The 57,671-nt window shown below is 41.9% G+C and carries 48 protein-coding genes and 1 tRNA gene (1 of these 49 running past the window's edge); 9 read left to right on the top strand and 40 right to left on the bottom strand.

Features of this window, described 5'->3' with window-relative positions:
- Nucleotides 1–2,297 carry the 3' portion of an ABC transporter permease gene (locus NXR94_RS15310; RefSeq protein ID WP_258105540.1) on the top strand. It extends 112 nt beyond the left edge of the window, so only the last 2,297 of its 2,409 coding nucleotides appear in the window; its start codon lies beyond the left edge, outside the window; the stop codon is at nt 2,295–2,297.
- A 77-nt stretch (nt 2,298–2,374) separates the two neighbouring features.
- On the opposite strand, the gene trxA is transcribed toward NXR94_RS15310, so the two are convergent.
- The 3 genes from trxA to NXR94_RS15295 form a co-directional block, all read right to left on the bottom strand.
- The gene (trxA, locus tag NXR94_RS15305) at nt 2,375–2,698 is read right to left on the bottom strand and encodes a thioredoxin (protein WP_258105539.1); all 324 of its coding nucleotides are present in this window, start codon (nt 2,696–2,698) and stop codon (nt 2,375–2,377) included.
- Between the two features lie 161 nt (nt 2,699–2,859).
- Nucleotides 2,860–3,468, bottom strand: coding sequence for a hypothetical protein (locus NXR94_RS15300; protein WP_258105538.1), 609 nt, complete (start codon nt 3,466–3,468; stop codon nt 2,860–2,862).
- On the bottom strand, nt 3,465–4,574 hold the full coding sequence (locus tag NXR94_RS15295) for a hypothetical protein (protein ID WP_258105537.1): 1,110 nt from the start codon (nt 4,572–4,574) through the stop codon (nt 3,465–3,467). Before NXR94_RS15295 ends, NXR94_RS15300 begins: the two co-directional genes overlap by 4 nt.
- A 356-nt stretch (nt 4,575–4,930) precedes the next feature.
- On the opposite strand from NXR94_RS15295, the gene NXR94_RS15290 reads away from it, so the two are divergent.
- The gene (locus tag NXR94_RS15290) at nt 4,931–5,947 is read left to right on the top strand and encodes a helix-turn-helix transcriptional regulator (protein WP_258105536.1); all 1,017 of its coding nucleotides are present in this window, start codon (nt 4,931–4,933) and stop codon (nt 5,945–5,947) included.
- Nucleotides 5,948–5,956: 9 nt separating this feature from the next.
- Here the strand turns inward: NXR94_RS15290 and dnaE are convergent, their stop codons facing one another.
- From dnaE to NXR94_RS15245, 9 genes are all read right to left on the bottom strand, one after another.
- Nucleotides 5,957–10,189 carry a DNA polymerase III subunit alpha gene (gene dnaE / locus NXR94_RS15285; RefSeq protein WP_258105535.1) on the bottom strand — a complete coding sequence of 1,411 codons (4,233 nt, stop codon included), beginning with the start codon at nt 10,187–10,189 and terminating at the stop codon, nt 5,957–5,959.
- A gap of 380 nt (nt 10,190–10,569) precedes the next feature.
- Nucleotides 10,570–10,923 (bottom strand): hypothetical protein, encoded by a 354-nt coding sequence (locus NXR94_RS15280; RefSeq protein WP_258105534.1) that lies wholly within the window; start codon nt 10,921–10,923, stop codon nt 10,570–10,572.
- Between the two features lie 56 nt (nt 10,924–10,979).
- Entirely contained in the window at nt 10,980–11,348 is a 369-nt protein-coding gene (locus NXR94_RS15275; RefSeq protein ID WP_258105533.1) for a response regulator, read from the bottom strand.
- Complete coding sequence (locus NXR94_RS15270; RefSeq protein ID WP_258105532.1) at nt 11,345–14,683, bottom strand: sensor histidine kinase; 3,339 nt, start codon at nt 14,681–14,683, stop codon at nt 11,345–11,347. The genes NXR94_RS15275 and NXR94_RS15270 overlap by 4 nt, the downstream gene beginning before the upstream one ends.
- 367 nt (nt 14,684–15,050) lie before the next feature.
- Complete coding sequence (locus NXR94_RS15265; protein ID WP_258105531.1) at nt 15,051–15,350, bottom strand: hypothetical protein; 300 nt, start codon at nt 15,348–15,350, stop codon at nt 15,051–15,053.
- A 353-nt stretch (nt 15,351–15,703) separates the two neighbouring features.
- On the bottom strand, nt 15,704–17,053 hold the full coding sequence (locus tag NXR94_RS15260) for a DEAD/DEAH box helicase (protein ID WP_258105530.1): 1,350 nt from the start codon (nt 17,051–17,053) through the stop codon (nt 15,704–15,706).
- A 77-nt stretch (nt 17,054–17,130) separates the two neighbouring features.
- On the bottom strand, nt 17,131–17,610 hold the full coding sequence (locus NXR94_RS15255; protein WP_258105529.1) for a DUF1456 family protein: 480 nt from the start codon (nt 17,608–17,610) through the stop codon (nt 17,131–17,133).
- A 107-nt stretch (nt 17,611–17,717) separates the two neighbouring features.
- Complete coding sequence (locus NXR94_RS15250) at nt 17,718–18,854, bottom strand: hypothetical protein (protein WP_258105528.1); 1,137 nt, start codon at nt 18,852–18,854, stop codon at nt 17,718–17,720.
- A gap of 114 nt (nt 18,855–18,968) precedes the next feature.
- Nucleotides 18,969–21,212 carry a CotH kinase family protein gene (locus NXR94_RS15245; protein ID WP_258105527.1) on the bottom strand — a complete coding sequence of 748 codons (2,244 nt, stop codon included), beginning with the start codon at nt 21,210–21,212 and terminating at the stop codon, nt 18,969–18,971.
- A 284-nt stretch (nt 21,213–21,496) separates the two neighbouring features.
- On the opposite strand from NXR94_RS15245, the gene NXR94_RS15240 reads away from it, so the two are divergent.
- Nucleotides 21,497–22,018, top strand: coding sequence for a DinB family protein (locus tag NXR94_RS15240; protein WP_258105526.1), 522 nt, complete (start codon nt 21,497–21,499; stop codon nt 22,016–22,018).
- Here the strand turns inward: NXR94_RS15240 and NXR94_RS15235 are convergent.
- A complete protein-coding gene (locus NXR94_RS15235; RefSeq protein WP_258105525.1) occupies nt 22,015–22,617 on the bottom strand; it encodes a YdeI family protein in 603 nt (200 codons plus the stop codon). The genes NXR94_RS15240 and NXR94_RS15235 overlap by 4 nt on opposite strands.
- Before the next feature lie 117 nt (nt 22,618–22,734).
- Here NXR94_RS15235 and NXR94_RS15230 point away from each other — a divergent pair, with 117 nt between their 5' ends.
- The gene (locus NXR94_RS15230; RefSeq protein WP_258105524.1) at nt 22,735–23,193 is read left to right on the top strand and encodes a DUF6252 family protein; all 459 of its coding nucleotides are present in this window, start codon (nt 22,735–22,737) and stop codon (nt 23,191–23,193) included.
- A gap of 55 nt (nt 23,194–23,248) precedes the next feature.
- On the opposite strand, the gene NXR94_RS15225 is transcribed toward NXR94_RS15230, so the two are convergent.
- The gene (locus NXR94_RS15225; protein ID WP_258105523.1) at nt 23,249–23,389 is read right to left on the bottom strand and encodes a hypothetical protein; all 141 of its coding nucleotides are present in this window, start codon (nt 23,387–23,389) and stop codon (nt 23,249–23,251) included.
- A gap of 110 nt (nt 23,390–23,499) precedes the next feature.
- On the opposite strand from NXR94_RS15225, the gene NXR94_RS15220 reads away from it, so the two are divergent.
- Both NXR94_RS15220 and NXR94_RS15215 read left to right on the top strand, forming a co-directional pair.
- Nucleotides 23,500–24,306: a sulfite exporter TauE/SafE family protein gene (locus NXR94_RS15220; RefSeq protein ID WP_258105522.1), complete on the top strand. Its 807-nt coding sequence runs from the start codon at nt 23,500–23,502 to the stop codon at nt 24,304–24,306.
- On the top strand, nt 24,303–25,337 hold the full coding sequence (locus NXR94_RS15215; protein ID WP_258105521.1) for a c-type cytochrome: 1,035 nt from the start codon (nt 24,303–24,305) through the stop codon (nt 25,335–25,337). Before NXR94_RS15220 ends, NXR94_RS15215 begins: the two co-directional genes overlap by 4 nt.
- A 3-nt stretch (nt 25,338–25,340) precedes the next feature.
- Here NXR94_RS15215 and NXR94_RS15210 read toward each other — a convergent pair whose 3' ends face one another.
- From NXR94_RS15210 to sucC, 5 genes are all read right to left on the bottom strand, one after another.
- The gene (locus tag NXR94_RS15210; RefSeq protein ID WP_258105520.1) at nt 25,341–25,748 is read right to left on the bottom strand and encodes a DsrE family protein; all 408 of its coding nucleotides are present in this window, start codon (nt 25,746–25,748) and stop codon (nt 25,341–25,343) included.
- Nucleotides 25,749–25,759: 11 nt separating this feature from the next.
- Nucleotides 25,760–26,464: a hypothetical protein gene (locus NXR94_RS15205; protein WP_258105519.1), complete on the bottom strand. Its 705-nt coding sequence runs from the start codon at nt 26,462–26,464 to the stop codon at nt 25,760–25,762.
- 208 nt (nt 26,465–26,672) lie between these two features.
- Nucleotides 26,673–29,108: an ABC transporter permease gene (locus tag NXR94_RS15200; protein ID WP_258105518.1), complete on the bottom strand. Its 2,436-nt coding sequence runs from the start codon at nt 29,106–29,108 to the stop codon at nt 26,673–26,675.
- Between the two features lie 61 nt (nt 29,109–29,169).
- The gene (locus NXR94_RS15195; protein WP_258105517.1) at nt 29,170–31,611 is read right to left on the bottom strand and encodes an ABC transporter permease; all 2,442 of its coding nucleotides are present in this window, start codon (nt 31,609–31,611) and stop codon (nt 29,170–29,172) included.
- Between the two features lie 804 nt (nt 31,612–32,415).
- Entirely contained in the window at nt 32,416–33,627 is a 1,212-nt protein-coding gene (gene sucC / locus NXR94_RS15190) for an ADP-forming succinate--CoA ligase subunit beta (RefSeq protein ID WP_258105516.1), read from the bottom strand.
- A gap of 147 nt (nt 33,628–33,774) precedes the next feature.
- On the opposite strand from sucC, the gene NXR94_RS15185 reads away from it, so the two are divergent.
- Together NXR94_RS15185 and NXR94_RS15180 are read left to right on the top strand one after the other, a co-directional pair.
- Nucleotides 33,775–34,428 carry an ABC transporter ATP-binding protein gene (locus NXR94_RS15185; protein ID WP_258105515.1) on the top strand — a complete coding sequence of 218 codons (654 nt, stop codon included), beginning with the start codon at nt 33,775–33,777 and terminating at the stop codon, nt 34,426–34,428.
- Between the two features lies 1 nt (nt 34,429).
- The gene (locus tag NXR94_RS15180; RefSeq protein WP_258105514.1) at nt 34,430–35,290 is read left to right on the top strand and encodes a DMT family transporter; all 861 of its coding nucleotides are present in this window, start codon (nt 34,430–34,432) and stop codon (nt 35,288–35,290) included.
- Nucleotides 35,291–35,780: 490 nt separating this feature from the next.
- Here NXR94_RS15180 and NXR94_RS15175 read toward each other — a convergent pair whose 3' ends face one another.
- The 10 genes from NXR94_RS15175 to NXR94_RS15130 form a co-directional block, all read right to left on the bottom strand.
- The gene (locus tag NXR94_RS15175; RefSeq protein WP_258105513.1) at nt 35,781–36,563 is read right to left on the bottom strand and encodes an ABC transporter permease; all 783 of its coding nucleotides are present in this window, start codon (nt 36,561–36,563) and stop codon (nt 35,781–35,783) included.
- Nucleotides 36,560–37,258: an ABC transporter ATP-binding protein gene (locus NXR94_RS15170; RefSeq protein WP_258105512.1), complete on the bottom strand. Its 699-nt coding sequence runs from the start codon at nt 37,256–37,258 to the stop codon at nt 36,560–36,562. Before NXR94_RS15170 ends, NXR94_RS15175 begins: the two co-directional genes overlap by 4 nt.
- Nucleotides 37,255–38,490 carry a nitrous oxide reductase family maturation protein NosD gene (locus NXR94_RS15165; RefSeq protein WP_258105511.1) on the bottom strand — a complete coding sequence of 412 codons (1,236 nt, stop codon included), beginning with the start codon at nt 38,488–38,490 and terminating at the stop codon, nt 37,255–37,257. The genes NXR94_RS15170 and NXR94_RS15165 overlap by 4 nt, the downstream gene beginning before the upstream one ends.
- 120 nt (nt 38,491–38,610) lie before the next feature.
- Complete coding sequence (locus NXR94_RS15160; protein WP_258105510.1) at nt 38,611–39,636, bottom strand: nitrous oxide reductase accessory protein NosL; 1,026 nt, start codon at nt 39,634–39,636, stop codon at nt 38,611–38,613.
- A 77-nt stretch (nt 39,637–39,713) separates the two neighbouring features.
- A complete protein-coding gene (nosZ, locus tag NXR94_RS15155) occupies nt 39,714–41,675 on the bottom strand; it encodes a Sec-dependent nitrous-oxide reductase (RefSeq protein ID WP_258105509.1) in 1,962 nt (653 codons plus the stop codon).
- Between the two features lie 18 nt (nt 41,676–41,693).
- Nucleotides 41,694–42,266: a fasciclin domain-containing protein gene (locus NXR94_RS15150; RefSeq protein ID WP_258105508.1), complete on the bottom strand. Its 573-nt coding sequence runs from the start codon at nt 42,264–42,266 to the stop codon at nt 41,694–41,696.
- A gap of 18 nt (nt 42,267–42,284) precedes the next feature.
- On the bottom strand, nt 42,285–42,752 hold the full coding sequence (locus NXR94_RS15145) for a cytochrome c (RefSeq protein ID WP_258105507.1): 468 nt from the start codon (nt 42,750–42,752) through the stop codon (nt 42,285–42,287).
- Between the two features lie 27 nt (nt 42,753–42,779).
- Nucleotides 42,780–43,502: an iron-sulfur cluster repair di-iron protein gene (ric, locus tag NXR94_RS15140; protein WP_258105506.1), complete on the bottom strand. Its 723-nt coding sequence runs from the start codon at nt 43,500–43,502 to the stop codon at nt 42,780–42,782.
- Nucleotides 43,503–43,547: 45 nt separating this feature from the next.
- The gene (locus NXR94_RS15135) at nt 43,548–43,973 is read right to left on the bottom strand and encodes an Rrf2 family transcriptional regulator (RefSeq protein WP_258105505.1); all 426 of its coding nucleotides are present in this window, start codon (nt 43,971–43,973) and stop codon (nt 43,548–43,550) included.
- A 141-nt stretch (nt 43,974–44,114) separates the two neighbouring features.
- A tRNA-Glu gene (locus NXR94_RS15130) sits at nt 44,115–44,186 on the bottom strand.
- 339 nt (nt 44,187–44,525) lie between these two features.
- Between NXR94_RS15130 and gap the strand changes: the two genes are divergently transcribed.
- The gene (gap, locus tag NXR94_RS15125; protein WP_258105504.1) at nt 44,526–45,530 is read left to right on the top strand and encodes a type I glyceraldehyde-3-phosphate dehydrogenase; all 1,005 of its coding nucleotides are present in this window, start codon (nt 44,526–44,528) and stop codon (nt 45,528–45,530) included.
- Nucleotides 45,531–45,658: 128 nt separating this feature from the next.
- Here the strand turns inward: gap and NXR94_RS15120 are convergent, their stop codons facing one another.
- From NXR94_RS15120 to NXR94_RS15070, 11 genes are all read right to left on the bottom strand, one after another.
- Nucleotides 45,659–48,880, bottom strand: a complete 3,222-nt coding sequence (locus NXR94_RS15120) for a sensor histidine kinase (protein ID WP_258105503.1) — start codon at nt 48,878–48,880, stop codon at nt 45,659–45,661.
- A 266-nt stretch (nt 48,881–49,146) separates the two neighbouring features.
- Nucleotides 49,147–50,016, bottom strand: a complete 870-nt coding sequence (locus NXR94_RS15115) for a glycoside hydrolase family 16 protein (protein WP_258105502.1) — start codon at nt 50,014–50,016, stop codon at nt 49,147–49,149.
- 9 nt (nt 50,017–50,025) lie between these two features.
- Nucleotides 50,026–51,294, bottom strand: a complete 1,269-nt coding sequence (locus tag NXR94_RS15110; RefSeq protein ID WP_258105501.1) for a phosphatidylserine decarboxylase — start codon at nt 51,292–51,294, stop codon at nt 50,026–50,028.
- A gap of 158 nt (nt 51,295–51,452) precedes the next feature.
- Entirely contained in the window at nt 51,453–52,073 is a 621-nt protein-coding gene (locus NXR94_RS15105) for a hypothetical protein (RefSeq protein WP_258105500.1), read from the bottom strand.
- A gap of 83 nt (nt 52,074–52,156) precedes the next feature.
- Entirely contained in the window at nt 52,157–52,738 is a 582-nt protein-coding gene (locus NXR94_RS15100) for a Crp/Fnr family transcriptional regulator (RefSeq protein ID WP_258105499.1), read from the bottom strand.
- Between the two features lie 288 nt (nt 52,739–53,026).
- Nucleotides 53,027–53,389, bottom strand: coding sequence for a transposase (locus tag NXR94_RS15095; RefSeq protein ID WP_374988008.1), 363 nt, complete (start codon nt 53,387–53,389; stop codon nt 53,027–53,029).
- Nucleotides 53,390–53,689: 300 nt separating this feature from the next.
- Nucleotides 53,690–54,337, bottom strand: a complete 648-nt coding sequence (locus NXR94_RS15090; protein WP_258105498.1) for an alpha/beta hydrolase — start codon at nt 54,335–54,337, stop codon at nt 53,690–53,692.
- A gap of 159 nt (nt 54,338–54,496) precedes the next feature.
- Complete coding sequence (locus NXR94_RS15085; RefSeq protein WP_258105497.1) at nt 54,497–55,132, bottom strand: hypothetical protein; 636 nt, start codon at nt 55,130–55,132, stop codon at nt 54,497–54,499.
- A 222-nt stretch (nt 55,133–55,354) separates the two neighbouring features.
- Complete coding sequence (locus tag NXR94_RS15080) at nt 55,355–55,807, bottom strand: hypothetical protein (RefSeq protein ID WP_258105496.1); 453 nt, start codon at nt 55,805–55,807, stop codon at nt 55,355–55,357.
- A 157-nt stretch (nt 55,808–55,964) separates the two neighbouring features.
- A complete protein-coding gene (locus NXR94_RS15075) occupies nt 55,965–56,723 on the bottom strand; it encodes an alpha/beta fold hydrolase (protein WP_258105495.1) in 759 nt (252 codons plus the stop codon).
- Nucleotides 56,724–56,999: 276 nt separating this feature from the next.
- The gene (locus tag NXR94_RS15070) at nt 57,000–57,527 is read right to left on the bottom strand and encodes a hypothetical protein (protein WP_258105494.1); all 528 of its coding nucleotides are present in this window, start codon (nt 57,525–57,527) and stop codon (nt 57,000–57,002) included.
- Nucleotides 57,528–57,671 lie beyond the last annotated feature (144 nt).

Below are 57,671 nucleotides of genomic sequence, written 5' to 3'. Positions count from 1 at the left end.
TTAAGTATGTCTCTCGCGAATTAAGCTATGATGCAACACACCCTGATCATGAAAGGCTCTACAGGCTCGCGGAGATCATAGAAAGTGAGAATTACCTTGAAAACTCCTCCAGTTGCCCCTATCCTACCGGACCGGCGTTAATGAATGACTATCCGGATATCATCGAGAACCAGGTAAGGTTTTTCAACTTCCAATCACCTATTGTGACATTGGAGTTAGCAGACAAGCGAAAGTTCAATCAACAGCATGTCTATTTTGTAGACACAAGTGTGTTCTCTATGATGGATTTTGAAATGATCAGAGGAAATGAAGGAACCGCGCTGGATAACCCTTTCACTGCCGTCATTTCTGAAAAACTGGCAAAAAAGTATTTTGGTGATGCTGACCCTATTGGTCAAAAGATAACACATGAAGGTTTTCAGCAAAGCGACTTCGAGGTGACCGGAATCTACCGACAAGGAGGCACCTCCCACATTTATACCGAGATGTTACTGTCTATGGAAACCGTGGAAAGTAACCTTCAATTTATTCGAACGCAATGGGTGTGGAACCCTGTATGGACCTACGTCAAACTCAGTCCCAAGGTAGATCTGGCGGATCTTGAAAACAACAAGTTTCCACCCTTTGTGAAGAAATACTACGATGAGCGATCCAGGGACCTTACCAGTCATTATCTGATCCCAATCGAAGATGTACATCTCAAATCGCATCTGGAGTTTGAAATGGCTGCCAATAGCGATATCAAATACGTGTACATCTTTATATCATGCGCCATCTTCTTGATCATCATCGCCATTGTCAATTTTGTCAATCTTTCTACCTCCTTTTCATTACTCAGAGCAAAAGAAATAGGAGTACGTAAAGTTGCCGGTGCAACCAAGTCCCAATTGATCGTGCAGTTTCTGTCCGAATCAGTCATTATATCGTTCATTTCTTTCATACTAGCGCTAATTATCTGCTACATCTCGATATCCTTCCTCAAGGACCTGATCAACCTGACTGTGGCAGATATATTTGAACTGAAAAACGTAGTACTTCAGCTCGTTATAGTGCTGGCCATTGGATTGATATCCGGGGTCTACCCCGCTTTCTTTATTTCATCCTTTGACCCTCTACTGGTTTTTAAGGGGAAATTCTTCTCCAATGCCAAGGGACAGCTACTTCGCAAAGGGCTTGTGGTCAGTCAGTTCTCTATTGCCATAGTGTTGATTATTTTCACTTTTATCACCTATCAACAATTAATGCTCCTCAATAACAAGGATTACGGATATCACTCAAAAAACATCGTGTTACTTAATGCTGTAGGCGCCAACCTCAACCAAAGACTGGACGCTTTTAAGGGGGCGCTGATGGCCAATTCAACCGTGGAGGATGTCACAATCATGAGTGATATCCTGGGAACAAACAACAACAATCATGATTTTCACCATGATGGCATGGCTCCGGAAGAAACCAACTTCTATCCTGCCCTACTTATCGATGAGCGATTCGTAAAAACCATGGGACTAGACGTTATAGCCGGAAGAGATTTTAATGACACTTTCGACAATGAGGATAGCTTGTCAGTGATCATCAACATGTCAATGGTTAAAACACTTGGATACTCGAACCCCGATGATGCACTTGGCAAGAGATTGCAATCAAATAATGGTAATGAAAGAGTTATTGGAGTGGTTAAGGACTTTAACTACAAGTCATTTCATTCGGAAATTGGCCCATTTGTTCTGGATATTGGAAGAAGAGGCCCTAATGGTGGCTTCTTTTTCAGAACTGTTGCGATCAGGGTAAATGAGGTAAACAATCAATCCCTGGCTCATATTCAAAAGGTTTGGGAAGAATTTGTCACGCATAAACCCTTTAGCTACAAGGTGCTGGATACTGAATTGAAAGCGATGTATAAAAGCGAAAATAACCTGGGTCAAATACTGGGCATCTTTGCCATACTCACGGTAATCATTGCCTGTCTTGGATTGTTTGCGCTGGCAACTTTCATAGCACAGCAAAAAACGAAGGAAATCGGAATCAGAAAGGTACTGGGTGCCAATACCATTGGTTTATTTATAGTTGGCTATAAGGAACAATTCATTTTGATCCTGGTGTCCCTGGCTGTTGCCACACCGGTAGCTTATTACATCGTCCAAAACTGGCTATCAGATTTTGCTTACAGAATTGAGGTGGGTGTATTTCCATTTTTAGGAGCAGGCATTCTAGCGATATTAATTTCCTCGATCACCGTCCTCTCAAACTTTTATAAAACCATCACTGCGGACCCCGCCAATGTACTCAGAGATGAGTAAAGCACACTTCTCACACGAATCAAACAAAAAACCCTGACGAAATTCGTCAGGGTTTTTTCTTATCTTTTTAAACGTTCTTAAGCCAATTGAGCCTCAATTTTTTGACTCAATACAGTCTTAGGAACCGCTCCTATTTGCTTATCCACTACTTCTCCGTTTTTAAACACCAATAATGTAGGGATTGATCTAATTCCAAATTTTGCTGAAACCTCAGGGTTTACATCAACATCCACTTTTCCTATCACCGCTTTGCCATCATAGTCTGAGGCCAACTCTTCAACTAGTGGACCGATCATTTTACAAGGACCACACCATTCAGCCCAAAAGTCTACCAATACGGGTTGATCTGTATCCAATACCTCGTTGAAATTCTGATCGGTTATTTCTACTGGTTTAGCCATTTTAATTCTCTTTAAGTTTTCTTTTAATATTCAGAAGCAGAACGCAAAGATATCCCTTAAAGTTTTTCTGGGTTTTAACTTTTTTAAAGTTTGTTAGCTTTCGGACATATAAAGTAAGAATCATGACTAAAATGGAACAAATCCCTTAGTAACTCAATCAGTTAGCCTCGTCTTGACAATTGCCCCAGTATAAGGTTAAGGTTAAAACCAATCATTGGCCTGTAATTACTTAGATCAATGAATAGACTTACGGCAACTGGCACATATGGTGTCCCGGGTGGTACAAATACCCCAAAGGGACCAAAGGGAATTGTTGACCCTATAATCATGGAGAGTTTTGGGCTAAAAAAATCAACCTCCTCGTACATATCCGATGAAAATAAACCGCCGGAATTACCTTGATATTCTCCTCGCCTCACACCATACATTACCCCTGGACCAAACAAGAAGAACGGTTTAATTCTCTCATTGGCATCTTCCATAGATCCGAATAAATAGGAACCTGATATATAGAATTCCTCAGGAGCCGGCCCAAATAGGCTTGCTTCGCGATAAAAATTAACTTCTACAGATCTTAGCTTATTCCCTCGTAGAGAATTATAGGATAAATTAATCTTAGCTCCCTTAACCTCTTCAATAGCCGCAAAACCACCCGCTCCTAGCTCGACCCACCAGGTTTTATAATTAATGGAATCCTGAGTAAATCCTACGGCTGGGATGAGTATATGCCAAAACAGGATGGCTAAACAACATAACCTCAACCTCTTCACAATTTAGGTCGGTTGGTAGTATTAAAGCCAAAAGTCAATCCGACAGTTGTTCCATCCTTTCTGGGCAATACATACACATTAAATGGTATGTTTAAATACCCCGACTTAAAAGTCTTCCCAACGGCTATAATTAAACCCAAAGAAGTATGTAAAGTCCCACGGCTATCAATTCTTCGCACAACCTCAGTATTACTCGGCACCGTAATAACATCCTCCGTACGATACCATCTATCCCCTACATAAAAACCGTCTTCCACCCTGGTGACCCTTAAATTTGGCCCCAGACCAAATTCCATACCTGACTTACTGAACCTAAAACCATTGATGAAAGAGACCGAGGGTATCAACTTTCCTGATTCCAATCCATTGACTGCGGTGATAATTTCAACCAAAGCCTGAAACTGACCTGAGCTTAAGTATTGCTTTTCAAACTGGTATCCGAACATGGACGTAACCGGAAACATATCAAAACCTCCCTCCAGTCTTGAAGCCCTTAAGCGGGCTCCATTGTCTCCGGCCATATACACAGCTCCCATTCGAGGGCCATTGAGACTCATCGTGGTTTTCATCGTGGTCACCGGTAAATCGTAATTGATCAATAAATCAACCAAGTGCTGATCATTAGGTATTTCCAAAAGGTCCTTAACGGAAATCATGGCCATGGTTTGTATCTCACTCTGGACATCCTGATATTCCATAACACTTGATTTCTCTACGGCCTCAGCTTTTACATCTATCAACCGCAAAATGAAGACGATCTTATCTCCATATCGCTCTACAGCCCCGGTAAGCATCTTGTCCGTACCTAAAATCCTACCTGCACTGAGCACAGACTTCTTACCAAAATAATTGGTGCCCGGGTTAGGTTCTTTGGAAATCGCATCCTGAACATCATACTTATCCAATACCTCATACTGATCGATCTTCTCTAATTCCAGACGAACCAGGTTGGCCATGGATTCATCATCTAACTCGATGTCTTTCGTATCAATACTAATAATTGCGATAGAAGGTCTGGTTTGAGCCAGCAGAAACAATTGCAAAACCAACAGGGCTACCAAAAACAGGAAAACCCTTAGCGAAGTGTCTTTTAATAATACTTTCATCGTTCAAATCCTTTAGTGCATATGGTCAATTTGATCAGAATTCAAGGGTTTTTGAAACGGATTATCGGAGCGAGGTGCTGATGATCAAAGGATTTTCAAAAATGCAGATGCAAAAACCGTCTGTGCACTTGCAATAATCAATACAAAAAAAGACTCTAGGTCATGATTTGCATCCAGCCGTAAAAACAGGGCTATTCAGTATCAAATTTTGCAAATTTTAGTATTTCATGATCTAACAGGATTTAATTCAAACACAACTCCATGATATTCATTGAAGGTATTGATGGCTGAAAAAGCTTAGAAATGATGGATAAAAGCGCTATTTTGTATCTAAGTTAGTCTGAATTTCCACCGTCATGGCCTCCAACCTACACATCCAGACTTCATTTTTGAATCTTGTTAAAGACAAAATTGATCCTGCGATCTCATTTGTTGATGAGTTGGCCGAACTTTTGAATGTCAGTAAAGACAGTGCCTACAGACGGCTAAGAGGCGAAACGCTGCTCTCATTTGAAGAAATTAGCCTTATTTCAGATAAATATAAGGTCTCCGTCGATGGGTTTCTGAATCCCAGATCGAATGAATCGGTCATTTTCAACACACAAAATATTACACCAGCAACCAGTTATTTGCCCTATCTCTCCTCTATACATGATCATCTGGCGTTGGTAAATAGGTTCGAAAATAAATGCTTCACCTATATAGCAAAGGATATCCTTCCTATGCACTACTATCAGTTTCCTACCTTATCATGGTTCAAATCTTTCTTTTGGCAGAAAACCATCCTCAATAGTGAGAAAATGACGGGACTCCCATTTGACCCTACGCATATCGACGAGGAAATCAGCGGCAAGTGCCAGACCATTTGGAATGAGTTTATGACCATCCCATCCATTGAATTTTGGAGTGATGAAACAATCAATATTACTTTAAGACAAATTGAGTACTACTTCGATATTGATCTCATCAAGCAGGAAGATGCACTGGTGATTGTTGACGAGTTGGCTCAAATGGTGGCTCTCTTGAGGGAGGAAGCGCGAATGGGTAAGAAAATGCATATAAACGCACCTAATTCAGGACATCATAACACTTTCAATCTCTATTACAACGAAATCGCCATTGGTGATAACACCATGCTTTTTCAGATGGATAATCAACGTATCTGCTTTTTAACTTATAACACGCTCAGTGTTTTGAGTACCTCAGACGTGCGTTTCTGTGAGAACATTCAAAATCACATCGATAACATCACACAAAAATCAACACTAATCAGTCAGGGAGCTGAAAAGTCCCGCAACCGATTCTTTAATCGGATGGATGCCAAAGTCCAGGCGCTTGAAGCCAAAATCAAAAATGGGAATGGATTGAGTTGATGCAAGACCTTAAGCCAACAGCACTCTGTACCTGATATCCTCCATCCTATCCAATTCCTTCAACAACTCATCAGAAAGTTCTACGGACACTTTCCTACTCAGCATTTCCAGGCTGATTACACGATCTTCGAATTGTGCTGCCACATTGAGCTTTAGCACATTGCTTCCTGGATATTTCTGCCCGAACCCTTCAATGTCTTCAATCAGCATCTGATTGACATCTGAAAGCCTCATTTGAAGCTCAATGCCCTTGGTCATTTTCTCCCTGATCTCGTCAAGTGGCTCAATGTGATTGATTTTCAATTCCAGTTCCTCACTCTTCCACCTATTCTGCACCGAACCCTTGATGTATAAAAACCAGCCGGTTTCCAGGAAAGGTTTGAAGGTGATATAGTCCTGTGAAAACAAGAAAAAAGAATGCGAATCATTAAAGTCTTCAAGAGTAAATTGTCCAAACGGCTTTCCGGTTTTGGTCATTCGATGCTGCACACTACTCACAACACCACCGAGTCTAATATCCCCTCTACCTTTCAAGGCGTCAAGGTCTTTAAGGTCAGAGAGTGTAGCATTCGTAAGGTTGTTGATCTCAAATTTGAATTGATCCAATGGGTGACCTGAGATATACAGCCCCACCATTTCCTTTTCAATATTCAGCTCCTCGATCTTACCATACGGCTCTATGCGACCTACTCTCGGACGTACCGTAACATCTGTCGAGTCACCACCTCCCCCGAAGAGTGATGCCTGCGCACTGTCCTCCTCCTGCTGCATTTTATTGGCATACTTGATCGCCTTTTCGATCAGTGACTGCCCATCCTCATCAGGATCGACATACTGCCTACGGTGAAACTCTTCAAAACAGTCAAATCCACCTGCTTTTGCCAGGCTTTCAAAAGACTTCTTGTTCACAGAACGTAGATTCACTCTCGAAGCAAAATCGAAAATATCATTGAATGGCCCATTCTCGTCTCGTTCTTCGATGATCGCCAATACGGCAGATTCACCTGTCCCTTTGATGGCTCCCAGACCAAAGCGGATCTCTCCTTCAGCATTCACCTCAAAGTTGAGTCCAGATTCATTCACGTGGGGACCCAATACCGGAATACCCTGACTCTTACACTCCTCCATGAAGAAACTGACCTTCTCAATGTTATTCTGGTTGTGCGTCAATACAGAAGCCATGTATTCCGCAGGATAATTGGCTTTCAGGTAGCCTGTCTGGTAGGCCACTACAGAATAACAGGTACTGTGCGACTTATTGAAGGCGTAGGCTGCAAATGCTTCCCAGTCCTTCCAGATCTTTTCAAGCTTATCTTTGGGATGACCCTTTTCCATGGCCTGGTTGACGAACTTCGGCTTGAGCTCTTCCAGCAACTTGAAGATCTTCTTACCCATAGCCTTACGCAACACGTCGGCCTCACCTTTGGTAAAGCCTGCCAGACTTTGCGACAGTAACATCACCTGCTCCTGATAGACCGTAATACCATAGGTTTCTGCCAGGTATTCTTCCATTTCCGGAAGGTCATATACGATTTCCGCACGTCCATGCTTACGGTTAATAAAGTCAGGAATGTACTCCATGGGACCGGGACGATAGAGGGCGTTCATAGCAATCAAATCCTCCAGCTTATCCGGTTTCAGGGACCTCAGGTGCTTCTGCATACCTGGCGATTCAAACTGGAAAGTACCGTTTGTTTCACCTTTCTGGTATAGCTCGTAAGTTTTTGGATCGTCGAGTGGAATCTCATCGATATCGATTTCGATCCCGTGACGCTTCTTCACATTCTCAATAGCTGTTTTGATAATGGAAAGAGTTTTTAAACCCAAAAAGTCCATCTTCAACATACCGGCAGACTCCACCACACTGTTGTCGAACTGCGTTACCAACATGTCCGAATCCTTGGATCGTGCCAGCGGAACAAACTTGGTCAGGTCATCCGGCGTGATGATTACCCCGCAAGCGTGGACACCAGTATTTCGTAGCGATCCTTCCAAAACCACCGCCTGATTCAATACCTGGGAAGACAGGTCCTTACCGCGACGCATCGCCTCCAGTTCGGGTACTTCTCCCCAGATCTTGGAAAACTTGGCTCCTGGTTTCTCCGGCACAAGCTTGGCGATCGCATCAGTTTCCGGTAGCGACAGCTCCATCACGCGACCAGCATCACGAATCGCTGACTTTGGCGCCATGGTACCGTAAGTGATGATCTGAGAGACCTGTGTGGCCCCATATTTTTTCACCACGTAGTCGATCACACGCTCGCGACCTTCATTGTCAAAGTCAATATCAATATCGGGAAGGGATACCCTGTCCGGGTTAAGAAAACGCTCAAAAAGGAGATCGTATGCGATCGGGTCAACGTTGGTAATACCGATACAATAGGCCACCGCAGAACCTGCCGCGGACCCCCTACCCGGCCCAACTGAAACGCCCATCTCGCGTGCTTTGGAGGTAAAGTCCTGAACGATGAGGAAGTAACCCGGATAACCCGTGTTTTCAATTGTGGCTAGCTCAAAATCCAGACGCTCGCGAATTTCATCCGTAATTTCATCATACCGCTTCTTGGCTCCTTCGTAGGTCAGATGACGCAAAAACGCATTTTCACCACGCTTGCCCCCATCTTTCTCATCTTCAGGGTCAATGAACTCCTCCGGAATATCAAACTTGGGAAGTAGCACATCCCTTTCGAGCTTGTACTCCTCCACCTTGTCAATCAGCTCAGAAATATTCTCAATGGCCTCAGGAAGATCGGTGAATGCCTTCTTCATCTCATCCTGAGTCTTGAAGTAGTACTCATCGTTTTTCAATCCGGGACGAAACCCTCTCCCCCTTCCGATCGGTGTACTTTGTTTCTCGTTTTCCTTGATACAAAGCAAGACGTCGTGAGCCTTGCTTTCATGTCTATCAAGATAAAATAACTCATTGGCCGCAACCATCTTCACCCCAAACTGCTTCGCCATGCCTATAAGCACATCGTTGAGGTGCTTTTCTTCATCCAGCTGGTGACGGTTGATCTCAAAGTAGAAATCATCAGCAAACACCTCCAACCACCATTGCAGTGCTTCTTCAGCCTGAGTTTCACCCACATTTAGGATCAGATTCGGAATCTCTCCATAGAGTCCTCCACTCAAAGCAATAACGCCCTCGGAATATTGTTTGATCAGGTCCTTGTCAATACGAGGATAGAGTCCGTACAATCCTTCGATATAACCCAGAGATGAAAGCTTGATGAGGTTTTCGTACCCCTTTTTGTTTTTGGCGATCAATACCTGCTGAAATCTTCTATCCGGACTGTCTTTCGTAAACTGTAGTTTCTTACGCTCCTCTGCCACAAAAAACTCACATCCTACAATCGGTTTGATACCTGATTTGAGCGCTGCACGCACAAACTTGAACGCACCGAACATATTCCCCAGATCGGTAATAGCAACCGCAGGCATTTCGCAATCTTTCGCCTTCGCCACAATGGACTCCACATTTGGCGTTGCCTGTAGGACCGAGCACTGGGAGTGAACATGCAAATGCACAAAGGGTCCTTTGATATCCTCAACGTCAACCTTTTTGACTGTCGCATCATCATCGGACTTTTTCCTGATCCATGCAAAGTTGGCCTCCGAGAGGTCGGGCTCTTCGTAGACGATTGACGCAGGATTCGTATCATCCCACGTTTTGATCACCTTACGCTTCAGACATTCAAAGAAAGCCTTGGATGTTGCATCTACATCGTATGCCGCATCGTGCGCATCTTCAAAGGGATGACCAAAGAGCTTCTCATAAAGCTCCACGAGTTTTGGCATCTTCTTACGACCATTGCCCATTCTTATATCGCAATAGTCGATGGTCGCCAGCCCCGTATCTATATTTTCACAACCTTCCAGGATGTTTTCCTGCTCCGTACGCAGGTATTCTGCCCCGATGATCTTGTTGTCAAACTCCACATTGTGCCCCACCAACACCTTGGCCCGGTTCACATCTTCGGTGAATTTCGCCAGTACTTCCTTCAGGTCCTCTCCGACCTCAAGAGCACGGTCTGTGGATATTCCGTGAACTTTTTCTGCGTTGAAAGGAATGGTAAAGCCATCCGGACGCACGATATGATTACCCTGAGAGAGTAACTTCCCCTGCCCATCATGTAGCTGCCACGCCAGCTGAACCAGCCTCGGCCAGTTGTCAAAATCGGTTAAAGGAGCATTTTTATCGCGCGGAAGACCGGTGGTCTCCGTATCAAAAATGAGATACATGCAGTGGTGGTTTGGTTATGGATCCTGATAGCTTTCAGGATAAAGAACAAAATAAAAAAATCCCGGTTCAATCCCGGTTACTTCACCGGACTTATTTTGGTCTTGTGGAAAAGTTTTAGGAGAGAATAGCTTTCCCTCTGCTCCGTATGACATACCCGCTCTTCGCGCAGCGTTGCTGCATGCTACGATCGGGTCTAGGTGGCTTCAGTAGTCACTTCGAGCCATGGCAGTAATAAACATCATTTAAAAACAATCCGCCGGCTTTCAGCCACCCCCTTTCCTAAAGGGGGATTTGAACCTCCGCCTATATTGATGTTATTCCCCAACATACATGAGCAACTGATTGGGGTAGACAACTCCAGCAATGCAAGCAAATTCAGTTACCCCACCAAATACGCCTTCGCCTCTTCTTCGGTATCAAAGGGCTTGAGCTTCCCGCCTAGAATTCGATTGTAGATCAACAGCAGTGCTTTTTTTCCTCCGGTAACTCCAACGATGGCTCCCTTGAAAGGAATATGCTTGGTCTCCTCTCCCATCTGACGGATCACCTTATTGAAATTCTGTGTGGCATAGGCCTCAGAAATATTCACAAGTCTAAGGTGTGGCCTCCCTTCCTTGATGAGCCATTGTCTCAGGTCAGAAGCAATGGCAATCATTTCATTTTCTTTTTGATTGCGGTAATCCACGTAGGCTATTTCCTTTCCTTTAAAGTTGATGAGTTGAAATCCCGGCATATGTTAATTTATTAGGCTGGCCTAAAATAAAACATGTCATTCAATTTCAAAAGCAACTACAATTTTTCGGAGATAAAGTGAATTAGTTCCTCCCTTTTCAAAGGCTTCATAAAGTATTCTTCTATCAGCCCTGAATCAATGGCCCGGTCAATTGTCTCTGTCCGCATATATCCTGATAAAATGACCATCGGCAATTCCGGCTTAACTTTTTTCGCTTCGGCAATAAACTCAAGGCCATTCATTAATGGCATATTCATATCACTAACAATCAGGCGAATATCATCACTAGCGTCCATCATTTGCAAGGCTTCAGGGCCAGAGCTTGCAACGATCACATCATAGTGGTTTTTATAAGTCAGTTTAAATAACTCAAGGTTGAATACTTCATCATCAACATACAATATTCTAGGCAATCTTTCAGTCATTTGTTATTCAAATAAGATATAGGCAATGTTATCTTGACTTCAGTTCCTTTGTTTTTTTCTGAGCTGTATTCTATTTCTCCTTTATGTTCTACAATTATTTTATACACGATAGATAATCCAAGACCAACTCCCTTTCCGGGGCCTTTCGTAGTAAAAAACGGATCAAATATTTGATTTAGTTCTTCTTTACTCATCCCCGAACCATTATCCCTCACTTTAACCACTAATCGATGATCTACAATATTTGTACTAATGGTTATTTTTCCATTCTCCTCAATAGCATGTAGTGCATTCATAATAATATTGATGAAAACCTGATGCAGATTTTCATCATTTCCCATTAGCGTAAACTGCTCCTCAGTAAAATGCGTTTCGACTTCACATTTATACTTCAACTCATGGTTGAGTAAGAGCAGGGCGTTGCTAATGACATTATGAATATCACATTTCCGAAATTCCTGCGAATCTTTCCTACTAAAGGTATTTAAACTCTTAACAATAGCAGATGCCCTGTTAACTCCCAATTTAATATGATCTAATACCCTATTGAGCGTATATGAACTTATCTTCTCATCAGCCAGAATCGTTTCAATGGAATACAACCCTGTTTGTATAAAATTGAGAGGATTGTTTATTTCATGAGCTACACCAGCAGTAAGAATACCAAGGGAAGCCATCTTTTCTGACTGAACTAATTGCAGCTGGGTTTGCTGTAGTTTATCTTTTTGTTCCTGAAGTTTTTTATTTTGTATCTGAAGTTTTTCAGCCTGCCCCTCAATTTCTTTTTTCCGCTCCTCCAGTTCAAGGGTTCTTTCCTGCACCAGGGTTTTCAGCATTTTTCTCTGCCTTTTTATACGCTCAAACCGAACATAGTAATAGCCCACCATTCCTGCAAAAAAGATAAAGATTACTCCTACCCTGAAAATACCAGTCTGCCAAAAGGCTGGCTCAACGATAATCTTTAGGGTTGCTGGTTGATCATTCCAAACTCCATCATTATTAGAAACTTTCACCTTAAATACATATTCCCCCGGATCAAGGTTAGTGTAAGTTGCATTCATTTTATTATCTACATAATTCCATTCCTTTTCAAAGTTTTCCAGGATATAAGCATAATCGTTGTTCTGAGGATTGGTATAATTGATTCCTGCAAACTCTATTGAAAAAACTGTATGTTTTGAGGTTAATCTCACCGATTTGGCAACGCTTATGTGTTCATTAAGGATCAAATCTGAAGAACCTGGAACTACTGACTTGTTAAAAACTTTAAAATCTGTAAAATATATAGGGGGAATAAAATCATTAGCTCTTAAACTATCTGGAAGGAAAGAATTGAAACCATTGTACCCACCAAAAAAAAATTCCCCGCTTCGGGACTTTTCAGCTGAAAGCTCATAAAACAAGTTTCCCTGCAGGCCATCCTGCTTGTAATAATTATTTATCTCCTGCGTTTTCGGATCCAACTGGCTGAGTCCGTTATTGGTGGATACCCATAAACTTCCAGAATTGTCTTCAAGAATGGCATGTATGGTGTTATCGGCTAAACCATTGCTTACGTCATAGTTATTAAGAATGGTACCGTCCATGTCAAATTCATAGAGTCCCCTGCTGACACTACCAGCCCAAAGCGAGCCATCACGACCTCTATAAAAGGCCCGAATATCATCATCAGGAAAATGATAAACCCGAAATTTCTCTGTGTTCGGATTATACAGATTAACCCCATTGCTTGTAGAAACCCAAATATTATGGTCATTATCCTCCTTAATAAGCCAAACCAAATTGTGGCTTAGTGAACCTGGAATATTGGTATCAGACCTAAACCGTTTGATAACTCCCCTTTCAGTATCAAATAAATCGATTCCGCCAAAAAATGAAGTCATCCACATCAAATTATTGTGATCTATGGTGAAATTCCAAATTGCATTTGACGAAATGTCTGAGGCATTCGGTCCCGGATAATACCTATCAAACTTCATAGTCTTAGGATTATATCTGTTGAGCCCAGCATCCCATGTACCAATCCAAAAGTTATGATCTTTATCCTCTGCTATACAGCGAATAACATTTCCGCTTAAACTATTCGGATCATTCGGATCATGATGCAAATTATCAAATTTTCCAGTTTCTGGATCATAAATATCCACTCCGCCACCATCTGTACCAACCCAAACCCGTCCCTCTGAATCTTCATACAACCAGGAAATAATATTTCGAAGCTTATCAAATGCAAGATTCGAGATATGATTGACGGTTCTAAACTTGTTTTGCTTTGGATTGCTGTAATTTATTCCTCCTCTGGTTGTTCCCACCCAAAGAATATTTTCCCTGTCAATGTAAATATATCGAACACCCAGGCTATTCAAGCCCTGAACATTGCAATCCTGACATAGAAAATTTTCAAAAGTCTCATTTTGCTTGTTAAAGCTACTGATACCTCCCTGATCAGCTCCAATCAAGATGTGATCAGCATCTATCTGGATTAATCCAGTTAGCACTTTAGATTGACTTCCGTCAAGGCCGATCAACTTTCCATAATGCTTAAATTTCTTATTTGAAGTGTCAAACGAGTAAAAGCCATCTTCAAACGATACCACCCAAATTTTATCTTTCTCATCCACTAGTAGCGTTTTCCAGCCATGATTACTAAGACCGTCCGTCGAATCATTATAATACTTATATTCTTTTGTCCTTGGGTCAAATGAATAGATACCTCGACCAAAGTTTAATACCCAAAACACCCCTTTTGAGTCTCTTCCAGCGGAAACCAAACTGTTACGATTTGGATAATTTGGAATCACTCCATCCGGTATAGAATATTGTTCAAATTTTTGCTCCTCGGGAATCCATTTACATAATCCCCCTCCTGCACCTAGTACTATCCAAAGATTTCCTTCCTTATCTTCCAAAATATCGTAAACCCAGTTCCCAGCTATGCTCGTACTGTCACCAGGAATGTTTTGATAAACTAAAAAGGAATCCTTTTCGGGAACATAGAGATTTAACCCGTTGAATGTACCGATCCAAACATTATTATTTTTATCTTCAAAAACGCAGGAAACACTGCCACCGCTAAGCGTTCCGGGTTTGTTGTACTCAGGTTGATAAACCTTCGTTTGGTAACCATTGAATTTGTTTACCCCCTGGTCCGCTGTGCCAATCCAAACGTAGTCTTTGCTATCACGATAAATGAATGATATATAATTATCCGAAAGTCCGTCATCAGCGGTTAGATAGTTGAAAGAAAGATACTTTTCCTGGGCAAATAATGACTTTTGGACTCCACAAGAAAGGACTGCTGCGATTAATAAATAATTGAAAATTTCTTTAGTCATTGTTATCCGGTATAAAAATCCCTTAAAAAGAAGACTCCAATTCAACTAAAAATTATGAATAAACTAATTGTTTATAACTATAGAAATAGACAAAACTGACAAATGATACATAATATACCTAACAAATTATCAGGCTTGTAAGCGATAGCGGTTGAGGAATATGAGAAAAATATCTACTTTCTCCCATTCAACTTCTTATCTCGCCTTGTTTTAAGCTACAATCCAACAATGGCCGGATTTATCACCTCGACACAAGGAGAGCTCTTTCTACATTTTAATGATTCTATTAGATATCGATAGAAGACTATTCCTTTGTCAGAGTGACAAAAAAAACGAATGAGGACTTATTGCTAAGTTTTGAGACAACTTATTGGTCGAGTTTATTGAGAGCAGCTGTCTTCCTGAAATTTCTATTTACTTTCAATATGTTTAAACCCACCTTAATTCTGGCTATAAACCATTCAATGTTTTGTTCCTCCCAAAAACGCTCCTTAAGAAGTATTTCCAAATTATATAAATCTATATTCGGCCTATATCGAAATAGAGCCACAATGAATTTGTCACACCTTTCGATATCATAAGGATGAAAGCTTTCGGGATAAGCATCCAAAAAGTCCTCCAGGAATTTACTTGCCACCTGACCACCTATAACATCTTCTAATTCCATTACCGATTCTTTAACATTATAGTACTACATACGTAAACGTTGCATTTAGATTGAAAATGCATCTAATTACGGAATTGTTCCAGAAAAATCAGGGGCAACCGATGTTAAGACCTTACCTCCTCTCCACCTATTTTGGTGTTGTTCACCAACATGCATGATAAACTAAAATGATCCCCCGGCTTTCAGCCACCCCTTTCCTCAAGGGGGATTTGAGGCTATCACTAAACAAAACCTCATCAACTTATTGAATTCCTTTCCCCAATGCTGGCGGTGTTCAAAGACCTACATGGCAGACTGATTGCTTGAGATAACTCTAATAATGGAAGAATAGAACCCCCATATGCAAGGGGCATTTACCTCCTCCGGTTCTGCTTTTTGTTTCCTCGTGTTTTCGGCTTTTTGTGCTTCTTCACCTTACGCTTGTAGGAACCACCAAGGTTGACCTTCGTGTTTTTAAGCTTCTTCTCATGAAAGGCTTCTCCTGCCTCGGCATCCTTCTTGAGATTCTTGCCGCTGCTGAGCTCTTTATCTTTTTTCTTTGGTCGCTCCTCTGGTAACAGCCTTGAGTCAATCTCCACTTCCTGAGGAAACTCCTGCACCCGTATCTCCTGGTTCATCAGCACCTCGATGTCCAGCTTCAAACTTTCCTCCTTCTCGGTATAGAAAAGGATTGAGTGACCCAGCTCCTCGGCACGACCCGTTCGGCCAATTCTATGCATGTAGTTCTCAGGGTAATTCGGCACGTCCATATTGACCACATGACTCACCTTTGTCAGATCCATGCCTCGGGCGATCACATCTGTTGCCACAAGAATGCGGTTTCGGCCATCCTCAAACTGGGTGATGGAGCGCTCCCGGTAATTTTGGCTTTTGTTTGAGTGAATAATACAGCTCTCTGAACTGAAGAATGGCTCTAGCTCCTCAAAGAGCTTATCTGCATTTTTTTTACTGGACACAAAGACCAGCACCTTCTCAAAGGTCTTCTTATCCCTAAGCAAGTGAATCAGCAGGTTCACCTTGGTATAAAAATTCTTTACAGGATAGCTGGTCTGCTCTATATTCTCCAATGGTGTTCCTGAAACCGCTATGGAAATCCGCTCCGGTGCTACGAAGAAGTCATCAATCATAGCATCCACATCCTCTGTCATCGTCGCAGAGAACATGATGTTTTGTCTTTTGTGAGGTAGCAACTCAATGATATTGGTCAGCTGAAAACGAAAGCCGAGATCCAGCATTACATCTACTTCATCGATCACCAGCTTTTTCACATCACGCAGCATAATGGCCTTCGCCAGGACCAGGTCATACAGCCTACCCGGAGTAGCCACGAGAATGTCCATTCCTTCAGCTACAGCAATTTTCTGGGTATTGATATTTCCTCCACCGTACACGCCCATTACCCGATGGTTCATGTACGCAAAGAGTTTTTCTGTTTCTTCCACCACCTGCAGTACCAACTCCCTGGTGGGCACCAGTATCAAAACTCTTGGATTGACCTGATTGGAAAACTTAAGCTCCTTAATAATTGGCAGCAAATAGGCGAATGTTTTACCTGTACCCGTCTGGGCGATACCGACCACATCTTTACCTGAAAGTATCACAGGAAAGGCCTGCTCCTGGATTGGGGTTGGACTGGTAAAGCCCAAATCCTCAATGGCATTGGTAAGTGGTTTAGATAACTTGAGGTCGTCAAAAGTGGCCATAACAAATACTGATCAGCCGCAAAAGTAGATCGGTTATGTTTGGTTTGTCCTGAAATCGAAAGATTTAATGTGGATTCTTACCCTTCTGCCTCATCAATCTGGCCTCTGTGCTTGATTTGAAGACCCATTAGGAAGTTTCTCAAAAACTGGTCTTTACACTCACGATATTGGCTTTGCCCCGGCTTACGAAAGATGGCGCTTAATTCGTGTTTGCTTATTTGAAAACGAGCGATATCGAAGATCTCCAGCATATCCTGATCTTTCATGTTCAGGGCAATCCTGATCTTGCGAAGAATAATATTGTTGTTCAGGCTTTTTTCAGGTTTCGGGTCTTCCCCTTCTCTTTTTCCACGATTCTTTACGATCAGGCCATTTAGAAAAGCAGCAAGATCTTTATCCACCAACGTTTTATGAGCAGAATCCTCCTCGGATTTCAGCCAGTCGCTTATGGCTGTTCGATCCGTTTCTAACCCTCCCAACGAAAACAGCTCCTTCATTTTGGAATCTCCAAAATCGAAGGTGAAACGGATACGGCGAAGGATGTCATTGTTCTTCATAGCAACTATTCAATTCTGCGAAGCTAACACTTCGTTCCGATATGCCTTAATATCGTTATTGACCTATGAAGCACATCGAACCGGTTAACCACCAAACAAATGCGGATTTATTTATCATATATCATATGAAAGATCAATAATGAGAATGCTACAGAAATAAGAACTTTATGAAAAGCGGTATCCTTGATTTTGGCCGAAGCCACAGCAAGTGGTATCCCCGCGATCCTAAATAAATTCTCTCCTTTATCATGTTCCTCAAAAAAATACGATAAGCCAATTTGAACGATTAGCAGACTGGCGAAAAGTGAGAAAATCAACGTTTTATTAGAGAAAAAATGATTGGAGTAGCTCACAACACCGGGTTTAGGAAACAGTAATACGCAAATGAGATAGATTAGAAATGGGACGATTAGAAACACTAAAAAATGAAGCAAGCTATTCGTAATCAGCTCATTTCTACTCCATGAACCCCACCAAATATCTATCAGGAAAATAAAGGAAAACAGGGACCATAAAAACTGTGTCCAGGAGAAAGCGTGCTCTTTCATTCTAAACATTCCTGCCCACCCTTCGAGAAAAATTGTAATAATGAATCCATAAATAACCGAAATAAAAATGATCAGGTGTTCTGTTTTGGAATAATCACCATCAGCAGCAGATTCAGGAAAAAAGCCCATGAACTCGCTCCAAATGTATAATCCTATCAGGCTCAGCGATCCAAATTGCAAATGAAGATGAACTATATCCCTGGTTGTCATGAGCGCTACAATACAAATGGCGATACCTCCAATTCGGAAAATCAATGTTTCATTGTGAATGGTAAACAACATATCATAAAAGAAAAAAAGCAGTATTATGATATAGTTTTTATTCTTCTGCTGAAAGTATATGGTTCTCAAATCAACTTTTTCGCCCGCATGTATTTCCTTTTTCAGTGGAGAGAACAGCAATGTGGCAATGAAGTAGAACATGGCGGTGTAGGGTATGACGCTCAGATATTCAATGATACTTTCGGACATCTTAGGAGCCCTTCCAAATAAGTTCCACCAATGGATTAACATGAACAGGAAAATTACCAACGAAAAGAGGGCATAGATTGAGTCCTGTTTAATGTGCTGGCGAAAGCGAGTTACCTGTCCCCATCCATCTAAAAAAAGCGATGCAACAAAACCAAATATGATCGACTGAAAAGTAATCAGGTATTCGACTTTGGAAAAACCAAATATTTGATTCAGATCATCCATATCTACTGAAATTACTGATTTTCAGCGATAGAATAAAGCATCAAGCACCTCCAAAAGACACTTAATAAACTTCAAATTTAACTGAATAATGGATTGATAGGATTTGACAGTAAGCTACCTCTTCCTAATAATTTTTCCGGAAAGTGGGTCCTCTCCATCCAGTTGCAAATTGTAGTAATAGACCCCAGCATGACTGACAAAGGATGTCCCATCTATTATCAATTCATTTACACCAGGGCGAGTATCTACATTTTTCACGTAAATGATCTGCCCTGCCAGATTGCTGATATAAAGTTTACCATTTGTCTGATTCCTGGAATAAAACTCCAATGTAAATACATCTGAAAAAGGGTTTGGGAATACGAGGTGTTCAGTGCCGGCCAACTTTGCTAAAACAGGCTCAGGAGAGGACAAGGGTTCTTGAGGCTGTTCTGAATATCCGGGCATAATCGTGCTATCTCTTGGGAGTAGTGGAATGGTATTTATTTGTGAATCCATCCAGGAAAGGCGAGCATTGATCCAGTTTTTCAAATAATTAATTTCGTCTTGGTAGGTATTTCCAACATATGCATTTGGCCAGACATATGAACCCAAAATCGGGAACTTATAAAAATTCCTGGTCTTTGCCTCTGACACCACATTGGCACAAGAATCGATAAAGGAATGTATGCTGGACAAACTCAAAGAAGCCTCACGCAGTTCATTCCAGCGCCACCTAAGCTCAGAATTAAAATAAGGGTCAGACCTTAATTTGTCCCACCAAAACGGAATTTCATAATCATCACCGGCACCCAGACCATCTGCTACCCAACCTGCTGTCTGGTCAGCACTGAAAAAATTACCATTCCCAAAAGCTAGATTATAATCCCAAAAGGGACCCATCACAATTTTTCCGCCATCGCTATCCTTCTGCTTATAGAAATAAGTACTCACCCGATAGGCATCCAGATTTCGCGAAAGTTCATTGATCAGGTAATAATCTAAAAAGGACTGAACATCTACATAGGCTCTGTAACCTTTTTCGGAATCCTTAAAATCATTACCATGAAGCGCGCTTTCGAATGTTGTAATGTATTGTTTAATATACTCCGCCTGAACGGGTAGTAATTCATCATATCCCGGATCAACATAACTTATCGGAACCCATCTACTGCCTGTTCGTCCAATGTAGGGTGAAATCCAAGTACCTTCATCATCTGGCCGACCTATCTTCAAGATATATCCACCGGTCAACTCATCTCCACTGATATCATTTGATGTGACCGTCGCAATGTCTACTCTGTTTACGTCACGTTTAATTCTTTCGGTAAGAATGTAAACTCCTCTATACTCACCATTAATAAATAATTCAAAAAAACGAGTTCTTGGAGACCATCTGCCTGTGGAATTACCAAGATGATAGGCTAAAACATTTCTGATCAGACTCTTATCAGAATAAGGGCCATGGAAAACCCAGTCATTTTCAGACGGCAAACCAAGTAATGCCACATTATTGTTAGTCCCATCAAAATACCTGGTCTCAACCGTGTAACCTTTCTTTTCGAACCATTGTGAAGAAAAACCTCTTATCTCAATGCCTATATGTGCGTTGTACTCATAATTAGTATCGTAAATGCTATTAACCCCAGAAGCATTATTAATCACCTTCATCCGGGCATTGATTTTAGGCTCATCGACAATAGTTTGCCCTTCCGTATCAATTAGGAAAATGGGAAGGTTACTTTCCTCAAATGATACCGGCTCCTCAAACCAGTATGGTGTGGGATTATAAATAATCGTCTCACCTGAAATTTTAGCTTGCAAAAACATCCTTGCCGACATATCAGTGGAGGTCGGAGAAATATTGATCACTTGTACGGATATGATATTTTCGCCACTAACTAATATTCCGGGATTCAATTCAAATCTTTCCGGCGCTAGCCCACGATACAGCAATGCTTCATGATCATAGCTGAGTGATGCATTAAAGCTTGGAGGATAACCATAAACATTTCCGGACCGGGCAACCTCAATCCCGTTTATGTAACAAACGAATCCATCATCATAATCAATGTCCAAAAGCAGCTCCTGAATAATAGAAGCATCAACCAGAGTTACTTTCTTTCTCAGATAGATTGAACTCGCACCTTCCACAATTGTCTGATCATCACTATCTCCATAGCCAAAACCGCCCTGGGCCGTTTGCCAGGCATCATCTACAAACCCAAGTGTATGCCAATCTGAAGGTGGTTCTTGTGTTGCAGGTAAGTATTTCCAACTGTCACTCTCTAATACTATTGACTCCCAATGACTCTGTGCCAGCATAGAACCGGAGAATGTCCAAAACAAAGGAATACACAAAAAGAGTCTAACCAACATACTGTAAAGGTATCAACTGATAACTACGCATGAATTAACAGATCAATTCTGAAATTTCATTGGGAAAGTATAAAACATCATTGCTGAGCATGGAGTTCTAGAGACCAATGAATACAAACAAACCATTAATAATTCATAACGATCTTAAATGAAGCCATAGCAGGATTCAATAGCGTTAATTATATTTAAATATCAAGCCTACTGTACTTCCAATGTAACCAAAGATCGTATTGGACTAAATAAGACAACAAACGAAAGAATATATTCAACTTACTCACCGCACGATGAAAAGAAGTAATCTCAGCTTTATGCCGGAATTTTTTGACCGGTATATCAAACTTGTAGATGAGTCAATAAGCCTTCTTAGAGGGCTTGCAGAAACTCAGGAAGCCTTCTCGGACCTTGAAGACGAACTTGTTGAGGTTCAGGATTACCGCTACCAACCCGAGAAATGGACACCCAGGGACATGCTTCAGCATGTAATTGATAATGAGCGCATACAGTCCTACAGGGCACTGGCCATCGCAAGAGGTGAAAAGGTGACCTTACCGGGCTATAATGAGAACAGCTACGCCGCAAACACCACAGCCAACAATCGAAACCTGGACGAGCTACTGGACGAGTTTAACGTCGTTCGACATTCAACTATACTCTTATTCGACTCTTTCAGTGAAAAACAGATGTTAATAGAAGGCATCTGCTTTGAAATAAAGGTGACACCACTGGCTTTAGGCTTTCAAATTATTGGTCATCAGCTTCATCACCTGAACGTATTAAAGGAGAGGTATTTAAATCTGATAGCTTAAGACTTTCGGTATTTGTCATTTAGACCAATACCCGCCTTGATCATTGGGATAATTTTCTCCAATCTTGATTGTTTGGTTTCCAATCGTCTGGCAGTATCAATGTATTCGACAAATTCCCGTTGTTTAAACTTTGTAAATTCCTTAAAAGCAATTTTCAATTCCAGATCCAGATCCAGAGTATGCCTCAACTCTTCGGATATTAACAATTCCTTTTCACGTTGTGGTCTTATCTGCTTGCCAGCCCTATGATTGGCCATTGCCTCCTCTACATATTCACTGATAATACTTAGTTCTGATTCCACTTCTTCCAGAGAATCAAACCGCCACTGTCTTTGTGCTTTGGTAACTCCCTTCTGGGCATTGATTAGTTTCTTCTGTTCATCTCTTAGAAGAGCTCCCTGATGAAACCATATGGCCACATGAGCCTTGAATGCCACTATTCCCAGAATGTTTTTTCCATCCAGCGTATAACAAGGAGCTCCCCATTTAATTACCTCCTGAAGATCAGTTTTCAATAGGACGGCTCTGAGCATATTTAATGAATCAGCCCATTGACCACTGGTATCTATATACTCTTCTACAGACATTCCTTTCTTCATAGGACAATTGATTCAGATATCCAGACAAGAATTTGTGTCTCCCTTTTTGATATGATAAATTAAATAACAAAACAGATATTGAATATTCAAGGAGTAGGTTTCATTTAATAAATGAGTATGAAAAATTCATTTCTATTGCTTCTAATTACTTTGGCTCTTACGGCTTGCAAAGATGAAGAAGTGAAGAACACCAACAATTCTACATCGAAAAACTCGATATCGGCCATTGTAGCCAAGACTGAGTGGAGTGCTACCAATATCCAGGCTTTTATCTCAGTGGATGAACTGATCATTTCCGGATCGAACCCAGATGATTTCCGCTCCCTCGTTTCACTGACTTTCCCTGCCAGCATTCGGGAAACACAGATATCACTAGGCGAAGTCACAAATGTGGGAAGAGTAACCATTAATGATAGAACACTCATCTCAAAGAGTGGTACGCTCACTATCGTCTCTCATGATACAATTGCAAACAAAATAGAAGGGGAATTCGATTTTTTGGCAGAAGATGTGAGCGATAGCAGCGTATCAACCCAGGTAACAAACGGATCATTTGTCACTTTTTACGATGAATAAATAGCACTTTATCTTTCATTGTGGATCTGCTAGTGTTAACCTATGCCTGCATGATCTATTTTCTTTCCAGCATATAAACAGCAATCAAAATAAACCCAACCCCAGTTATGCCGGGTGGAAGTATGGAGGCCTTGAACGAGAGGTAGATCATAACTACCCCGAGGATAATCAACAATATAGGAATCAGCTTTCTCATCTGCTTTTTATTAAGATAATGAAAGATTACATGATTTACAGAATCCGGGACCTTGTAAAGCATTTGCAGACCATTGCGATTATTCGTAAATTCAGCAACTCCGCTCGATCATGGAACCTATCGGATATATCGCTTCTTTTGGGATTGGTCTTATCCTTGGATTAACCGGTGGTGGAGGTTCATTACTTTCCTTACCAATCCTTGTATACCTTTTTTCGGTTGGGGTTATTGAGGCAACCTCCTACTCTTTGTTTATTGTGGGTATAACCAGCTTGATTGGGGCTGCTCATCGCTATTCGAGTGCAATGATCAGCCTGTATCTGGTAGGTATATTTGGTGTCCCCTCCATTATTGCTGTTTTCATTACCAGGGTATGGATTATTCCCACCCTTCCTGAAGAAATTTTTCAAATTGGAGCTTTTCATTTTAACCAGCGGCAACTCATACTTTCCTGTTATGGGATCCTAGTAATTATCGCATCGATCTTCATGATCACCCACAGGGAAAGCCGATTTTTCCAGAAATCATTTACAAATAATCATCAGCCAATAAGGTTGATCCTCTTTGGAATCCTAACAGGATTTATCACGGGGTTCATTGGTTTGGGGGGCGGTTTTATGATCGTACCTTTATTAATGTTGATAGCCAATGCTCCATTTAAAACAGCAGTTGGTACCACATTGCTCATCATCGCGGCAAAATCTTTAGTGGGTTTCATCGGCGATCTGAATATCTACGTGATAGACTGGTTTTTAATTCTGTCAGTTAGTGCTGTCTCTGTACTGGGCATTCTGCTGGGCAATAAATTTTCAACACAGATATCCGTTCAGTTGTTGAAAACTGCATTTGGATGGTTCATTCTCATCATGGGCAGCTCTGTGTTACTTTTTGAACTAATCATTAAGGGTACATCATGAAAGAAGGTCTCTACGTACTTGGGTGTATTGTTCTTGGGCTTTTCCTGGGCTTCTTGAGTTTCGCCTTACTGCATTATACGGTCCCGGATTGGTTTCATTTAAAAGAAGAGGGTCAACAAACTCAACTCATAGTACAAAAGCCATGGAAACTAAAAAACGTACCAGCAGATCTTCCGGGAGGCGAAAAAGGTCTGTTAATCAAATACGGGTATGACCTTATTGTTGAGACCTCAAACCATATCGGGCCACTGGCTCAAGATGAAAATATGCGGTTTGCTGGCAATAATCTAACCTGTAATAATTGTCATCTCAAGGCCGGAAGGAAAATTGGTTCCGGATCATTTATAGGCGTTTACAACCGATTTCCACAATTCAGAGGAAGGGAAAATAAAATGGGCACGCTTGAAGATAGAATCAATGGATGTATGGAACGTAGCATGTCCGGCAAGGTACTTCCTGTAAGCAGCAAAGAAATGGCCGCTATGGTGGCCTATATGAAATGGCTTAGCGAGGATGTACCAGAGGACGTTGAAAAACTTTATAAGGGATATGTCAGCATCCAGATACCGAATTATAAAGCGGATCCTGACATTGGTAAAAAACTGTATAGGGAAAAATGCCAACATTGCCACATGGAAAATGGCCTTGGCACCAAAAAGGTTGAAGAGACATTTACCGGATATTTATACCCCCCAATAGGAGGACCGGACAGTTTTAATGATGGAGCAGGAATGAACCGCGTGATAACTGCAGCCGAGTTTTTAAAGGGAAATATGCCTTTAGGAGCCACATATGATGTTCCGGTATTAACAGATGAAGAGGCCTACCACCTGGGTGCCTATATCAATACCTTTGATCGGCCTGTCAAAGAAAACAAGCAAGCCGATTTCCCGGATATAAAGTTAAAACCAATCTCAACTCCATACGGTCCCTGGGCCGATGACTTCTCCCCTGAACAACATAAATTCGGGCCATTCCCGCCCATCATGGATTTCTATAAAAAAGAATATGGTTTAGTTAAAAATAAATAATCGTTAATTGGCTTCTTTGATGTAGCCCCAACCCTCTGCCTGCTTTTGCAGGATTTCCAGAATACCATCGGGAACCGTACCTACTCCATCAATCAAAGCAGATTGATCCAGTTGATACCTGGCAAGGGTCATTTTACAAACATTGATGGTCACATTGCCATTGGAGAGCGCCTCCTTGATTTCCTCCTTAACAGATGATTTTTCCTTCAGTAGCATATCCAGTGCTCCACTGTATACTACAAGCTCAAACTGTGCATCCGGATAGGCTTTGGCCATTGATTTGACATGCCTCATTGCCGCCTGATGGATTTTTTCATCCGGGCTTGTCACATCGAATACAACCTTGAAATCCTGGGCTATACCGATTTCGGCTATCGCCAAAAAACCAATAATTAGTAGTAGCCTTTTCATAACTCTGCCGATTAACCAACGCTTGAGTCAATGTAGGCAATTCCATTTTTGGCCAAACGCCCTAGTACCCATACACCGGATGGTGCCAATCGGATTCCCGGATATTTAGCTGCCACGAATTCCTTATATACAACATCAGGTTCTAGCCCATTTGCCTGTGCCACTATGCCACTGTATACTTTATAAGCCATATTACAGACGCACACCATGGCTCCTTTCCCCATCAATGCTTTCAATCCTACCAGTTGCGGCATCGGTAAGTCGCCCTCTCCCGGGTCATAAAGATGATTCCTCTTGGTGGTTGTACCTGTTTTTGGGTCGTCACCCTTTAAGTACTTACCCAGGTCATACTTTTTGATCAGGTCATCTTGAAAGGAATACAGTATCCCATGATGCCTCAGCACATGCATTACGCCGAGATCATTTTCAGCAATTCCTGTTTCAGCATTAGTCATATAATATACATTGGACCATATAACCCCCCAGGGATTGGCCTGACTTACATCATAAGCCACCGGGTACTGCTTTTTGCCTTGTTTTTTGATATCGGCGTCTAACTCTGAACTACCGCCCGGGAAGTCGGAAAAGTCAAGAATTTCAGGACCCAACTTGGCCTGAAGAGGAAGCGACATAAGGGAAAGACCTGCTGTTACGCCAGCAGCCATGGTCCCCATAAAGGCCCTGCGAGAGCCTGATGATGGATTAATGTTTTTCATGTCAATAATGTAAGAGTGTGATTAGAATCTTTGTATAAGTTAGGAAATAAAGAGACTCATGTCAACACCATCAACATCAATGAATTACCACCATCAAATGGGATTCACTTAATTAATTACAGAAAACGTTAAATACGGATTTATTTAAATAAAGCCATAAATTTTAGTCTATCAGCTCCCTAAAATCAAGGTATACCTCTCCCTTCACTCACTCATCCCTCAAAGACTTCACGGGATTGGCCCGTGCCGCCAACCATGATTGTGAACTAATGGTTACCCAGGCGATAACCATTGCAAGGAACCCGGCCATCACAAATGTCGTAATCCTGATATCGGTCCGGTAAGCAAAATCTTCCAGCCACTTAGTCATGGCCATATAAGAAACAGGTATAGCTACGAAAAATGCCACCATGACCAGCTTAAGAAAATTGATTGATAGCAGATTAACAATATCTGAAACAGATGCACCGAGCGCCTTCCTCACTCCTATCTCCTTCGTTTTTTGCTCCGCCGTAAAGGCCGCCAGGCCAAAGAGACCTAAACAGGCAATGATCACTGCCAGTACCGCAAACACGGTAAACACCTGCCCTACTTTCCTTTCACCAACATAAATCTGATCGAATCGCTGGTCCATAAAGTGATAGGCAAACGGCTGACCCGGAGCAAAATCGGACCAGGTCCTTTTCAAAAAGTCTAGCGTTTCGGCAATATCCCCGGTTCCGGTCTTTACCAGCAACCAGCTAGGATATTTCCCTACCTTAAGTACTAAAGGCTCTATTTTCGATTTCATTGATTTGAAATGGAAGTCCTCCATTACTCCAATAATACGGTACCCCACTGTATACTCTCCATTCTCATCACCTTCAATGGAGTATAATTTCTTTCCAATCGGATCTTCATATCCAAACGCTTTAATGGCTGCCACATTCATAATACAAGCTGCCGTATCTGATGGAAGATCCTTTGAAAAGAATCTCCCTTCCCTTAGTTGAATACCCAAAACATCATCGAAATCCGCATCGACCCAGGCCTCATTAATCACCAGACTGTTTTCAGAGGTAGAAACCGGGTCAGTAAAATGGAGATCATTATTACCATTGTCCGTTACGGGAGTAAAATTGGACAAAGAACTGCTGATTACATTGGCGTTTTTTCGCACCTCATCGCCAAAGGCTCCTGCTGCTTCCCTCAAAATCCAGACGTCCTTAACCATTATTACCTGTTCCTTATCAAAGCCTAACTTCTTATTTTGAATGAAAGAAAGCTGATCGAAGACAATGGCCGTACCGATAATCATGATAATAGAAATGGAAAACTGAAACACCACCAGAATGCTTCTAACTGGGCCACTCTTCACCCCCTGCACCACCTTTCCTTTTAGTACCTCTGCCGGCTTGAAGGCTGAAAGGTAAAATGCCGGGTAACTTCCGGCAGCCACCCCAACCGCAACCACGACGATTAACATAATCAATAGGTATTTTGGGCTGATCAAAACACCAAAATCCATCGTTTTGGAAGCAAGTTCTCCGAAATATGGTAAAAGGATAATTGTTAATACAATGGCCAGAAGAAACGAAACGAAAGTCAGAAAGATCGTCTCCATGATGAACTGAATAATCAACTGCCTCTTAAATGCCCCCATCACCTTTCTCACACCAACTTCCTTAGCCCTATTGGCTGATCTGGCGGTGGAGAGATTCATAAAGTTGATACATGCCAGTGTCAGAATGAAAAGGGCAATAATTGAAAAGATGAAAACATACTTGATATCCCCGTTATTTGCTAATTCATCATTATAAGCAGAATATAAATGTATATCTCCAAGCGGGAATAGTTCAAAACTTAAACCATTATCCCCATTCATAAATTCGCTCATTTCCATATTCAGAAAACGCTTAATCAACGGGGCACAATACTTATCAATTACCTCAGGAAATTTGGCTTCAAATTCCTCTTTTGTGGTTCCTTTCGATAGTTTTAGATAGGTGTGAAAGCTGGTATTCAGCCAATTATCGTTGTCCTCTGTCCATTTGAAAGTTTTCATGGACAAAAGGATGTTGTGATGGAAATGAGCATTCTGGGGTATGTCTTCATACACTCCGGTTACCTCGTAGTCAGCTTCATTATCGAGAACCAGCACCTTTCCAACAGGATTTTCATCTCCAAACATTTTTCTGGACGTCGACAGGTCCATCACTAAGGTGTTGGGTCTTTCCAAACAAGTGGCCGGATCCCCATACACCATGGGCAGTCCAAAGAATTCAAAGAAATTTTGCTCGGCCATGAGCACCGTCTCTTCTTTGAACGTCTCCACAGTACCCTTCTCCTTTATGAACCAATTACCGGTCACCCTAAGCCTCGTGGACTCCTCCACTTCCGGGTAATCGGCCTTTAAAGACCTGGCAACAGGAGGTCCCACCGTGGATGCCTTGATCTCTGCTCCATTGAGCTTGCCAATAAAATCGACGCGATAAGTGCGGTCTGAATCTTTAAAGAATTTATCATAAGAAAGCTCATCCAATACAAACAGCGCAATCATCATGAAACAAACCAGACCAATGGTCAATCCTAAAATATTGATGAGCGAGTAGAACTTATGACGCAGGAGATTCCTGAGGGCGACACTAAAGTAGTTTTTATACATGGGCCAGGCTATTTTCTAAAAAGATGTCGTAAAGACCTCTTGGGTTGCACTGAGTAACACATTATTCACTTCTGAGTGATCTGGATGGATTAACAGAAGCGGCTATGTAGGATTGTAGTCCCATAGTCATCCAAGCGATCCCTGCTGACAAGAGACCGGCGATAATGAAAATCCAAATATTCAGTTCCGTTCTATAGACAAATTGGTCCAGCCATTGTCTCATCCCCAAATAAGCAATGGGGGCAGCTACTAAAAATGCCAGGCCAATCAGCTTAATAAAATTCCATGATAGCATACTCACTATCTGAAAAGCCGAGGCCCCAAGTACCTTTCTGACACCAATTTCCTTCACTCGTTGCTCGGCAGTAAAAGAAGCCAAACCAAGTAACCCAAGACAAGCAATAAATATGGTTAGGAATGCAAACACCAGAAATATTTGCCCGATGCGTTGCTCTGACTCATAGTAGCTGGCAAACCTTTGATCCAGAAAAAAGTAATCAAATGGCTGACCCGGAGCTATCTCTTCCCACACCTTTTCGATATGGTCTACCACGGCTTTGGTATCTTCAGAATTGAACCTGAAAACAGCCATACCTTCTGGTTTCTCATAAAGTCTGAAAAGGATTGGATCAATATCCTCTTTCATCGATTGGTAATGAAAGTCCTCCATCACGCCTATGATGGTATATTTTACGGTTTTCTCATCGTCACCAAATGTCTCATAAGTAGATATTCCAAACCCAATTGGATCCTTTATGCCCATTTGTTTGACCAGGGATTCATTGACTATAATCGACAAAGAATCGGAACCGTATTCTCGAGAAAAATTTCGCCCGGCTACCAACTTCATTTGCATGGTCTGCACATAGTCATAATCCACTCGACGATGATTGATCACGTAGGAGTCTTCCTGATTGGCAGCATTGCCTTTCCAGTAAACACTGTTATTGCCGTCTGAACCAATCGGTACAAAAGAAGCTAGTGCCCCGGAAGAAATTCTTGAATCCCTAATCACCTCTTCCTTGAATGCGCTCTCCTTATCCCCGAGTATCCAAACATCATCGACCGCAATCACTTGTTCTCTATTAAACCCGAGCCTTGTATTTTGAATAAAGGAAAGCTGATCATAGACAATGGCAGTGCCAATGATCATGGTGATTGATATAACAAACTGAACAACGACCAAAACACTTCTAAGTCGTCCGCTTTTCATGCCCAGATTCAATCGCCCCTTCAAAGTTTCTGCCGGTCGAAACCTGGAAAGGTAAAACGCCGGGTAACTTCCAGCCAACATGCCTGCCATTAGAGAAATTATCAGGATGATGACAAGAAACTCAGGTGAATACAATGCCTCGGTAGCCAGGTGCTTGCCCGAAATAGCGTTAAAGTAAGGCATCAGCATGGAACAGATGAACAATCCAAGCACTGTTGAGATCAGGCTGATAATAACCGCCTCTGATAGAAACTGCCGAACCAGTTGTCCCCGGACTGCTCCCATTACTTTGCGTATTCCCACCTCTTTAGCCCTTCCGGCAGATCGGGCAGTAGCCAAATTCATAAAGTTGATACAAGCAAGCAAAAGGATGAAAACGCCAATGGCTGAAAAAATGTAGATGTACTTTAAGTCCCCGTTTGTCTCAATTTCCCCTAGCTTATTGGAACCCAAATGGATGTCGGCAAGGGGTATGATATAAAAGCCAAACTTATTACCAGACTCCACCATTTCTTCGAAGCTGGTGTTCATATATTTTTCCAGATCCGGACCAATTTTCGTGGTGACCAGCTCCGGTAGCTTGGACTCGAAAGCGGCAATATCGGCCCCATCCTTAAATTTTAAATAGGTATTGAAGTTGAATCCCAGCCACATTGGTGCATAGGCCTCCTCTCTATCCAGCATGGTCAGCATCACCCTAAAATGAAAATGAGAATTCTTGGGAAGGTCCTGATAAACCCCTGTCACCTCATACTTATCCCGGTTATCCAACACTACCGTCTTTCCAATAGGGTCAATATCACCGAACACCTTCCTAGCCATCGTTTGATCTAATACAACAGTATTTGGTCTGCTAAGGCATGTTTCAGGGTCCCCCTTGATCATCTTTGTTTTCCAAAACTTAAAGAAGTTGGGATCTGAATAGGTAATATCTTTTGATTGCAGTTTGAACGTTTCCATTGTTCCTTCCTGCTTCAAAAACCAGCTGCCGGTCACCCTAAAACGAAAGGCATCCTCCACTTCAGGGAACTCATCAATCATCGTTTGAGAGGCAGGCGCACACATCAATGCAGTATTGAAATCATTTCCATTCAATACCCCGTTGAAATCGAACCGATAGATGTTCTCCTGGTTCTCAATGTGCTTATCGTAGGTCAGCTCATCCTGAACGAAAAGAGCAATAAAAAGAAAACAGCTCAGTCCAATCGAAAGACCAAGAATATTGATAATGGAGTAAAACCTGTGTTTGGTCAGGTTCCTGATGGCGATGTTAAGGTAATTTTTGAGCATAGCTAATATGAGTAATTATCATCAACATGGAAAATATAATGCCAAATCAAAATACTCCTGCTAATCGACCGATGGATCAAGTACGCAAAAGGCTGTTAATTGAAATAAAGGCACATTTTCATCAACAGAGTGGCGTCTAAGCAGACCATTGGGATGGTCCTTTTAAGTTCTAAAACCGAACATTTAGCCTCAAAATAGTGATCGGAAACGAACACTATTGAAGGAATTCGATTATCACTTATCCATCAAAATTGCAGCACAATACCAACCCAGTTGCGACTGACATTTGCAAACACCAATGAGATAATGGGGATCAAGCCATATTTTTATAGAGTAGCTTTAAAAAGTTCGTTTTGATAATGATCATATATCTGGATTAGCATTCATCCCTCTTTCCTAATACGAAGGGATTGCCTCAGGTCGTTGATTTTGCTACTACTTTTCCATTGGACTAGGCGTCCCCATAAAAAGCTAGCAAAAATCAAGGCTGTGAAGTAATTCCGGAAATTCCTTCAATGCCCAATTCCTCTATGCCAGATAGCAGGAGACTGTTTGAAAAGTCGGGGGTTGATTTCCTTTATTAGCGCTAGAGTCTGTCATGTCATGACTAGAGTGTATGTTTTGGGAGGAATACAATCTCCCCACAAAAATTTTGTTTCATCCCATTCACCTGCTCTGTTGCAATTGCATTGCGATGAAAATCTTCAAACCCTGCTGAATAATTAGCTCCTCTAAACTTTTTTCACAAAAAAAGCCCCTTGATTACTCAAGGGGCTTTCCTATTTGATAGATTAAGTTTTTAGCTTAAGCCAATACTTCTTTTACTTTCTGTGCAGCGTCTTTCAATACAACAGCTGAAACTACTTTCAAGCCAGACTCATCAATGATCTTGGCTCCTTCTTCAGCGTTGGTTCCTTGTAGACGAACAATAATCGGCACATTGATTTCACCAATGTTTTTATACGCCTCCACAACACCATTCGCTACTCTGTCGCATCTTACGATACCACCGAAGATATTGATAAGGATTGCTTTTACGTTAGGGTCTTTCAGGATAATTCTGAAACCAGCTTCTACCGTCTGGGCGTTTGCCCCACCCCCTACATCAAGGAAGTTTGCAGGCTCACCACCAGAAAGCTTAATGATATCCATGGTAGCCATCGCAAGTCCGGCACCGTTTACCATACATCCTACGTTACCATCAAGCTTTACGTAGTTGAGACCGCTTTCACCAGCTTCAACCTCCAAAGGATCTTCTTCGCTGATATCTCTTAGCTCAGCAAGGTTTTTGTGTCTGTACAAGGCATTGTCATCAAGATTTACCTTCGCATCAACAGCTAGAATTTTGTTATCAGAAGTTTTCAATACCGGGTTGATCTCAAACTGAGATGCATCGGTGCCCAGGTACGCATTGTAAAGTGCGTAGATGAATTTCACCATTCCTTTGAACGCCTCACCTTCCAGACCTAACGCGAACGCTACTTTTCTCGCCTGGAAACCTTGCAAACCAATCGCAGGATCGATCCACTCCTTTACAATTTTCTCGGGAGTTTCCTCTGCGACTGTTTCGATGTCCATACCTCCTTCTGTAGAAGCCATGATCACATTGCAACCTTTAGCTCTGTCCAAAAGGATAGACAAATAATATTCTTTAGGCTCTGAATCACCAGGGTAGTATACATCCTGGGCGATCAACACCTTACTTACTTTCTTACCTTCCGGACCAGTCTGGTGTGTCACCAAAGTTCCGCCAAGGATAGCCTCCGACTTAGGAGCTACCTCTTCAAGGCTTTTCGCAAGCACAACACCATTAGATCCTGTCTCGTTGATTTTACCTTTTCCGCGTCCACCAGCGTGGATCTGTGCTTTAACCACGTACCATGAGGTACCAGTTTGTTTGTTAAGTTCTTTTGCTGCTTCCAGGGCCGCTCCAGGGGTGTCAGCTACGATCCCTTCCTGGATAGTCACACCATATCCTTTTAGGATTTCTTTGGCTTGGTATTCGTGGATATTCATGGATTTGAGTTTGAATTTGATGAATACTGAGAATAAAGATGCTTACTCCCATGCATTTTTCCGGTGCGAATGTACGCCATAAGGCTTGGTTTTTCAAGAATTGAAACAATTGGTTTGGTTAAAAAATCCAGTCTCTATATTTGCAGCATGCTCAAAGCTCAAGGTATTTTCAAGGCCTACGGATCACTTCCGGTACTGAAAGGCATCGAACTTTCTATCGCTCCAAAAGAAGTGGTATCTGTCGTTGGATCATCAGGGGCAGGCAAGAGCACCTTGTTGCACATTCTGGGTACACTGGACCGACCGGATCAGGGCACGCTGAAAATCAATGATTCGGATGTGTTTAATCTCAAAAGACAACAATTAGCTGCTTTCAGAAATAAGGAAATCGGATTCATTTTTCAGTTCCACAATCTGCTTCCAGAGTTTACGGCATTGGAAAACATATGTATCCCCGGACTCATCGGAGGACGGTCTGAAAAGCAGGTGAAAGCCCGCGCTAATGAGTTGTTGAAAATTTTGAATTTATCCGAACGAGCAGATCATAAACCAGGTGCTTTATCCGGTGGAGAACAACAAAGGGTTTCAGTAGCCCGGGCCTTGATCAATAGCCCCTCCATTGTTTTTGCAGATGAACCAAGTGGTAACCTTGATTCCAAAAATGCTGATGAATTGCACCAGTTGTTCTTCGACCTGAGAGATCAATTAGGTCAGACGTTTGTAATTGTGACTCACAATGAGGCCCTTGCCGACATGGCTGACCGCAAGCTGGTAATTTCCGACGGCATCATAGAAAAATAGCATGTTCTTTTCCAAAGGAGTACAATATATGCTCATCGCCACCTTCGTTTTTGTGGTGATGAAAGTATGTGTGAAGCTGGTTCCTCACATTCCGGCTATAGAGATCATCCTGTTTCGATGCATTATTTCTATCAGCATTTGTTTGTATTACCTCAACAAGCAGAAAGTCAGCGTCTGGGGAAATAATAAACCCGTGTTGATCCTTAGGGGGTCCGCCGGAGCATTTGCACTCATCACCTACTTTTGGCTACTTCAGGAAATCCCACTGGCCACTGCGGCTACGCTTCAGTATATAGCGCCGATTTTTGCCACCATTTTGGGTATTTACCTGGTAAAAGAGAAAGTGGCGAGCTTCCAGTGGATATTCTTCCTTATGAGTTTTGTAGGTGTGATCATCGTTCAGGGCTTTGATGCACGCATGTCGACCACACATCTCCTAATCGGCATTGCCTCCGCCATGGGAACCGGACTGGCCTACAACTTTGTCAGAAAACTTAAGACCTCAGAGCATCCCTTGGTGATCATCTTCTACTTTCCTTTGGTCGTACTGCCTATCGCGTCTATTTGGTCCGTCTTTGTTTGGGTCCAGCCACAGGGATGGGATTGGGTCGTACTATTAGGGGTAGGCATCTGCACGCAGATCGCACAATATTTTCTGACTAAAGCCTACCAAAGCGAAGAGGTCTCAAAAATTTCAATATTGAACTACGTGGGACTTGTCTATGCATTGCTCTTCGGCTGGTTTCTTTTTGATGAAACCTTCAACTGGATGACTTATGCAGGTATGGGGTTGGTGTTATTGGGGGTGATTTTGAATGTAGTTCTGAAGGAAAAGTTGGCAGAAAAGCCTGCGACAACATAGAAACAAGATGAGACATTTAACTTTACCATTCAAAACATTAAATTTTATAATTATAAAGGATTTTAATAACAGCAAAAACCCGTCAGTTCGAGAAAATGCTCCATTTTTTAGATAATAGAGAATAACTAATAGGAACATAAGCGGCAAATGCCGGGGAGGCAGCCCAATTGGCTGCTTTTCTTTTTTATCCCGTCAAAAGCGAATAGATAATGATCGTTGAGATTGCGATCATCAAGAACGGGACATAAACCGTTTTTATTTTGATGGCTAATTCTTTCATCTAGAATGATATTCAAGCTAACAACCGCATAGGTAACATCGCCTCACATATGCGAAATAACGTGACAATTTATCCAAACATCCCGAAAGGCGGTTTATTCGTCCAGTGTTAACACCCGCCATGGGCGAAGAGTCCCTACGGTGACTCTGAGGAGAGCAATTAAAGCAATTCTGAACCAAAATGCGATCTTTTGTTCTGCCGAAGACCTGGTTAGAAATCCTTTCTTTCAGATTTTTTGACCATTGTGAATATGGGAATCATGACCCATATGAGCAACATGGCAATCGAGCTTAGAAGTCCTGTCCCGGTACCAAAGAATTTTTGAAAAAGGGCTCCAGTGTAACCAAGCAGGGCAGAAATATCCAGTTTTAATAAGATCATGATCCTTGACAGGTCAATGGGGTTTAGAAAGCTGGCTGTCAATGCCAGGTTGTCCAAAGGGTAGTCATTAAAAACCACCAGGGATATGAGAAACAATCCATCATAGATCACCGCAAAGAACAGCCACATGAGGATGGCGTATCCAAAGCCTTTGATTTTATTGGTGTTGAACAGGGCAATATTGATCGATAGCGCGACAAAAATGAAAGTGAGAAAGGTCCCCGAAACCAGTAACATGAGAAAATTGAATATCTCAGGAGATTGAAAGATGCCATAGATCAGAAATGGTATCCCAAGGCCCATGGTAAGGCTAAGCGCCAACGAGATGGAAATTCCCAGGTACTGCCCCAAAAAGATGCGCGATCTTCTGACCGGCTGAGCTAGTAACAGTTCTGTAAACTCGCGGGAATTATAGAAGTACATGACACCGAATATGGTTCCTATCATAGGAGTAAGCACCACGATGATGTTCATGAGCGTTATGATCGCCTTGGACAAATCATTATTTAGAAACAGCAGGGAGAAACCAAGGATCAGGTAGAAAACCAGGTAGATATAACTCCATCTGCTACGGATCAGGTCAGAGAAACTATATTTCAAAATCTTGATCATGGTTCTAAAATTGTCGCGATCGAGTGTTCAAGGTCCTCGCTGCCGGTTTTTGATTTCAGATCTTCTAAAGTCCCCTTGAAAAAAATCTGACCTTCAAGCAAAAAGATGATCTCATCAGCAAGCTCTTCTACCAGGCCCATGATGTGGGAGGTGATCAGGATGATCTTCCCTGCGTTTTTCTCTTGTTGGATCAGATCCTTGAGCTTGATAAGGGAAACAGGATCAAGTCCCGCGGTTGGTTCATCCAGTACGATCACCGGATTATCAAACATGAATGTGAGCACAATATTGACCTTTTGGCGGGTGCCACCGGAAAGTGTTCCCAGTTTCTTGTCCAGGGATTTAGCTAACCCAAACAGTGAGATTAATTGCTCCGAATGGGCAGGCTGCTGACGAATATTTTTGATCATATTGATAATCTCCACAACGGTGAGGTTATCTGGAAACTGAGCGACCTGGGGCAAGTAGCCAATTTTGTTTCGGTATTTAAACGATCTGGAAATGTCTTTTCCATCAAATAGCATTTTACCTGTTTCCGGGATCACCATTCCCAGTAAAATCTTCAGAAAAGTGGTCTTCCCGGACCCGTTTGGTCCCAGCACAGCAAAAATTCCGGGGTTGTTCACCTCAAAACTGATATCATCTAATACGGTCAGTTTCCCGAATGATTTTCCTATGTGTTGAACAGCAATCATAAGAACATTTTCATTGAAGGTGAATCATCGACAAGGTCATCGGGCGTAAAGACCGGTGAGACCTTCTCTGAAAAATTAATAATATCTACAAACAGACTTCTTAGCAACACGATGGTCTCCGGCGTCTGATTGACGATGTAGGAGAACAACTTCACCGGTCGGTATGGAATGTCCCCTTTTCCGTCTTTATCAAGATCATATCCAGTGTACTCACTCCAGAAATTACCATGAAAAGTGTTGTCATTCATCCGGGAGTTGTAAGAGATATCAAAGGAATTTCCAATGAAGTTGTTATGACTGAACTGATTGGAATAACAGCCTCCTGAAACCTTAATAGCCCATCCATTTTGTTTTAAGGTATTATTGAGGTAGTTGACACGGGACGACCCATCCACATAAATGCCCATGGTGTTCTCCTCGAATCGATTATTGATCACTTCACCGTCATATATTTCTTTCAATAAAAGTCCGTAAGAAGCCGTTCCCCAGTTTTTGATGAAGTTATTGCTTTCCATCCGGATCCATTTCGAAAACATGACTGCCACCCCTGCCCCATTGTTTTCAAAAGTGTTGCCGACGTAATCATCATGGCTTGAAAACATAAAATGAAGGCCATAGCGGACATTTGCATGGGTATGGTTTTGGGTAACCTGGCTGGCACTCACAAACTCCAGGTAAATCCCATCTCGCATTCCGGACACCTCATTATTAGTAATTTTTACGCTGTCGCAGTGCCATAAATGGATGCCATTACCTGACTCGTCTTCCCTTTTGGCATTTCCGTTCACCCTGTTATCACGGATCAATCCATTTCTTGATTTCTCTACCAGTATTCCAAAAAATGACTGGTCTATTTTGTTAGCAATTATCCGGAAGCCTGAAGTGCCGGAAACGTAAATGGCTGCGTAATCTTTCGTATAGCTTTTCCCTGAGTTGTTAATCTCAAAGCCTTCAATAGTGATATTATCTGCTAATAGCTTCAGTACATAACTTTCATTTCCACCATCCAGAACAGCACCTTTTTCTCCGATAAGGGTGAGTGGTTTCTCAATGAATAGATTTCTGCACTCGTAGGTTCCTGGTTTTACCCTGATGGTATCGCCATGGTTAGCCATCTCAATAGCCTGCTTTAGTGAAATCAGACCCTCTTGAGGAGAAACGACAATTTCCCTGCAGATCCCCGAGAGGAAAACCATCAGCAAAATATTGGATATGGTAATTCGGAGAAACATAACTGTTTCAAAATTTATACAAAAAAACGGATGGCTTAGATTGGAGAAAATAGCTCAATCATGCATTCCCAATACGGGGTTCAAAACATGAATCAATCCGAAGCTATATCCTGTTATTTTTTAGTTAGTTAGATCAAATTCACTCTTCAGTTCCGACCAATAGAGTAATTCACCACCTACAGAATCAAACGTGTCTGCCCGGGCTGTCTCATAAGCGAATGCAGTCAAAAATGCCCCCATCGGACTGGGAATCGACTCGCTAATGAGGAAATGTGCTTCCCTGGCATCAGTCAGCACCCCCGGATTGGCATAGTCAGCCACCAGGTAGAAGGCAACCGCCGGACGATCCCATTTCTTCAGGTCGTTCATCATGCATTCAATGGCATCATACTTATAGGCCTTACCTTTTTCTGTGACCAGTTGTGCCGCATGCTGGCGGTCCACGATGGTCATTCTGCAGAAATCGCAGGCATCTGTACCATAGTTGATCTTTTGGGGTTTCACCTCGCACGACCATACGCCTGTTACCAGGAAGCCCAATATCAATACTGCTGACAGTTTGCCGGCAGACTCTTTTTTATGTTGGATGAAGGCCAGTACCGAGAGGGCCATTCCCAAAACCATGAGGTAGGTTCCAATTCTGGGCATGGATATCGCCCTGAAATTGAGTATCCTTTTCGCTCCGATAAGTGGAGGCTGGTAGGTCATGGGATTGCCGTCTGCATCTGTGAATTTAATAGCAGCATTGGCTTTAAGATCATGTCCGTAGTCGTACTCCCACTGGTAAAAATCGTACATGGCCAATGTGCCCAATAGGATCATAAGGCCAAACCACGTAATGTAAAGTTTACGATTACCAATCAATGCGAAAAGAAGGCCCAATAAGATCATCCCACCAACGAAGTAGGGGAAAATCGTAAATTCCGGAATCACCTCCGGGATTTCCTTCATACCTACATAATGGTTCATGATGTTGATGTTCCGAATGTCATTTTCTCCCACACCTGTAAACCTGGTGATGTAAATGTTCATCCCTATCGGGGTAGGATACTGAGGTGCTTCCAGGGTGATGTTCCACAGCGGCAGCACAAACAAACTTGCGAGTAGCAATGCCCCAACCAGCATGTATAGTTTAGACCGTTTCATGACTTCTAGTTTTAGTTTGGAGATATGGCCGCCTTCGGCGGCCATATCTTCCTGCCTATTGACAGATCAACTTTCTATTATTCTCCATCGAGGCTCCAACTCAATGGAACGTCGGCATCTTTGTCAGAGACCCTTACGTATCCCTGCATTTCCTGGTGAAGCGCCGAACAAAAATCTGTACAGTAAAAGGGCCATACTCCTACTCTTTTGGGCTTCCAGACAAATGTTTCTGTCTGTCCCGGCATAATGAGTAACTCCGAAGTATTCGCCCCAATCATGGATATTCCGTGCGGCACATCATAATCCTGTTCCAGATTGGTGACGTGGAAGTACACCTTGTCACCCACTTTGACACCTTCAATATTATCCGGTGCAAAGTGACTCCTGATGGTGGTCATGTAGATATGTACCTCATTTCCATCTCGCTCTACACGAGCCTCTTTCTCGCTTTTGGCTGCATAGGGATGCAGATTGTCTTCCAATCTGAATATTTTTTTCTGATTGGGCTTGATCAAATCCGCCGGACAACCTGCAGCATAGTGCGGCTCACCAATGGTTGGGAAGTCCAGTAGTAGTTCCATTTTTTCACCTGAAATATCATAGAGCTGAGCGGATTGACATAATTCAGGGCCCGTAGGCAAGTACCTGTCTTTGGTGATTTTATTCATGGCCAGCACGTACTTACCAAAAGGTTTTCTGGAATTTCCTCCGGGAATCATCAGGTGGCCCACTGAATAGTAAGTAGGTTGTCTGTCCACCACTTCCCAGGTTCCTACTTTCCATTTCACGACTTCTGATGAAATAAAGAAGGTGGTATACCCAAATCCCTTTCCGTCAAACTCTGTATGCAATGGACCCAGACCCGCTTGCTGTACGACACCTCCCACGACATCATCATAGTTGATAATGGGAATATTGTACACGTCTCCATCGAATTTTTGATTTTCGATCGCTGCCAACATTTTGGTAAAAGAATGCGCGGTGAGACTGGCAGATAGTTTACCACTTCCAACAATGTATTCACCAGTAGGGTCCACATCACATCCATGTGGAGATTTGGGAGTGGGTAGTAGATAGACCAGTCCCGGATATTTTGACGGATCAATCACCTTCACCTCATTTTTGATAGTTGAGGTAGCAGAGTGTGTGGCCTCATCGTAAACATTATGAGCATACTCCACATTCATCGTTTCAAAATCCCCATTAGCTATGAGCTCTTCTGCTTTTTTCCAGTTAATAGCCGCGATAAAATCCTTATCGTTCTGTGATGCATTGACTTCAAGCAGTGTATTGGCTTCTTCTGTGTTGTATGTTGAGAAAAACATCCAACCATGGGATTTACCTCTTCCCGGGTGGGCAAGGTCATAGTCGAAGCCCGGCATCATAATTTGAAATTCCAGGTTAAAACGCCCGGTATTTGGATCCACCTTGATAAATGACATCGCTCCTTTGAATTTGCCTTTATACTCGTTGATCGAAATGTCCTGTTGAGGCACAGGTACGGAAAATCGCGTTCCGGCCACGATGTATTCGGTATTTTCAGTCACAAATGACGAGCTGTGATTACCGGCACTGTTGGGCAACTCAATGATCTCTTCCGTTTCGAAAGTGGACAAACTGATCCTGGCAATTCGTGGGGTATTGTTTGCATTGATAAAGCACCAACGTCCGTCAATTTCACCATTCGTTTGAGAAAGGTCGGGGTGGTGGGCGTCATCCCAGGGAACAAAACCGAATGAAGTGTTGAGCATCGGTTTGGTTTCCTCGTTATAGCCAAACGCTTTTTCGGGATCTTGTGAGAATACCGGTATGACGCGGAACAACCGTCCGGATGGCAGACCGTGTACAGCCAATTGGCCACTAAACCCTCCTGATACAAACGCATAAAATTCATCATGCTCCCCCGGAGCCACATATACCCTCTCAGCAATATTGCTACCGAGCGCTCCGGTGTTTTGATTATTGGATTGGCCACAAGACATGACCATGATAGCAAGGCCCATGAGCCACAATTGCGATCCTTTTAGTATTGTTTTCATGAGAATGTTGGTTAAGTACTAGTTTGGTAAAATCACTTGTTCCACGACATGGATAATGCCGTTTGAAGTAGGGATTGTAGCAACAATAGCTGCTCCGCCTACGCTCACATTATCTCCATCCACGACCACCTCGAGGTAATCACCGGTGGCCATGTATAGTTTTCTTCCTTTTCGGGCTTCCTTTTTAAGCGCTTCAATATCATATGATCCAGGTGCCGCATGACGAGTGAGAATGTTGGCCAACTGGCCCTTATTTTCGGGTTTTAACAAGTTCTCTACTGTTCCATCAGGCAATGCCTCAAAAGCAGAATTAGTTGGGGCAAAAACCGTCAGTGGACCGGCATTGACGAGCACGTGTTCTATTTGTGCGGCTTCCACTGCTGCAACCAGCGTTGAATGCGCTTCGGAAGAGACGGCTACCTGTAGGATATTTTTATCAGATACATCATCTGAAACCGAGGCCTGACCTTTCGGATGGGTGGAGACCGCAGCAGAGTTACTCGTTGATGACTCTCCTTCTTTAGGGGGTGTACATGACCACATTCCCAGTATCAGAAGAAAGATTAAGGAATTTGATGCTAAAGTTTTCATGAGAATAGTTGATTTGAGTTATAAGGTTCTGAAGTATTCTAATACCGCCCTGGCTTCCTCATTGGTGAGGTTCTGATTGGCCATGGGTGATCCGTTAAATTCCATCAGTAGTTTTTTTGCAATAGGATCCTTTTGAACCATGTTTTCAGGGTTCAGTATCATATTCATGATCCATGCGGGAGTGCGCCTGGAAAGAATACCCGTTGGTGCCGGACCGATGAATCTCTTATCCACCTTATGGCAGGCAGTACATTTGGATTCATAGATTTCCTGACCGGAACTGACGAGTACCTGGTCAATTTCTGCTGGCAATTCAAAGGCCTGAACAGGACCGACTCCATGATTAGATTGCCACAAATCATAGGGATCAGCCGGCTCCACCGTAGATTGTTGTTTTATCTGCTCGATTTTGCTTTTGCCTCCTCCTCCACACGAGAACAAGATCAAAAGTGTCAAGATCAAAACAGGGGTTATTAAGTATTTCATGATTTCAATTTTTAGGTTTATCACTGTTCATTCGAATTCAAATTCTTGAAAAAGCTTTCGCACTGCCGGGAACAGAATATTGTTCTCCAGATGTATATGCTTGTGAAGGTCTTCTTCAAATTCCTTGAGCATAGCGTAGGTCACCCGGTAGGTTTGACAGCCATCAGGAGGACATTCATAGTTGTTTGACAGTTCGTTAATGATGCGGAACCGCATACCCTCCTGATCGTGCTCATGTTCCATAACCTGTATAGGGTTTTCTACATTTTGGAAATGAGGTTTGGAAAGCGAAAAACCATTTTTCTTAGCTTCAACCATGGCCAGGATATATGGAAAGAGAACCAATTCTTCCTTTTTCATATGGTCAAGAAGGGCGCGAGAACCCTCTTTGAACAGATCGGCTATTTGTAGCAGTTCAGGATGTCGCTCCCCATGCACCCTGCAGAGCTTGCCCAGATATACCTCGAGGGCGGGTATGGTGGCTGAGACATAGCTATGGTGGACATTGGTGATCATTTTTACCAGACCATCCGGTTGGAGGCCCTGGTAGTCGTTGGTATCACGAGTTTTGAACGAATCCTCCAGTTCACGCAACACTTCATTGAGATCAGCATTCTTGTCTTTACATGCCTGTTCCAAAGTGACTCCGCCACCACAGCAGAAGTCAATGTTGTGGGCTGTGAATACGGTGGATGTCCGATAATTGGCGGCAACAATCTGCCCTACTTTAGACTGAGCTAGGTTTTTCATAATTAAAGATTTTAAGACCTTTTTATCCTTTTTTATTTAAAATTTTTACAACTTCAGGAAACTGTTTCCCTGAATGATCCCTCCTTTCAAATCCGTCAGCATCGTAGAAGTCAGTACACCGGTCAGGTGATCCCTCACGGCTGAAAACTTTTCATGGGCCGGACATGGTCGATCTTTAGAGCATTCTTCCAATCCCAGCACACAATTTTTCACCAGGCCTTCACCATCAATTGCCACAACCACATCGATGAGTGGAATGGGCTCCTTCCTCAAAACAAAACCACCGCTCGGACCTCTTACGGAATGTAATAGCCTATTGCGTACCAACTGTTGCAATATTTTGGCCGTAAAGGCCTCCGGTGATGCAATGGCTTCTGCAATATCCTTCAAGCCTGCGCGTTTGCCATCTTCCTGCACGGAGCATAAATAGATCATGATTTTGAGGGCATACTCACAAGCTTTCGAAAACATATTGGCTGTTATTTAAGGACTAAGCTAGTGGAAGAAATAATTACGGACAATATTATCCGAAATAATGCAGTATGATTTTCATCAGTTCAGAATTGAACTAAAAAAGAAAAGCCTCTTAGGATATCCTAAGAGGCTTTTTAGTAGTCCGTAGGGGAATCGAACCCCTGTTACCAGGATGAAAACCTGGCGTCCTAACCCCTAGACGAACGGACCATTTTGTTTAAAACTTGCTGATTTTTGTCAGCTCGTTTTGTTTTGGTGGTGCAAAAATAGAAGTAATCAGAATATTTACAAACCCTCTTAAAAATTATTTGAAAATAATTTGAGAGTTTGAAACTCAACGTTAATTGCAATTATCAGCTTATTAGGCCAAACAAACGTTTACATAATATTAATACCCCTGTTTTGAATTTCTCAAGGATCATCATATGTAGCTAGGCTTAGGGAATTAATGTACTTTAACTTGTTTTATTGCAGTCATTTAGGTTTGTTTCTGACAAGGAGAATTATAAATTTGCGGTCTAATTATTATACACACTTAAAATTACCATCATGTCAAAAGTAAAAATCGGGATTAATGGATTCGGTAGAATCGGAAGACTCGTTTTCAGAGTTGCTGTAGAAAATCCGAACATTGAAGTAGTGGGTATCAACGACCTTATCGACGTTGATTACATGGCCTACATGTTAAAGTATGATTCCACACATGGTCAGTTTAAAGGAGATGTGGAAGTGAAAGATGGTAAATTGGTTGTGAATGGTCAGGCTATCAGAGTAACTGCTGAAAGAAGCCCGGCTGACCTTAAGTGGAGTGATATTGGTGCTGAATACATTGTTGAATCTACAGGATTGTTCCTGACAAAAGAGTCTGCTCAGGGTCACATCGAAGCAGGTGCCAAAAAAGTGATCATGTCTGCACCTTCTAAAGACGATACACCAATGATCGTAATGGGTGTGAATCATGATACTTACACTTCTGATATGACTTTCGTATCAAACGCATCTTGTACTACTAACTGTCTTGCACCTATCGCTAAGGTGTTGAATGATAAATTCGGTATCGAGTCTGGTTTGATGACTACTGTACACGCTACAACTGCTACTCAGAAAACTGTTGACGGTCCTTCTATGAAAGATTGGAGAGGTGGTAGAGGTGCTGGTCAGAACATCATCCCTTCATCTACTGGTGCTGCTAAAGCCGTAGGTAAAGTGATTCCTGAGTTGAATGGTAAATTGACTGGTATGGCATTCAGAGTTCCTACTCCTGATGTGTCTGTTGTTGACCTTACTGCTCAGCTGAAAACTGAAACTACTTACGAAGAGATCTGTGCTGCTATGAAAGAAGCATCAGAAGGTCCTTTGAAAGGAATTCTTGGTTACACTGAAGATGCAGTTGTTTCTAACGACTTCATCGGTGATAGCAGAACCTCAATCTTCGATGCGGGTGCTGGTATCCAGTTGACTCCAAAATTCGTGAAAGTTGTTTCATGGTATGACAATGAGTGGGGTTACTCAACAAAAGTGGTTGAGCTACTTCAATACATTGCTTCTAAGTAAGAACAGAATAGCTATTAATAGAAAAAGGCTTCCAAATGGAAGCCTTTTTTGTTGGTATTTTACCCCATTGACTAGCAGGTGAAAAAGCTTTTCCTGCGCTGCTATTAGGGTCAAACCTTTAGTATTCACTACTCTTCTACCGGTAGTCTTACGGTAACACGTACTCCTCCATCCGTATTAGTGACCGTAATATTCCCCCCATAATGCTCAAGTAGAAAATAACATTCGGTTAGTCCTAAACCAGCGCCGTCTCCGGGAGGCTTTGTAGTATAAAAGGGCTCGAAAAGTTTATTCATCTGATCCTCTTTGATCAAAGGTCCCGTATTTTCAACCTCTATATATAACCAGGTTTCTTCGTTCTCACTCTCCAATCGTGTTTGAATCCTAACGGTAGGTTGTATTCCATCATAGTGCCTTTCAGCTTCGTAAATCCCATTTCGAACAATATTTCTGACTATCTGAGATAAACCCGCATCAGGCAGTCTCATTACGTGGTCTTTCTCATGCTCAATCCTAATCAGTACCTTTTCGTTTGTCTCCGCAAGATCTGCAAAAGATGACGCAACCATCTCTGATAATCTCACCTCCTGACGCTCAATAGACCCCGTATTGGTTAGTCGTGTCAATCTCTTAATGATCTTCGTAGACCGCCCAATTCCTTCATCCATCATATTGAGTGCTGTGAGCCTGCTTTCATTATCCATTTCATCATCTTTAAGTATCGTAGAAGCTCCTATGATATAATTAAATGGATTATTAAGCTCATGTGCAAGCCCGGAAGCAAGTGTTGTCAGCCCACTCATCTTTTCAGCCTGAACCAATCGATGTTGGGTCCCTTTCAACTCTGATAGGGCTTCAGACAATTCCCTGGTGCGCTCCTTCACCCTCACTTCCAAAAGCTTTTTTGATCGGATAATGCTGTTGGTCCGGATTCTAAAAATGATGGTCGCAGACAGAATAAGGAGGACCACCACAAAACCTCTAAACCACCAGGTTTCATAGAATGGTGGATATACGATTAATCTCAATTGGGCTCCCTCCTCATTCCACACTCCGTCTCCATTGGAAGCTTTAACCTTGAAAAGATAGTCGCCCGGACGAACAGTTGTATAATTAGCTTCATTGCCTGAAGTAAACACCCAATCCTTATCTACCCCTACCATCTGATAAGCATATTTTGTCTTGGAAGGATTGGTATAATTCAATGCCACAAATTCAAAAGAAAAGAAGTTTTGATCGTACTCAAGCTCGATAGTGGGATTGAAGCTGATATGTTTAGGCAAAACTGAGCTTTCCCCAAAAACCACTTTTTTTCCTGCCAACTTAAAGTCAACCAAATATACTTTCGGTGCCTTCTTATTCATTTTGATCTGCTCCGGATAAAAAATGTTCATTCCTTTTTGCCCTCCGAAGACAAATCGCCCATCATGGGTAACGTAGCAACTATTGGGATGAAAAGATCCAGCCTGCAACCCATCGCTGGCATCATAGTTTTGAAAGGTCAACTGAAGCGTTTCCGGCTCGACTCCCTGTAACGTGACTTGTGTAATTCCCTCATTTGTTGAGATCCACAAATCCCCTTTGGAATCCTCCAGAATACCATGAATTTCATTACCGGAAATCCCATCGCTCTTATCCCATCTGCGAAATGCACCACTCTCAGTTAAATAAAGATTCAGGCCAGTAGAGTTGCTGCCCACCCAAAGTCTATTCTTGCTATCGGATAAAACAGTACTTATGGCGTTTTCCGAAAGACTGGCACTATCATTTTCATCGTGATGAAATTTTTCAAATTTCAGACTCTCTTCTTCAGCATTGAAGATGCCCTTATTAAGGCCATTATTAGTCGCTAACCACAAATTTTGATTTTTGTCATAACTGATTTGATAAATATTAGGATCCCCCGGGGTGTATTGTGATTCATGATGCCAACCCCAATGTCGAAAGGTTCCAGCCTGATAATCGAACCGTTCCAAACCACTGGTCCAACTGCTCACCCAATAATGGCCGGGATGGTGTACATCCGGACAAATACTATATACATAATTATCAACGATGGACTGAGGATTCTGAGGGTCATGCATGAAATACTCAAACCGACCGGAACCAGGGTCGTACAATGTAAGCCCCTTTCCCCAGGAGCCAATCATCACTTTGCCATCCGCAGTCTGACCTAGTGAGATCACCTTGTTACTCTTGAGCCCGTTTTCATTGCTTAACCTTCGAAATACTCCTTTCTCCTCATTAAAAAAGCTGACCCCTCCACCATCCGAAGCAATTAAAAGTTGATCATCCACTTCCAGAAAGGCACTAACGCTTCCATCGGGAAGAGAATATTGGCTGGAGCCATCATTCTTTATCAATTCAAATCTCTTTCGATAAGGGTCTGCCAAATTGAGCCCTTCATTGTATAGCCCAACCCAAACCCGACCATTCGAATCTTCATAAATATCGAATACAGAGTTGTATCCCAGGCTGGTAGGAACTTCCTTGATATGCTGATATTGAAGCCACCGATCCTCGTTGATAACATAGAGGTATAACCCGTCATTTTCGGAACCAATCCACAAGTTTCCATTTCTATCAACATTCAGACAAAGCAAATTGCGGCCTTCGCTAATACTTTCTTCAATGGGCAAAAGAACCTTGCGAAAAGTTCCATCTCTATGATTGATCCGATATAGCCCTGCATCCCAGGTAGCCAGCCACAGATCACCATGACTATCCTGGACGATATTCCGAATATCACTACTGGGAACCTCCTTGTCATATTCTTTCACTTCCAGACTCCCTGAAGCATCAAACTCGCACCGCCATAACTCATAACCACCCGCCCAAATAACACCTTCCGAATCCATCATTACAGATCTTACCACCTGATTGGGAAGTAGGTATTGCAATACTTTTTTGGTGCTCATATCAAAAACAACAAGCCCAACATTGGTAGCCAACACAAGCTTTCCCTTCCCATTGTCCAGAATTTGATAAATAAAATCACTCGGAAGACTCAGGGTATCCTCCTGGATATGCCGAAAACATTCAAATGTTTCTGTTTCATAGTCAAAACGATGCAGTCCCCCTCCATAGGTTGCTACCCATAGGTTGCGGTTGTCGTCCTCATAAAGGTCATGAACATATCCATAGCTCAGACTCAGGGAATCGCGTGCATCCGGTTCATAGGCCTTAAAACCTTCACCGGAATACCTATGCAATCCGTTTCTCGTCCCCACCCATATAAACCCCCGAAAATCCTCGACAACAGCAGTAACATGCGGGCTTAAAAGGCCCTGATTAATGTGCTTGAACTTTAGTCGATCTACATCCAAATGCTCCTGCCCAAAAGCACTCAAGGCTTGAAAACAGACCCATATAATAAGATAAGATCTCACCACGTTTTAATTCTTGCTTAATGAACAATTGCTTTCATAATTTATAAAAGAATGCGGTAAACCCTAATGAATAGATAGAGGAGATTCCAATTGGAAATTGGATAAGTTTTAGAATGGGACTAGCTAGCTGATTACCTTCGGCATCTTGACGTTATATGAAAAAAATCCATCATTGCATCATGGGTTGTTTTTCATGAAGCACGAATGATTAATCATTCATGATCTAATCATTTTTCAAACAATTTGATATAATCAATCCTAAAATAATTGGGCCATTCAGTATCGCTATCAGGGGATTCGGTGCGAGTACCGTTGTTGAGCACAATGTACATATCCTTTGAGGGCCAATCCGAAATTCCCTGAGAAGATAAACGTCGAACTTCCTTGCCATCCAGATACCACACCGCATACTCCGAAGTCCACAAAAAGCCATAGACATGCCATTGTTCGTTTTGGTGTTTTTCATCAAAATCAGGGATAAAGTAATCCTTCCACTCCTCATCAGGCCAGCGAGAATAACATTGATGCATTCCCATTTGATCAAACCCTAAATCACTTCGATAGCCAAAATATTCAAAAAGGTCCCACTCCGGGCACCAGGTTAGATCTTCAGGTATCAGCCAGATTGCCGGCCATACTTTGTCACCCCTGGGAAACTGAGCTCTAACCTCGACGTACCCTTCATTGAAATATACCTTATGCATCGACATCACCCAGCCCGAGGTATAATGAAAAGTACCCTCAGGACTTACCCCTTCGATCTTCCTTTTCCGGTTTTGCAGTACCAGTTCGCCATTCTCAATGAAAACATCCTCCTCTGTATAGTAGGCATCATAATAATCGTTGAGCAAGTACCTGCCGGATGCACCGGGAACCATATCCCCGGAAATAGAATCCTTTAATCCTACTGTCCAGTATTCAGGATTAAGTGTATTGAAATCGTCTTTCCATTTTAATAGATAGCCCGCTTCCTCTACCTCCAGAGGAAGCGAAACCTCATACTGTTGATTGATCCCAACCTTACATTCCGCAAGCAAAAGGGTGAACCCTCCAAAAAACAGGCTGACAGAAAGTCCCTTCCATTTAAATTTTATCATTTGTTATCCTTATTTCCCGGTAAGATAGCCCAGGCGCTCTCCCATTAACATGTGTTTATAAGAATCACTACCTTCTTCCATGGGTGCATCTATGGTGAAGGTAACTTTATCCTGAAAGATCATCACAAAATCAGAACCTCCGAAAGCAAAATACCCAAGCATATCCCCTTTCTCCACCTGGGTACCAGGAATCACATTTTCTTCCAGGTTTACGGAGCTAACAGCCACCATCCCAATCGGCATGAGTGCTACCATCCCGTATTCCTTCGTTTCCAAAATCACACAGCCCCTGGTTTCAACCGATTGCCATCCTGTTTTAGCCGATGCATCGAAAGCATATCGTTTATTTTCACTGTCCCACCATAGTTTTGCTCCGGTCGGATTAATCCCCTGAATGATTCGTGCCTCCCTGATCGTCCCACTCATTGGAAAATGATACCTGTGATAGTCATTGACATTCAAAAATGAGTGTGTGAAAGTACCTCCGGCAAAAGCATCTTTATATTCACTATCCTCTCCTATTAGCTTTGATACAGATTTTAAAGTCATCGATTTTACCGGAACTCCATCATTGCGCACCAGGTTGGAGCTGCTATCAATGGCCCAGACTCCCATGGGTTGAGAATCAGCGAATGCCACTACGATCGAATCCACATCCGGAGATGCAATAGGACGTGCTTCCGGAGACTTGAGATATCTTGCAAAGAAGTCATTGAAGGTTTTCCAATTTGACGGATCTTCATACCAACCATTTTGGAGACCAAAGTTAGGGTCTTTCAAAGCCATCATGTAGTATTCATTGTTCCAGGAATCTTCCGTATCCAAAAAGCTTCCCCATGATTTGCTGAAGGTTACCAGCCAGGAAGCGAAAGGCTCAGCATATTGTAACGAATTATTGACGAGTCCCTTACCTTCCAATTGAGATAGCGGTTGATCTATTATAAAGTAGAAGGCCCCAAAGGATTGGAAAATGTTATTAAATATCTCCGGGTATTCCTCTTTTTTCAGTAGCGCCCACGGCATCGAAGTTTCTGCCCAGCTAACAAATTCATAGTAATCTTCCAGGCTTTGAACGGGATTGGTATTTTGATCCGGATTGATCTGACTGGCTTTATTAATGGAAGCAATCAGCATTTCTTTTAATTCCGCGTCTTTTTCTACAAGTTGAATTAGTTCTTGTGTGGCCTTGCCGTATTGAATTTTCTCCTTTGAATTATTGCATGAGGAAAGGAATACGGTTACCGCTAACGCAAATAATAGGTTCTGAAGTAGTCTCATCGTTTTAGGTTTAGCTCATATTCTAAAGTTAGGGAAGATCAGGAATAAGAGAAATGATGTATATCACGATACACCAGGTTCACAACTACGTCAAAACACTTACCGCTCTCATCATCAACCAGGAAGATAGCGGGCCTGCGTAGTCAACATACAAGGGACTAAAAATTGAATCCGAAATGCATCCCCGGTTCTCCAAAGAAGAACTTCCCCCATCTATCGTCTACCTGCTTAAAGCTTTCCGGCATTTTTGTATGATAGGGACGATGAGTGGCCGCAATAGATGGCTGTATGAAAAACCTGTCTTTGAAAAGCCTGACATGATAGCCCACCCGGTAAGTATTGAAAACCTGAAATCCATTATCAATCTTATGACCGCCATCATCTACAAAAGTTTGCCAGGCATTCATTATGTGAACGGCTGCAAACAGCCCTTTCCAAATAAATCGCTGATAAGCCAGGGCATATCCATATTCACGTATATACCCGGGAAATTTTTCCTCCGGTGATTCAAAAGAACTGCCAAAAGGGATCCCTAGAGGCCAGCCATATTTCCAGGTTTTTAGCTCTAAAGAAATCACATCCTTTCCGGTAATACGATAACCTAAGTTTAGTTGTGCAAAATCGGGTCTGTTTTTAGTGTCCAGATTACCCAGCACAAATAACGTACTACCCACAAAGCACTTTTTATAGATACTATCTTGTTTTCTGTATTGCGCTTTGAGTTTAAAAGGGCTAATCAACATTACGACCAAGCCAATTAATACCAGTTTCTTTTCCATACCATTTGATGATTGTTAAACGATACGTCAAAATTACCCTGGCTCCATGCCTGAAATCGTTCACTTAAGTTAACTAATGATGCTCAGCTCTTGCTTTTATCAACAATTCTGGCTCTTAATCTGCTTAATGATTGTGGTTTGATGCCTAAATAACTGGCTAACTGGTGCTGTGGAACGCGCTGAATGAGATCCGGCCTTTTATGCAATAAATTCAGATAGCGCTGTTCGGGTGAAGAAGTTTTAAACTGGTCAAAATTGATCTGCTGTTTGGCTAGAAGCTCCTCGGACAAGACCCTACAGAGGGTTTCAAACTTTGGAAATTTGGCGAATACCTCGGCTTCCATATCAGGATTGGAGACTGTTAAGATGGAGTCTTCCACACAGCTTATATAGTACTCAGAAGGTTCTTTGTTCATGACACAATGAGGGGTCAATCCTTCCATTTCTGTGTAAAAAGCGGTTGATTTTTCCTCTCCATCGATAATGTAATAAGTCCGAATACAACCTTTTAATACAAAGAGCACCTCGTTGGATCGCTGTCCCGCCTTTAATAAAACCGTCCCCTTCTTTTCCGAACGAAATATATCCAACGACACTATTGCATTCTTTTCTTCCTCCGTCAGAGAAATGTATTTTGATATGAAATCAAAGAGTAGGTCTTGCATTGCTTTATGTTGTTGATTTAGCAATACCTGAGTTTGTGATGAAGCCCAGGTCTTTTTTAATAGGGTAATAAAAATAGCTTATCTCAAGCTTCATTCAAAGCCGGCCTGCTCGATTGAAAAGAGGGCTGCCCGGCCATTGTTGATATTATTTCCAAAATGTCATACAACCTTAGAATTTATGTCATGATAACACCGACATGGGCGAGGGGTATATCCCATGCATAATATTCGCTTTCGTTTTTGTTTATTCCCTAGCTTTTGTTGGTGTTATCACCAACAAAAGCTCACTCAGCTTACATGATGCGATAGAAAATCAAAATCAGATTGACCAAAAAAATAAAAAGCAGCCGACGAATAGTAATACTCCCATGGCGCAGCAACCATGCCTGCTTTTACTGGGTTTTGGTAGATATAGTCAAGTTTCTGCTCAAAAACAGATCTGGAATAAAGAGGAATACTCAAAGAATTTCTTTGCCAAAACTGATATCGTCGATCTGCCCCATTAGTTTGCAATTCCTTCAGCATTTCAGATTCATGGGTAATTATTGAAAACTTAATTTGTTGGGCTGTGTATTTCAGAAAATCACGTTGAACATCCTTCATTTTATGACCAGTTCTTACCTGCCAGATCAGATGAAAGTGATTGTCCATAATTACAAATGCATACAGGTAAATTCTTTGACTTGTGGCGAGGAATTTCAAACTCTCAGTGATGATTTCTTTGTGTGTCCTGTCTGCTAAGATAGGCTTCAGTCTAGGGCTGTCACGGTGATGAACTGAGCATAATCTTTCACGATTTCCATATATGGAAGCTAATTATTTTATTATTAAATCAACCTTGGAAAGCCTTGTCGGTGATAACACCAACAAGGGCGAGGGAATGGGCAGAATAGTGGTCGAGTCCAGATGCACTTTCAGAATGCACTATGACACATGCCGTATCAGCGATTGTTACCTCTCGTATTTCATAATATGGTTGAGGATCTGACTTAGTTCGTCTGCCTTGTTCATGACCATAAAATGTCCGGCTTTTGGAATTACGGTTACATCATCATGTTGGCAGAAGTTCAGGAGTCGATCCGATGTTCCATGGATTCTGAGCATGTTTGTTGGTCGTTCATGGTTATCCCATATGGTAATTTGGTTGGTTGCCCATCTTAGAAAGTCAATGTTCGTATCTGCGATAATTTGTTTGAGTATTTTCTTGTATTTGGGTTCAGTTACGCCAAAGAAATAGTTAGCCAGAAATTGTGGTGGTTTCAATAGGAAGTTAGGAGTTATCTTGAGCAGTCCAGTTCTTCCGAAAATTCGAAACGGAATGGGGATGTCTGATTTACTTGCAGCCGATGATATCAATACAATTAGTTGCGGTTTTAAAATCTTATTTAGTTCAATCGCCATCATTCCGCCAAAGGAGATACCGATAATTCCAAAGGGTTCCTTGGTGTCAATTTGTTCAGAAAGTCGGGCTGCATAGTTTTGAATTGTCTCATTGGGTTCAGGGTTAATCCATTCAAGAGGTGTTATATCGAAGTTAAGAGTCAGTTCTGAGAAAACTCTCTTATCTACGCCTAAACCACCTATGCCATATACTTTCAAAACTTTAATCTGGGAATTATGAGAGGTAACGCTCTTACTAAACGGACGTGGCGGTCAACCGAAGTGCAGACCAAAACGTCCGCCCAAAAGTAGCAAAAAGGATTGACTTGTCAATCCGCCAGTAGCCCGCCATGACGTTTAGTTGTTGTTAGGCTTATTTTAAGAAATCCATGCTACTATTGAACCAATTTTCACCCATTCGTCATTTTTCTTCTGAAGAAATACATAAATTCCTTGTCCGCAAAGTCCTGGACAAATTAGCTCAACTAATACAATCGCAATTACACCGTCTGAACTTATTAAAGGAGTGAAAAATTGATAATATGCCTTAGGTACACTTGAATTTGAAGTTTTATTGTCAGTGATAAAGTATATTGAATCTGAAGGCACTAACTGAATGTTGGTAAATATTTTTGAATCTAATTGATAGCTTTTAACTCCATCAATATGACTTATTAAATCGTCCTTGTATCTCGACAATATTTGTAATTCAGATTTGTTTTCAACGAGATTAAAGTTATTAGTCAACAGGTCATATTTACTAATGTCTGGTACTACTACTGACGATATTCTAAGAATATTACTTCCGAATGGTTTGATGCTATCTAATTCTATTAGACGGTTAAGAAATTTGTATAAACTATCAGGTGCTTTTGTTTCTGGAAAATCAAATGAAAAGACTTCTTCAGTGGTAAAATCGGTATTTTCGTTGTCTAAAGGTAGACTGTTATCTTGTGATTTGTTAGTACAAGACATTACTACGGAAAATGAAATTATTATTACGATTCTATTCATCAATTAAGCCTATCAGATATGGCGAGTGGCCACATCCGTCTGTAAAAAGCAGTAAAATAGTGAAACTGCCCAACACCTACAACGGCATCTACGAAGCACTGCGTTCTGAAAGTCAAAACTCCTGCGAGCAAAAATCTGTAGAAAGCACTGCCGTATCTCAGCGGCAGATTCACGATCGAGCTGCACTTAAATCAGCCAGAAAGCACGTTGACATATGCCCGATCAGCGTCTGTTACCTGCCTGTTTTATTTGTTCCAGAAGTTTTGTAATTACCTCGTCAAAAAGTTCGCGTTCTTCTACAGTTGCATCTTGAAAGAAGATGTTGATGCCTTTGGATAAGTTGAGTTCTCGCCAATATCGTCCGTTCGTTTGTTTCCCTGAGCGTTCGAGTTCAGAAGTTCGTTCAACAATAAATGTTGAATCAGTCAGATGGGGTAGTTTGACCATACTTCCACAGTGAAGAGTTAATCGAGTTGTGTCGGTTTTGGCAATAGTATCCAATCGGTAAAAAATGTTGTAATCTCCTTCTGTATAGTGGGAATGAGAAGTTCGAAAATCGTTAGGCAGTTCGAAAGTATAGGTGTTGACCATGCATCTAAACTCATGCTCAGTTGCTTGTCCCATCGTTGAAAGGTCAAAGCAAGTAATGATGAAGAGTGTTAAGAAGATTCTCATATGCGGAGTGCCTATGGCAGGTAACGGTAAGTACAAGAATAGTAGCCGACTACGTAGCACTTTCCTGATAAATTATAAGAAAATTGATGCGGGCTACAACCCTTTAATTTACTACTATCTCGGCTATTATTTTTATACATTGTTGTGCGTTCGCTTTTTATTTTTCAACGATTTCCACTAGCATTTCAACCAATCCCACAGGAGCTGACCATTGAGGATTATGATCAGCTTCTAATTGTAAAACTATCCATCCCCTTTTTTTGGCACGTTCAGCTTGAGGTGCCAAATAATCATCTTTTGGTTCTTTTCCTTTGTCAACAGTAAGGATAAAGGTTGTTGGAATTTTCATCCTCAAAGGGTTTTTAAGAACTATGGGGTCGGTATATGTTTTATACGAATGAGGCACATCCTTTGGTGGTTTTTGTTCATTTGGTACCCAAGATGGAATTAGAAATCCATTTACATTTTTAAATTGACCTTCATTTTTCAATTTAAAAATTGATATAAGACTCTCACCATTTTCAGGAATGGCTGCATCAACATAAACAAGTTTCTTTATTCTCTCTGGAATACTGTCAGCTACTCCTGTAATAACCATTCCACCATAACTATGACCAACTAAAATGACATCATGAAGGTCTTCATAAAGTATGGTGTTTACAATATCTGCGATATGTGTTCTTAATCCAATTTCAGGTGAAGACAAATGCACTCTTTCACCTTGACCGGTAAGCGTTGGCCTATACACTATATTGCCCTTTACAGTGAGCAGGGAGTCCACTTTTTTAAAACCCCAACCACCACCCCAAGTACCATGAACTATAACGAAAATAGATTTATTATCACTTTGAGAATATAAATTTTGATAGGTTATGGTTACTAGGATATAGACCAATAAAATTTTGCAATATTTCATAATACACTAGTTTTAAGGTTCATATTTCAAAGTGACGCACAACGCTAAGCTAGCAGGAGTGCGCCCCGAGCTTAGCAAGTTCCGATAAAACTAATGAATCTGCTGGTGCTCACAAAGTATCCAGAATGCACTGCGTTCAGAAAGATGAAAACTCCTGCGAGCCAAACCCTGTAGAAAGCACTAAACTTTCTCAGCGGCTGATTCATGGTGATGTTTGCACTGAAGTTTGTAAAGTTGCTGTTGGCGCATTCGTGCTAGCGCTTGTTGTGGTTGCGTTTATAGGAAGTCAAGGGAGTCGATAAAGGCATCAATCTCCGCTTGGTCTATTGAGTCTTGATAAATTTGCTCAGGTGTTCTGAGGTCAGAACAGGCAATGCGTTTAATTCTTGTTTGAAATTGTTCGTTACTCCAGTCGTAGAGACTTACTGAATCACTTTCAGGTTTTAGTTGAATTTCGAAGGGGATTCTGGTTAGTAGTTGAGGCGCAAAGGTTGTGTCAGCATTTACAATCTGCCATGAAATCTGGTCTTTGTCTATCACTTTGATCTTAGCTTTAACAGTTCCTGGATTCCAGTTCTTGAGTTCGAATGTAACTGTGTCAGCAGTTAGTGAATACTCTAGTTCATCATATGGGTTAAATGGAAGAGTTCCGAAATGCGTTGAAAATCGGCCTTCGAAGATATGAACTTCATGATATGTTCCGTTTGGTTGGCAGTAGTACCAAAATCCAATTATCTGCTCAGATAGTGGCTTCTTAGTTATACACGAAGAAGTTAGAATGAGTAGGATGAAAATATATCTCATGGAGTACTAATGAACCACAACCTTTAGCTTCCCTTCCTATAAATATTCCAAGAAACTGAATTTAATAACTTAAAGATAGGAAAGGCAGGTTTTGAACCAAGCGCTAACCAGGATTTGAGACCTATTGGTCGATTTGGTACCTGC

The sequence above is a fragment of the Marinoscillum sp. MHG1-6 genome (assembly GCF_024714475.1).
Classification (GTDB): domain Bacteria; phylum Bacteroidota; class Bacteroidia; order Cytophagales; family Cyclobacteriaceae; genus JAMZMI01.
This window is presented reverse-complemented; position numbering and strand designations above follow the sequence as displayed.

Coding starts and splice junctions, on each gene's coding strand:
- NXR94_RS15180 (WP_258105514.1), top strand. CDS start 34,430: ATGTTCTTTTCCAAAGGAGTACAATATATGCTCATCGCCACCTTCGTT.
- NXR94_RS15105 (WP_258105500.1), bottom strand. CDS start 52,073: ATGGAAAAGAAACTGGTATTAATTGGCTTGGTCGTAATGTTGATTAGC.
- NXR94_RS15265 (WP_258105531.1), bottom strand. CDS start 15,350: ATGGAATTAGAAGATGTTATAGGTGGTCAGGTGGCAAGTAAATTCCTG.
- NXR94_RS15235 (WP_258105525.1), bottom strand. CDS start 22,617: ATGAAGAAAGGAATGTCTGTAGAAGAGTATATAGATACCAGTGGTCAA.
- NXR94_RS15205 (WP_258105519.1), bottom strand. CDS start 26,464: ATGAAAAACATTAATCCATCATCAGGCTCTCGCAGGGCCTTTATGGGG.
- NXR94_RS15085 (WP_258105497.1), bottom strand. CDS start 55,132: ATGAATAGAATCGTAATAATAATTTCATTTTCCGTAGTAATGTCTTGT.
- dnaE (WP_258105535.1), bottom strand. CDS start 10,189: ATGTATCTCATTTTTGATACGGAGACCACCGGTCTTCCGCGCGATAAA.
- NXR94_RS15220 (WP_258105522.1), top strand. CDS start 23,500: ATGGAACCTATCGGATATATCGCTTCTTTTGGGATTGGTCTTATCCTT.
- NXR94_RS15225 (WP_258105523.1), bottom strand. CDS start 23,389: ATGAGAAAGCTGATTCCTATATTGTTGATTATCCTCGGGGTAGTTATG.
- gap (WP_258105504.1), top strand. CDS start 44,526: ATGTCAAAAGTAAAAATCGGGATTAATGGATTCGGTAGAATCGGAAGA.
- NXR94_RS15080 (WP_258105496.1), bottom strand. CDS start 55,807: ATGAGAATCTTCTTAACACTCTTCATCATTACTTGCTTTGACCTTTCA.
- NXR94_RS15185 (WP_258105515.1), top strand. CDS start 33,775: ATGCTCAAAGCTCAAGGTATTTTCAAGGCCTACGGATCACTTCCGGTA.
- NXR94_RS15290 (WP_258105536.1), top strand. CDS start 4,931: ATGGCCTCCAACCTACACATCCAGACTTCATTTTTGAATCTTGTTAAA.
- NXR94_RS15165 (WP_258105511.1), bottom strand. CDS start 38,490: ATGTTTCTCCGAATTACCATATCCAATATTTTGCTGATGGTTTTCCTC.
- NXR94_RS15150 (WP_258105508.1), bottom strand. CDS start 42,266: ATGAAAACTTTAGCATCAAATTCCTTAATCTTTCTTCTGATACTGGGA.
- NXR94_RS15110 (WP_258105501.1), bottom strand. CDS start 51,294: ATGAGACTACTTCAGAACCTATTATTTGCGTTAGCGGTAACCGTATTC.
- ric (WP_258105506.1), bottom strand. CDS start 43,502: ATGAAAAACCTAGCTCAGTCTAAAGTAGGGCAGATTGTTGCCGCCAAT.
- NXR94_RS15145 (WP_258105507.1), bottom strand. CDS start 42,752: ATGAAATACTTAATAACCCCTGTTTTGATCTTGACACTTTTGATCTTG.
- NXR94_RS15160 (WP_258105510.1), bottom strand. CDS start 39,636: ATGAAACGGTCTAAACTATACATGCTGGTTGGGGCATTGCTACTCGCA.
- NXR94_RS15270 (WP_258105532.1), bottom strand. CDS start 14,683: ATGACTAAAGAAATTTTCAATTATTTATTAATCGCAGCAGTCCTTTCT.
- NXR94_RS15280 (WP_258105534.1), bottom strand. CDS start 10,923: ATGCCGGGATTTCAACTCATCAACTTTAAAGGAAAGGAAATAGCCTAC.
- NXR94_RS15095 (WP_374988008.1), bottom strand. CDS start 53,389: ATGGACAATCACTTTCATCTGATCTGGCAGGTAAGAACTGGTCATAAA.
- NXR94_RS15215 (WP_258105521.1), top strand. CDS start 24,303: ATGAAAGAAGGTCTCTACGTACTTGGGTGTATTGTTCTTGGGCTTTTC.
- NXR94_RS15230 (WP_258105524.1), top strand. CDS start 22,735: ATGAAAAATTCATTTCTATTGCTTCTAATTACTTTGGCTCTTACGGCT.
- nosZ (WP_258105509.1), bottom strand. CDS start 41,675: ATGAAAACAATACTAAAAGGATCGCAATTGTGGCTCATGGGCCTTGCT.
- NXR94_RS15200 (WP_258105518.1), bottom strand. CDS start 29,108: ATGTATAAAAACTACTTTAGTGTCGCCCTCAGGAATCTCCTGCGTCAT.
- NXR94_RS15175 (WP_258105513.1), bottom strand. CDS start 36,563: ATGATCAAGATTTTGAAATATAGTTTCTCTGACCTGATCCGTAGCAGA.
- NXR94_RS15195 (WP_258105517.1), bottom strand. CDS start 31,611: ATGCTCAAAAATTACCTTAACATCGCCATCAGGAACCTGACCAAACAC.
- NXR94_RS15135 (WP_258105505.1), bottom strand. CDS start 43,973: ATGTTTTCGAAAGCTTGTGAGTATGCCCTCAAAATCATGATCTATTTA.
- NXR94_RS15295 (WP_258105537.1), bottom strand. CDS start 4,574: ATGAAAGTATTATTAAAAGACACTTCGCTAAGGGTTTTCCTGTTTTTG.
- NXR94_RS15075 (WP_258105495.1), bottom strand. CDS start 56,723: ATGAAATATTGCAAAATTTTATTGGTCTATATCCTAGTAACCATAACC.
- NXR94_RS15260 (WP_258105530.1), bottom strand. CDS start 17,053: ATGGCCACTTTTGACGACCTCAAGTTATCTAAACCACTTACCAATGCC.
- NXR94_RS15240 (WP_258105526.1), top strand. CDS start 21,497: ATGAAAAGAAGTAATCTCAGCTTTATGCCGGAATTTTTTGACCGGTAT.
- sucC (WP_258105516.1), bottom strand. CDS start 33,627: ATGAATATCCACGAATACCAAGCCAAAGAAATCCTAAAAGGATATGGT.
- NXR94_RS15115 (WP_258105502.1), bottom strand. CDS start 50,016: ATGATAAAATTTAAATGGAAGGGACTTTCTGTCAGCCTGTTTTTTGGA.
- NXR94_RS15245 (WP_258105527.1), bottom strand. CDS start 21,212: ATGTTGGTTAGACTCTTTTTGTGTATTCCTTTGTTTTGGACATTCTCC.
- NXR94_RS15210 (WP_258105520.1), bottom strand. CDS start 25,748: ATGAAAAGGCTACTACTAATTATTGGTTTTTTGGCGATAGCCGAAATC.
- trxA (WP_258105539.1), bottom strand. CDS start 2,698: ATGGCTAAACCAGTAGAAATAACCGATCAGAATTTCAACGAGGTATTG.
- NXR94_RS15070 (WP_258105494.1), bottom strand. CDS start 57,527: ATGAGATATATTTTCATCCTACTCATTCTAACTTCTTCGTGTATAACT.
- NXR94_RS15275 (WP_258105533.1), bottom strand. CDS start 11,348: ATGACTGAAAGATTGCCTAGAATATTGTATGTTGATGATGAAGTATTC.
- NXR94_RS15100 (WP_258105499.1), bottom strand. CDS start 52,738: ATGCAAGACCTACTCTTTGATTTCATATCAAAATACATTTCTCTGACG.
- NXR94_RS15250 (WP_258105528.1), bottom strand. CDS start 18,854: ATGGATGATCTGAATCAAATATTTGGTTTTTCCAAAGTCGAATACCTG.
- NXR94_RS15255 (WP_258105529.1), bottom strand. CDS start 17,610: ATGAAGAACAATGACATCCTTCGCCGTATCCGTTTCACCTTCGATTTT.
- NXR94_RS15170 (WP_258105512.1), bottom strand. CDS start 37,258: ATGATTGCTGTTCAACACATAGGAAAATCATTCGGGAAACTGACCGTA.